Genomic DNA, 56,511 nt, shown 5'->3' with positions numbered 1-56,511 from the left:
GGATAGGCCCCGCCGCGCCACTGCGCGATCCGCTGCGCGGCGACTTCATTCGTGTCGAACCCTGCGGCAGCGAGCTGACCCGCGAGATGATCGGCATCGAACGACAACGCGTCGCCCTCGTCCGGGTCGAGCGCGTCATAGCTGCGCGCAGTCGCCACGACATGCGGGCGCAGCAGATCGAGCAGCGCCGCACCGTCCGCCAGCCCGTGCAGGCACGCGACCGCATCGAGCGCAGCGCCGCTCGGCAGCGCGTGGGTCTGGCGATCCTCGATCATCTGCACGCGGTGCTCGATCGTGCGGTACAGAGTGTAGGCCGCGCTGAGCGCCGCCGCCTCTTGCGCGTCGACCCAGCCCGCCGCCGCCAATGCCGCCAGTGCGGTGCGCGTATCGGGCACACGCAGTGCCGGATCGCGGCCGCCGTGAATTAATTGGTGAATCTGCGTGAAGAATTCGACTTCGCGAATGCCGCCGCGCCCGCGTTTCAGATCGAACCCCGGGCCAAATGCCTGCCCCTGCGCATAATGATCGCGAATGCGGCGCGAAATACCGCGAATTTCGCCGATCGCGCCGAAATCGAGCGCACAGCGCCAGACAAACGGCGCAACGGTCGCGAGGAAACTCTCCCCAAGCGCGATGTCGCCCGCCGCTGCTCGCGCGCGAATGAAGGCAGCGCGCTCCCACGGCAAAGCGAGCGACTCGTAATAAGAAATCGCGGCATCGACCGACAAGGCGATCGGCGTAACCTCGGGCGACGGGCGAAGCCGCAGATCGACGCGCAGCACATAGCCATCGCCATCGCGCGTCTGCAGGATCTCGACGACACGCCGGGCGATCCGTACCGCCGCGTCCTCCGGCGCCTCGCGCGGTCGGCATGGCAGGGTGGCGGGGTTGAACAGCAGGATCGGATCGATGTCGGAGGAATAATTGAGCTCGCGACTGCCCTGCTTGCCAAGCGCGATCGCGGTGAAGCCGCACGGCTCCGCGCCCGGCGTCCGTTCCTCGATCGCGGCACGGATCGCGGTATCGAGCGCGTGGTCGGCGAAATCCGACAGTGCATGCGTCACCGCGGTCAGGTCGTCGCACCCTGCCAGATCGCCGATCGCGACGCGCAGCGCAAGGCGCCGTCGTGCGAGCCGCAAGCGCTGTGCCGGAGGTGCATCGGGCATTTCCAAATACAGATCTAAAAGGTCAGGCAGCACGCCCGCGGCGAACATCGCGGCCATCGCCGGTTCGCGATCGAGCAGCATCGCGAGGAACGGCGCAAAGCGTCTCGCACGCGCTGCGGCGGCGACAACATGTTGATCTGAAACCGTGTTCTTCACCGGACAAAACGGCCTTCGGCCAGAGCGGGACAATAGACAGGCAACAAACCGCCTCTTCGACCGTTATCGCTTCATGTCAATGTACAGCGCCTCTTATGTCCCGACCGCCAGTTCCTGCGACTATGTCTTGGCGGCCCCGCGGGCGTCCGATGTCTTGTCGGCAACGCTTCGCGCCGCATACGCAACCGAATTGACGGCTTACGAACAATTCTCGGACTTGATTCAGCAACTCGACCTGATCGAAATCTTGCCGGCCCGCTCGTAATCAACGATTTCGACTGAGTTCGTCGACTTCGTCCATGATCGTGTCGAGCGCGGACATGCCGGGCTCGTTGGAGTGGGTGCGACGCGATGCGAGCGTATTATCGTTCATTACCGCTTCCAGCGCCACACGACCGCGCGCCACACGGCTCTTGATCGTGCCGACCGCGACACCGCAGATTTCTGCCGCCTCTTCATAGGCGAACCCGCCTGCACCGACCAGGATCAGCGCTTCGCGCTGTGGTTGCGGCAAATGCAGCAATGCGCGCTGCATATCGCCAAGCTCGACATGCTTGTCCTGGCTGGCGGGTGCGGCAAGGATCCGGTCCGCGACCAGATCGTCCCACTCGCCCTTGAAACGCGCGCGGCGCATCTGGCTCAGATACAGGTTGCGCAGGATGATGAACGTCCACGCGCGCATGTTGGTGCCCGCCTGGAAGCGCAAACGCGCCGCCCATGCCTTCATCAGCGTTTCCTGCACCAAATCGTCAGCAAGATCGCGATTGCCTGAAAGCGACCGACCGAACGCGCGAAGATGCGGGATCACCTGCGCCAATTGCGCCTTGAACTCGGGGTCCGACAGCGAAACGTGCTCGACGATCTCGGGCGCGCCATCGTCCTCGTCTTGATCGAATGCGTCGCTCATGAATTCCGGTCTCGCAAGGGGTGCAATTGGGTATAGTCAGGGACATGGGTATGCCGGACGCCGAAGTCCAACATTCCGGCACTGTCGGCGTTCAACGCTGGAAGAATATCAGCAACGCGGCAAAGATCACCACGACCAGCATGAGCGAGATGCCGAGCACATAGCGAGTCACATGCGGCGTTACGCCGCCGCGCGCTTCCTGTGCGGTAACTTCAATGCGGTCTTCGTCTGCCATAAGCGCCCCCGGGCTATTGTCGTTGTGATTCCGTATCGTATGGAACCCTAACCCCGGAGGCGCGAATGGGTTCCCTCAAACGGCGGGAACGGTCGCCTGGTCGAAGAACAATGCCTGCGCGATCGCGGCCTTGACCGTCGAACGCTGGAACGGCTTGGTGATCAGGAAAGTTGGCTCGGGACGCTCGCCGGTCAACAGGCGCTCCGGGAATGCCGTGATGAAGATCACCGGCACTTCGAACTCGGCCAGGATGTCCTTGACCGCGTCGATGCCCGAGCTGTCGTCGGCCAACTGAATGTCGGCGAGCACGAGACCGGGACGATCCTCCATCGCCAGCGCGACCGCTTCGTCGCGCGTTACCGCGACGCCGGTCACTTCATGCCCGAGGTCGCGGACGATCGTCTCGATATCCATCGCAATGATCGGCTCGTCCTCGATGATCAGCACGCGCGCACGCGTTTGCTGTTCGATTTCGGCCAGCGCCTCGGCAACGAGCGAATCGACCTCGGCGACCTCGACATCAATCAGATAACCGGCGTCCTCGGGCGTGAAGCCCTCCATCGCGGTCAGCAACAGCGCCTGACGCGACAGCGGCGTCATCCGCGCAAGCCGCGCCCGGGCAATCGATTCCTGCCCATCGTCCAGGCTCGCGCTCATCGATTCTGGCGTCTCGTCATAATTGGTCGAGTTCCAGATCGCATGAAACGTGCGATACAATCCCAGGCGGGGATCAACGTCGCGCGGAAATTCCTCGGGAGCCGCAACGATCGCCTCGAGCGTGGCGCGTACGTAACGGTCGCCATGCGTCTGGCTGCCAGTCAGTGCGCGACCATAGCGGCGCAGGAACGGAAGATGGGGGGCAAGCTGCTGTCCTAGCGACATGACTGTCGGGGTCTCCCTTGGGTATGATTTGAGGGACCTTGTGGAAGCGGCCCCCCGCTTATGCAACGCGTTTATAGCCCCGAAACGATCGGAACTTTATTTCGCATCGAACGTGGAACCAACGAAGCGCAATTTGGTTTCATGTTCAATCGCGACCATTCAGACCGAAGCACACGCTTCGCGTCTTTGGCAACATGACGGTTGTTACGGTCGCACATTAACACTATCCGGCATTCCGGATATCCAGGGGGACGGCATTGCGTTCGGGCGACGATTCTTCGAAAAAGCCGGGTACGGCGCGGCCCGTCGGCACCGGCGCGAAGGCTCAGGGCAAGGACCGCGACATGGGCGCGGCCTTGCGAACCGTGTATCAACGCACGGTCGAAGAAGCGATTCCGCCCGAAATGCTGGATCTCCTCGGCAAGCTGGACTGATCGTCCGGTGAATCAGTTGGTCGGCGATACCCCCGCCGCTCGCGCCTTGTCCGATCGTTTCGGCAGCATTCCTACGGGTGCCAAAGTCTTTCTGATCTTGAGCGCGGCGTTGTTGCCGCTTGCGATCATTGCTTTTTTCGCGACGCTCCGCACGGCCGCGATGGCGGACGACGCGACCCGCGGACAAATGCGCATCACTGCCACCGAGAGCGCGCGCAATCTCGCGATCGAACTCGTCGGCGATATGACCGCGCTCCGCGTAGCGCTCAACGCGCTTGAGGCGGATCCTGCCGACGCGCCGAGCTGCGCCCGCGCGCAAGGGGTGTTCGCACCGCAGGCCCCCGCCGGCACGCGCTTCTCCATCACCGATGCTCGTGGCCAGGTGATTTGTGGTCAACGTCTGCCGGTCGCGCTCAGCCCCGCGATCTCACGAACCGATTCGCCGATCGCCGCGCGCTTGCACCCTGGGCGCGGCCTGACGTTGGCGACGACCAGCACGACCGGCCGGACGCGCGCAGCGGCATTCTTTCCTGCTACCGTGCTTGCCGCAACCGCGAAGCCAAGCGGCGATGCCCAACCCTATGAAGCGCGCCTCACGCTTGATGATGATGTACTGTCGCTCACAGAACTTGCGCGGAGCGGCCCGCTGGAACGCCGCGCCGCGCTCAGCATGCCGATCGGCATCGGCGACATCACGCTGACGACGCGCGTGCGCAGCTTGCCGATCACCTCGCCCGTGCTGGTCGCGCTGATCCTGCCGATCATAATGTGGGCCGCGGCCGCCGGTATCGGCTGGTTCGTCGTAGATCGCCTGTTGATCCGCCCGCTGCGGCAGTTGCGGACCAGCGTAGCGCATTTTGTGCCGGGCGAGGAGGTCGATCCAGGAACCATGCGCAGCCTGCCTGCGATAGAAATCCGCGATCTTGGCGAAACCTTTCGCGCGATTAGCCGCACGGTCGCGGCGCATGAGGCCGGGCTTGCCGAAGGGCTGATCCGCCAGACCAAATTGACGCGTGAAGTCCATCACCGCGTAAAGAACAACCTGCAGGTCATTTCCAGCCTCATCAATTTCCACGCGCGCGCCGCCCGCAGTGTCGAGGCGACCCATGCTTATGCCTCGATCCAGCGGCGCGTCGATGCGCTCGCGGTCGTCCATCGCAACCATTTTGCAGAGCTCGAGGAAAATCGCGGTCTGTCGTTACGCTCGGTCCTGGGCGAACTGGCCTCGAACATTCGCGCGACTGCGCCCGATGATTCACCGATCGGCATCGCGATCGATGTGCAACCGTATCTGGTCAATCAGGACGTGGCGATCGCCATCGCTTTTATCATTACCGAAATCGTTGAGTTGGCAATGACGGTAAATCCGGCTGCGCAAATCCGCATATCGGTCGGGCCGGACGAGAGCGACGCGCGCGCCGTCCTGCGTGTCAATTCACCTGCCCTGATCGATGACGACGCGATGCGCACGCTGATCGCGGAACGCTATGGCCGCGTGATTGAGGGCTTGTCGCGGCAATTGCGCTCCAAGCTACACTACGATCCATTGGTCGGCGCGTACGAGATTTCCGTTGCGGTCACCGGACGTGATTGACTTGAAACGTAAAAAAAAGATTCTTCAAAAAATCGTTTTTTTCCCGGAACCCGGCGGCGCGCAGACCGTTTTCATCTTCGGATAGCGAATTTATGCCCCCCCGCTCTCGCTATCCAAGACATGGACCCGGTCGCGCCGCCCCCTCCCCCCCTCGGTGGCGCGTCCGGGTCCAATTTTTTTCCCGCTCCGTCAGCTGCATCTCGTTTGGTTCCGGTGCGGAACGAAGCGCGGCGTCGCGCATTGGATAGCCGACGCGGCCTGCTTTCGGTCAGCGCGCCTTCCTGGAGATATACAATGCGCAAGATCACCACGCTTGTCCTCGCCACCGCAACGCTGCTGATCGCGGCGTGCAACACGGTCGAAGGTGTCGGCAAGGATGTGAAGTCGGCTGGCGACACCGTTGCAAAGACGGCCGACGGCGCGAAATAAGACGAGGTTCATCTCGCTACCGAGAGCCGCTCCCGCAACCGGGAGCGGCTCTTATCGCGTCAGCCTTCGACCAGATCGGTCGGGTCATCCATGACGCGCCGGCGCTCGGTGAACCAGATCGCGATGAGTGCGAGTTCGTACAGCGCCACCAGCGGGATCGCGAGCATGATCATCGAGCCTGCGTCAGGTGGCGCAAGCACCAGCGCGACCGCGAAACATCCGACGATCGCATAGCGCCGCCCCGCAACAAGTTGCTTGCGCGACACCAGGCCGGCACGCTCCACCAGCATAAGCAAGATCGGCAGCAGGAATGCGATGCCGAATGCGAACAGGAATTGCATGACGAAATCGAGATAGCTCGCGACCGAGGTCAGCGCCTCCTGCTCGACTCCGCCAAGGCTTCCCTGAAAGCTGAGGAAAAATTTCAAAGCCGACGGAATCGCGACGAAATACGCGAGCATCGCGCCGACCGTGAACAAAACCGGCGTGGCGAACAAAAACGGCAGCAACGCACGCTTTTCTTTGCGATACAGGCCGGGCGACACGAAGCCCCATAGCTGGTTCGCGATGATCGGGAACGAAATCATCAGCGCGGCAAACAAGGCAACCTTCAACTGCACGAAGAAGCCATCGAACACGCCGATCGTCACGATCCGCTTCTGCCCCGCCTCGAGCAGCGGGTGGACCAGCACCGTGAAGATCTCACGCGAATAATAATAGGTCCCGATCAGCGTGACGAACACCGACACGATGCAGAAAAACAGGCGTTTGCGAAGTTCGATCAGATGATCGAGCAACGGCGCGCGACTCGCCTCGAGATCGTCAACCGGCGCGTTCACGCTTGGTGCGCCCCGGTCGCCGATTTCGTCACCTCGACCTCGGCCTCCACAGGCGCGGCAGCGACCACCGGCTGCTCGGTCATCACCGGCGCGGGATCGCCGACATCGTCCGGTGCATGCGCATCCGCGGGCGGACCTGCCATCGGGAGCATCTGCACCGGCTCGGGCGGATGCTCACGCATGATCCGCGCGTTCTCCGCCGCCCACTTCTTTTCCATTTCCTGCAGCTCGGATTCGCGCAGCATCGTATCGAAGCCCGATCGGAAATGCGTGGCGACGCCGCGCACCTTGCCAACCCAATGCCCGGCAACCCGCATCGCCTTCGGCAAATCCTTGGGCGGGATGACAAGCAAGGCCACGACCCCCAGCAGGATCACCTCGGAGGATGCGACGTCGAACATGGCGGCCTCTTGTCCGCGATCAGATTTCGGTGTCGCGGATACGGTTGCCGTCGCGGTCGAACACCGGTTCCGCCGCCGCCTTGGCGTCGATCCGACTCGGTTCACGTTTCGGCTCGTCGTCTTCGGCCATGCCCTTCTTGAAGGATTTGATGCCCTTGGCGACGTCGCCCATCATATTCGAAAAGCGGCCGCCACCCAGGACGAGGATCGCGATCCCGCCGAAGATCAGCCAGTGTACGAGACTAAAACCACCCATGATCGATCTCCTAATATGCGCTTCATCTAGTGCGTCTCGTCGAAGGTTTCCACCTCTGCGTCGTCTTCCTCAACGCGTTCAACGTCCCAATCGGTCCGCTCGAACGCCAGATCGACCGGATCGAGCAGTCCCGCCGCCCGCAAATCGTCGATCCCGGGCAGATCCCGCCTGCTCGTAAGTCCGAAATGCGCGAGAAACGCGGGCGTCGTCGCATATAGCAACGGTCGCCCCGGCACCTCGCGCCGTCCGGCCGGACGAATCCACCCGGCTTCCATCAATACGTCCAGCGTGCCCTTTGAGATGCCGACGCCGCGAATCGCTTCGATTTCGGCACGAGTCGCGGGTTCGTGATACGCGATGATCGCCAGCGTCTCGATCCCCGCACGGCTCAGTTTGCGCGCTTCCTCATGCTCGCGCCGCAGCAAATGCGCCATGTCCGCGGCAGTCTGGAAATGCCAGCGCTCGCCGCGCTTGACCAGTTCGATCCCGCGTCCGGCATAATGCGCCTGTAACGCCGCGAGTGCCATGCGCACCTCGGCGCCGCCCAGATGCGCCCGGATCGCATCGGTTGTCATCGGTTCGGTCGCGGCGAACAGCACCGCCTCGACCGCGCGCGTAATGGCGTCGGGTGCGGTCATGTCAGCGCGCGCAGATACAGCGGCGCGAAGGGCGATTTTTGGCGTAGTTCAAGCTTGCCCTGCCGCGCCAGTTCGAGCGCCGCGACAAAGCTCGACGCCAGCGCCGATTTGCGGAAGGCTCCCGTCGCCGATTCTGGCAGGAAATGTTCGATCACGTCCCAGTCGACCGCCGTCCCGATCAGCCGCGACACCCGCTCCAATGCTGCCTCCAGCGTCATAACCGCGCGGTGCGCGACGACATGCATCACCGGCCGCGTGCGCGCGGTGATGACGCCGTACGCCGCGATCAGATCATAGATCTCGGCGTGCCACACCGCCTTGCGCTGCGTCCGCAACCCTTCCGGGGCGCCCCGCTGGAACACGTCGCGCCCGACCCGGTCGCGCGCGATCAACCGCGCACCCGCCTCGCGCATCGCATTCAGCCGTTCGAGCCGCAGTTGCAGCCGCAGCGCCAATTCCTCGGGGCTGGGCTCGATTTCGGGATCGCGCGGCAGCAGCAGCCCCGATTTGAGGTACGCCAGCCAGGCCGCCATCACCAGATAATCTGCCGCCAGCTCCAGCTTGATCGCGCGCGCCTGTTCGACGAAGTGGAGATATTGATCGACCAACGCCAGGATCGAAATCGCCTTGAGATCGACCTTCTGGCTCCGCGCCAGCGCCAGCAGCAGATCGAGCGGCCCTTCCCAGCCATCGAGATCGATCGTGAGGGTTTCGGGGTCCATAGTGCAACGCTAGCAAATCCTCCCCCGCACGGGGAGGGGGACCATTCGCGTTCTTTACGCGAATGGTGGAGGGGGCTCGCCACGAGCGCTCCGCCTGCGGCACGCCCCCTCCACCGTTCGCTAAATGCTTACGGTCCCCCTCCCCGTGCCGGGGAGGATTACGCGAGCGCCAGCAACGCGTCCCGCTTGGCGATCAGCGCCGCGATGTCGCCTCCGGCATGTGCCCCTGCGACTGTCGCCATCGCCCGTTCCAGCCGCGCACGCGACACCGCCGACATCTCGTCCAGCCGCCCGGCAATGTCGACCATCTCGTCCATCCGCCCCCAGCAATCGAGCACCAGATCACATCCAGCTTCGATCGCGCCCGCGGCCTTGTCACCCGCGCTGCCCGACAGCGCCTTCATGTCGATATCGTCGGTCATCAACAGCCCGTCAAAGCCGATCCGCTGGCGGATGATCTGCTCGATCACTTGCCGAGACAGCGTCGCGGGCCGGTCCCTGTCCCACGCCTCGAACACGATGTGCGAGGTCATCCCCATCGGCGCGTCCTTCAGGCTGGCGAAGGGCCGCAGGTCGATTTCGAGCTCTTCGTCGGAGGCCGTCACCGTCGGCAGATGATAATGCGTGTCCACTTTCGCCCGCCCATGCCCCGGCATGTGCTTGACCACGCCGACCACGCCGCCACGGCGCAGCCCATCGACGATCGCGCGACCCATCGCCGCGACGCGGAGCGGTTCGGAGCCGAGCGTGCGGATCGACACCGCCTCGGTCGTGTCGGGCTGCGCCACGTCGAGCAAAGGCATGCAATCGACGTTGATCCCGACCTCGCTCAGCATCAGCGCAATCGCTTCGGCATTGGCGCGCGCCGCCTCGATCGCCGACATCGGCGCGAGGTCGTAAAGCGCGTCAAACGCCGGGCCAGCCGGAAAAGCGGGCCATTCCGGCGGCCCCATCCGCGCGACGCGACCGCCCTCCTGATCGATCAGGATCGGCACATCGTCGCGCCCCGACAGCGCGCGCAGGCTGTCGGTCAGCGCGCGCACTTGCGCACGCGTGTCGATATTGCGTTTGAACAGGATATAGCCCGCCGGCTCGACCGCGGCGAAGAACGCGGTCTCATCGGGGGTGAGGGTCAGGCCGGACAGGCCGAAGATGACGGGCTTCATGCGCGCGGCTTACAATGCGACGCGGATCGCTGTCATCCCCACCTGGTTCAGCTCCGCGGCACGAAGCACGCCTGCCCGGCCGCCGCGAGCTTCGCGCACAGGCTCGTCGCCGCACCCGCGCCACCGGCGTTCACGCGCAGCCGATACACCGTCTGGCCGTTGACCTGCGCCGCCTGTACCGATTTGCCCATCGGCGCGAGATAGGCGAACTTCTTCGAAATCGTCGCCCAGGTCGCATTGGCTTCGCTCTCGCTGCCGAACGACCCCAATTGCACCAGCGCACCGCCCGATGCCGCCGCAGCCGCCGACGGGATCGCCGCGATCACCTTGCTGGCGCCAACATCGACCTTCGCCGGGGCAACCTTCTTGCCCGCGACCGGCGCTTCCGGCGCGGCCTTCATGTCGATCGCCGCATTGCTCATCCCGGCACCGTCGCTCGTCGCGATTGCGGTATCGCCCTCGCCTTCGACCTTCATGCCGCCGGGGTCATCGGGCTTGACCTTGTAATCGCCGTCCTGCGCGGTGATCAGCGCGCCATTGCCGTCAACGCCCTGGTGCTTCTTGAAATATTGATAGCCGAAGATCGCCGCCGCCACGATCGCCAATGCGAGCAGGACGAGCAATACGACCCGCACAACTGACGGGCCGTCGTCATAATCGTCCTCGACCGTTTCCAGCCAGGGGAGGCGATCTTCATCGCGCATTTCATACTCGCCGGTCGACATCACTTCATCTCCTGGGCAGCTTCCACGCCCATGATGCTCAATCCATTACGGATAATCTGCGCGAGCGCATCCGCCAAGAACAGCCGTGCACAGGTCATCGCAGGGTTGTCTGGCAGCAGGAATCGCCGGTCGGGGCGATCGTTGCCGACGTTCCACAAGGCGTGGAGCGATGCCGCCAAGTCATAGAGATAAAAGGCAATTCGGTGCGGCTCGCGCGCCGCAGCAGCAGTATCGACGATGCGCGGGAACTGTGCCGCCAGCTTCACCAGCGCCAAATCCTCCGTATCAAGCTGGGACAGATCGACCGCGTCACAGACGATTCCCGCCTCCGCCGCGCGCCGATGCAACGACGCGACCCGCGCGTGCGCATAATTGACGTAGAACACCGGATTGTCTTTCGACGCCTCCACCACCTTGGCGAAATCGAAATCCATCTGCGCATCGGATTTGCGCGTCAGCATCGTGAAGCGCACGACATCCTTGCCCACTTCGCGCACAACATCGGCCAGCGTCACGAAATTGCCCGCGCGCTTGGACATCTTGATCGGCTCGCCATTGCGCATCAGCCGCACCATCTGCACGAGCTTCACGTCGAAGCGCGTCTTCCCCCCGGTCAGCGCCGCCACCGCCGCGACGATCCGCTTGACCGTCCCGGCATGATCGGCACCCCAGATGTCGATCAGCGCATCGGCGGTCTGCGCCTTCTGATAATGGTACGCCAGATCGGCCCCGAAATAAGTCCATTGTCCGTTCGATTTCTTGATCGGCCGGTCCTGGTCATCGCCAAACTGGGTCGAGCGGAACAGCGGCAGGACGACCGGCTCCCAATCTTCCAGCTCCTGCCCCTTGGGTGCCTCGAGCAAGCCGTCGTAGATCAGCCCCCGCGCGCGCAGATCATGCTCGGCCGCCTCGGGCTTGCCCGCCGCCTGCAATTCCGCCTCGGATGAGAACAGATCGTGGTGGATGCCGAGCAGCGCCAGATCTTCCTTGATCAGCACCAGCATCGCCGCGACCGCGCGGGTGCGGAACAGCACCAGCCATTCGCTTTCGGGTGCGTCGGCATAGCGGTCACCGAATTCGGCGGCGAGCGCTTGACCGACCGGGACGAGGTAATCGCCCGGATACAGCCCCTCGGGGATTTCCACCGTCTCGCCCAGCGCCTCGCGATACCGCAGATGCACCGATCGTGCGAGCGTATCGACCTGCCCGCCGGCATCGTTGACATAATATTCGCGGATCACCTTGTGCCCGGCAAATTCCAGCAACGCCGCCAGCGCATCGCCGACCACCGCACCACGGCAGTGACCCATATGCATCGGCCCCGTCGGATTGGCTGAGACATATTCGATATTGACGGTGGTGCCCTTGCCCTGCGTCGAGCGGCCATAATCGTCGCCAGCATCGCGGATCGCGGAGAGCTCGGCGCGCCAGGTGTCGTCGGTCAGAAACAAATTGATGAACCCCGGCCCCGCCACCGAAACGCTCGCCACCTCGTCGAGTCCCTCCAGCGCCGCCGCGATCTTCTCCGCCAGCACGCGCGGATTGGTGCCCGCAGGCTTGGCCAGCACCATCGCGGCATTGGTCGCCAGATCACCATGCGTGACGTCACGCGGCGGCTCGACCGTGATATTCGCGCGGTTGAGGTCGGCCGGCAAATCGCCCGCGGCAACAAGCGCATCGAGCGCCGCATCGAGATGCGCGGCGAAACGGGTGTAAAGGGTCATGATTGGTCCGGTCGTGTTAAGCGAGCGCGGGCCTTAGCGGACGATGTCCAAACACTCAAATCGCAGGTGTTGTCACCGATCTAAAATTATGAGACGCTTTGATTCTGTACTGCGCAGATCTTATTGGAGAAATCGCATGACGGGACTTGCCTTCTCGACCGCGATCGTCAGCCTGCTGGCTGCCCCCGCGCTCGCGCAGCCCGAGGTGCTTACCCCAACCGGGCAGTGGCGCGTCACCACGACCGACTCGCGCTGCGTTATGGCGCGGCAGTTCGGATCGCGCGATGCCCGCACGACGGTGGCGATTGCTCCCGATGTGGTTAGCGGTGAAGCCGCCGTTGCGCTTTCGCAAGTCACGGTTGGCAAGAGCGATGGGCGCGTGACGCGTGTCCTGATCCCGGCGTCGAAACTCGCCACTATGACATCTGATGCGCCGATCACGCTGGAGACCAAAAACGGGCAGCTTGTCGCGTTCACTTCGGACGGGTTTGCCGATGCGTTGAAAGCCTCCGACACCTGCCGCACCAATCTACGGCAAGCCTGGGGGATCGATGACGCATCGGTGGCGCAAGTCGCGGTCCTGGCGACCGGGAAGTTGGGGTTGGACTATTGGGAACGTCCGGCAGACCCAAGTTATGACGGCACCCTAAACGTCGTGAGCCTGTTGCTGGCGGTCGACGCTGAGGGTCGTGTCGCCGATTGTCGGGTGGTCGGCAGCTCCGGGTCGGGCAAGATCGATCGTGCGACCTGTACTGAAGTTACCAATCGGGCTGTGTTTCATCCAGCCAAGAATAGCGCCGGGGATGCCATAAAATCCTGGTCGCTACAGCGTGTCCGCCTCGAAAACCTCAGAATAAACTTTCCAGATCCGCGTGATCCGCCGCCTTCAGTCGGCCCGATTAGCGTAGGTTGGGTCAACACGTCATCGGCACTGAGCGCCCCGTCGGCTCCATCGCCGCGATAGACGCGCGACGTAGCATGGCTTGACGGCTCGGCTGTGAAGCTCGCGTTGTTGCACTCGGCGGGCAAATAGCTCGCAGCGACCGACGCGGTGCAACATGGCGAGCCGTAGGGGTAGGGATGATCGGACGTATTCTGGGGGCCGTCGCCACCGCCTGCCTTGCCCTTGCTGGCGCTACCGCGGGAGCCCAAGTCCCGCCCCCTCCGGCTCGCCCTGTTGCCGCGCTCGTTGGGACTTATGACGGCGGGTCGACACCTCTCGACGTGCGGGAGCGTGACGGCACGCTTTATCTCAACGGCGGCGGGTTTCAGCTGGAACCCGTGCGCCGCTCGGGAAAATCCTTCGTCATTTCGCGGGATAGCCGTGATCGAAGCTTAACCTTCGTACGCCGCCACGGCGCGGTCACGGCGGTGATCGTGGATGGAACCAGCTTCCAGCGTCGCGACTATGGCGGAGAAGTAGAGGCGCAGATCCGCACCGGGGGCCGCAGCGATATTACCGCGATCCGCGCCCGCGCGCGCGCTATAACCCCGCCTGCCGAAGCACCGCCCGAGCGTGCCGAGGAACTGCGCAATCTCGAAAAGATCGTCCCCAATGTTCGCCTCGACATCCAGTACGCGAAAACAAACAATTTCGTCGGCGTGCCGCTTTACGAAAAATCCGGAGCCTTCCTGCAACGGCCTGCCGCAGAGGCGCTCGCCCGCGTCGCCTCCGCACTGCGTCCGTTCGGCTACGGGCTGCTGATCCACGACGGCTATCGCCCATGGTACGTGACCCGCATCTTTTGGGACGTAACGCCCGACAGCAGCCACGTCTTTGTCGCCGATCCGGCGAAGGGTTCACGCCACAATCGCGGCGCCGCGGTCGATTTGACGCTCTATCGACTCGCCGATGGCAAGCCCGTCGAAATGCCCAGCCGCTATGACGAGATGAGCGTGCGTGCCTATGCCGACTATCCGGGCGGGACCACCCGCCAGCGGTGGCACCGCGACCTAGTGCGGCGCGAGATGGAGCGGCAGGGCTTCACCGTCTATCCGGAGGAATGGTGGCATTTCGATTATAGGGATTGGCAGAAGTACGCGATCCAGAACCTCTCCCTGCCGGAACTCCTGACGCGACGTCGGTAGGCGCAAAGGCCCTCGGCAAAGGGCCATTCCGCTTGACAGAGTGTCCGACGCATTCTCTCCTCGTCTCAGACGATCCGGGGAAACCAAATATGCGCCGCGCCGCCTTCCTTCTGCCCATTGCCGCGTTGTGCGCGGCCCCAGCCCTCGCCGCGCCTGCCGACCCGGTGCTGAAAGCCGCAACCGCAGCCCGCGCCGATCAACTCAAGCTGCTCGAAACATTGGTCAACATCGATTCGGGCACCGGCGACAAGGTCGGCGGGCAGAAGGCGTCCGAACTGGTCGCCGCCGAACTGCGCGCGCTTGGCATGAGCGTCGAACTGCTCCCAGCGGAACTCGCGACGCTCCCGGACAATGTCGTCGCGACATTGAAGGGCACCGGAAAGGGCCGCATCCTGATGATCGCGCATACCGACACGGTGTTCGGCCCCGGCACCGTCGCCAAGCGGCCGTTCCGGATCGAGGGCAACCGCGCCTACGGCCCCGGCGTGATCGACGAGAAAGGCGGCGTGGTCGAGGGGATCACGGCGCTGCGCCTGCTGAAGACGCTCAAGCAGACCGATTTCGCGTCGATCACTTTCCTGATCGAAACATCGGAGGAACGCGGCTCCCCCGGCACGCGCGCGCTGATCGACCGGCTGCTCGCCGACGCCGATGTCGAGCTGAACTTGGAGCCCGGCGACGTGCCCGATGTGCTGACGGTCTGGCGCAAGGGCAGCAACGTCTTTCGCATCGACGTGAAGGGCCGCCCGTCACACGCCGGGGTCGCGCCGCAAATGGGCCGCAACGCCGCGGTCGAGTTGATCCACCAGATCGACCTCGCCAGCACCCTCCCCAACAAGGGCGACGGCTTGACCTCCAACCTGACGCTGCTGAGCGCCGGATCGCGCAACAACATCATCCCCGAGGATGCCTCGGCGACCTTCAGTGTCCGCGTCCGCGAGACTCGCCAAGCCGACGAGACCGAGGCGCTGTTCCGCCGCAACGCGACCAACACGATCATCCCCGATACCAAGGTAACCGTGACCCGCGAAGTCGCCTTCCCGCCGCTGCCGATCAACCCCGCGACCGAAGCGCTGGCAGCGACCGCGAAGAAAATTTACGCGCGGATCGGCGGCGTCACGCTCGGCGGCGGAAATGGTGGCGCATCCGAATCGGCGCTGGCCTATGCCAAGGGCGTGCCAGCGCTCGACGGCCTCGGCCCGGTCGGTGCCGGTTCGCATACCGAAGACGAATTTCTCGATTTGCAGACGCTGACGCCGCGGCTCTATCTGCTGACAAGCTTGTTGATCGAACTCGGCAAGCGCCCGCCGACGCGGATCGCCAATCCGTAATTGCGGCGCGGGCGGGCTGTCCTACTCCGGCAAAACCCGTCAGCGTGCCCTCGCTGTTTCGATCGTCCGGCATTTCCCTCTTCCCGCCCGCGCTGCCGGGCGGACCGCGCGACACTGCGTTTACGCCTAACCTTAGCCTAAACTTCCGCGATTGCGCCCGGCCCTCACACCAGTCCCGAAACCGCCTTCGTCCCGCGACTAGCCGGGAACAGCGCTGCCATCGCGCGCGCTGGCTCGACGCGGAAATGCCCCGCCACCGCGCCGCCGATGAACGCGTCGAGCTGCATCGTCGGGCGCAGGTCACGACCCTCGAACAGCGCCGCCTGCGACAGCCCCGGCCAGTCGGCCAGCACCCGCCCGCCGCGCACCGCGCCGCCCAACAGCATCGCCGAACTGCCCGTGCCGTGGTCGGTCCCGCCGGTGCCGTTGACCGCGACGGTCCGCCCGAATTCGGTCGCGACCAGCACCATCGTGTCGCTCCACAACGGGCCGAGGCCGGTCTGCAAAGCGCCGATCATCGCGTCGAGGCCCTTCAGCTGCGCACCGAGCCGCTGGCGCTGCCCGGTGTGCGTGTCCCACCCGCCCGTTTCGATCATCGCGATCCGCGCGCCGTTGGCGGGCACCATCAGCTTCGCCGCAAGAGCACCGGTCGCCGCCGCATTGGCACCCCCGCCCGCCGCCAGATCACCGGTCAGCGCGCGCGTGTTCATCGCCTCGCTCCATAGCGCGTGGAGCTGGCTGTCGCCCTGATACAGCATCGCCACGCGCTGGAGCAGATCGTCCGAGGCTCGCGGCAAGTTCGACGGCGCGTAGGACGACACATCATGCTTGCCGCGCAGGGCGAGCGGGACGGTCGCCGATACCGCGATCGCCTTGGCTTGGGTCGGCGGCAGCACGCCGAGCAAGCGATTGAGCCAGCCGTCTTTCTCCTGATACGCGCTGGTGCCACCGCTCTCGAGCACGTTCTGCCCGTCGAAATGCGAGCGGTCGCGATACGGCGAGGCGACGGCGTGCGCGAACAATGCCTGCTTCTGGCCGTACAATGCGCGCAGCGTCGGCATCGCCGGATGCAACGCGAACATCCCGTCGAGCCGCGCGGCCCCGACAAAATCCTCCGCCAGCATGCCGCGCGCAGCCGCAAATGCCGGATCGCCGACCGGTGCGACGATCCCCATCCCGTCGGCGGCACCGCGCTGGATGACGAAGATGAAGCGCCTGTCGGTGTCCGCCTTGGCAAACGCCATGCGGGGGGCGAGCGCGAGGGTCAGCGCGCCAGCGGCACCGGCCCCGATAAAGGATCGACGGTCAAAGACTGGGGGGTACATGATCTTATCTCCGCAGGAATTCAGGCGCGACCAGTAGCAGGGCAAGGCCCTGCGCCGGGCTTTCGCAATTGGCGATCGCGGTCGCGGTGGCGGGGCTAACCGCGCCGGGAAACAGCTTCGGCGCGAGCGCGCGCGCATCGACATTGGTCGCGCGCGCGGCAAAGCGTTCCGCCGCCTCGACCCGCCGCAATACCGCATCCGGCCCGGCCCAGCTTTCCGCGATATCGTCATATCCCACGGGCTGACCGGGGCGCCATACCGGCTGACCCAATTGCGTCATCAAACCGGTCATCACCAGCGGATCGGCGGTCTTGACGTTCAACCCCCGCAATGCCGAGATCGTCCACTCCCACGGCGTCTTGAACTTCAACGGTTGTTCGACCCACGCCTCGGGCGAGGCAATCAGCGCACGGTAGACCGTCGGCAAATCTCCGCCAGAGGTCAGGAACGCCGCCTGCAACCGCGCCACCATCGCCGGGGGCGGCGTATCGCCCGCAAAATGCCGCGCGAGCTTGGTTGCGATATGCGTGGCCGTCGCGGGGGCCGCGGCCACGTCGTCCAGCACCGCCTGCGCCTGCTTGACCCCGCCCGCGGGGTAGCTTCGGCCCATCACCATCCTGTCGCCAGGCTCGTGCAAGGGGGCCGCAAACACGAAATCGCCGGGCACACCGTCGGTGCCCGCGGCGCGCGCGCCCGGCCCCTGCCCGATCCCGGCGACCGTCCAGCCCGTCATCGCCCGCGCGAATTCGGTGACGTCGCCCTGGCTATAACCGGTGCGCACGCCGAGCGTGTGGAGCTCGAGGATTTCGCGCGCGAGGTTCTCGTTCAGCCCGACCTTGCGATTGCCACGCAGCGCGATCCGCGATCCGAGCGGCGAATTCGGTCCGACCGAAACCGCCTGATCGAGATACAGCAGCATCGCCGGGTGCCGCTCCACCGCACTCAGCATGTCGCGGAAGCGGCCCAGCACGTGCGGCCGGATCGCCTCGAACTCCATTGTGCCCGACAGGCCGATCACCTGCAATTTGTCCGCCGAGACCGCGAAATGGTTCGCCCAGAAATGCACCAGCCGCTCGACGAAGGGCGTGTCCGTGATCAGCGCATTGGTCGCCCGCGCACCAACGGCGCCGGCATAATCGTTCCGCCCGCTGCGTTGCGCGAACTGACGCGCCTGCTTTATCGCGTCGCTCTGGACGGGCGCGGTGGGTCCCGCCATCGCGGGCGCAGTCTGCATTCCGGGGGCGGCCATCTGCATCGGCGCGTCCGTCATCGCTCGGGCAGGCCGCCCCGGACGCCCACCCGCCTCTGCCCGCAGGGCGCGCTGCTGCCGGAAATAATCGGCAAGCTCGGCAGATACGCCTGCGCTGGTCGGCGCGTTGGCGATCGCGTCCGGTTTGGGGTCATATTTGGCGAATTGGCCAGTCAGCCAGCCGACCGGATCGGATGGCACCGGCTGATCGGCGCGCGCGCCGAGACCGAAGCGGTTGAGGGCGATGCTGGCTTTGCTCATCGAAACCATCCTGACGAAGCGCCCGATACGATAGGCTGGTCAGCGTTATGCGCCGCAAGTGTCGCAAGATTGTGCCCGGCTCGGCATTCCGTCGTTCGTTTCCTGCAACTGGTCGTGCGCTCTTTGCGCTTGGTCATATGCTGCAGTGCAATATGATCGCCTCAACAGCAGCGCTCGGGAGGGGGTGCGAGATCGGCTTTTCGAATTCACACGAAAGGGACGATCATGTTCAAGACCTTCATTGCCGCCACTGCCTTGCTCGCCGCAACCGTCGCCCCGGCGATGGCGAAGGACGCGACCCGCATCTTCACGCGCGACGGCGAGACCTATGAATACAGCACCGTCAACAAAGGCGATCATGTCCTGATCAGCGGCCGCAGCCTCACCCGCGGCGGCGCGTTCAAGCTGCGCGTGCGTGGCAACCGCGTTGTCGGCGTGTCCGGCGGCGTCCCGGTCGATTTTACAATGGCCAATGCCCAGGCGAAACTGACCACCACCCAAGTCGCGTCGCGCTAAGCTGCGATCTCGTCCATTCGCCCTGAGCCTGTCGAAGGGCTGCTCTCCCGTTGCGCCGACCGGGCCGCGGCGAGCGGTGCTTCGACAAACTCAGCGCGAACGGAACGGGGACCAGACCGCGCGTTAAAACCCCTCGGGCAGATCGATCGGGCCGACCGCTTCGCGATAGCGCGCGACGGCGTACCGATCGGTCATCCCGGCAATGAAGTCGGCGATGTGGCGGCTCCGCCACGGCGCTTCCGCGGGCAATCGCTCGGGCCAGTCGCCCGGCATCAGCGCGGGGTCCGCTGAATATGCGGCGAACAGCCCCGCCACGATCCCTTCTGCCGCCCGCGCCGCCTCTAACTGGCGCGGGTGGTGGTAGAGATTGGCATACATGAAGCGCTTCAGCACGCGCTCATCCTCGCGCATTTCGGGCGAGAAGCCGACCAGGCATCGCCCGGCGGCACGAACGTCGGCGATATCGCCGATGTCGCTCAGCCGCACGCGCGTCTCGCTGAGCAGATCACGGACCATCGCCCCAATTTGCGAGCGGACCAATTCGCTCACCAACCGCGCCGCCGGAACATCAGGGAAGCGTTTGCGCACCGCATCCCACCCGCGCGCAACGACCGGCACCTCCAGCAACTGCTCCAACGTTAGCAACCCGGCGCGCAGGCCATCGTCAATGTCGTGATTGTCATAGGCAATGTCGTCGGCGATCGCCGCGACCTGCGCCTCCAAGCTCGACCATTGCGTCAGGTCGAGAGCAAAGGCGGCATCGCACTCCGCCAGCGCCCAGCCCGGCGCGACGATCGGGCCATTATGCTTGGCCAGCCCCTCCAGCGTCTCCCACGTCAGATTGAGCCCGTTCCAGCGCGGATACGGGCTGTCGATCGTCATCAGCGCGCGCAGCGTGTTGCCATTGTGATCGAACCCACCCTGCCCCGCCAACGCGGCCTGCAGCGCATCCTCCCCGGCATGGCCGAACGGCGGGTGACCAATATCGTGCGCGAGCGAGAGCGCCTCGGTAAGATCCTCGTTCAGCCCGAGCACGCGCGCGACGGTCCGCGCAATCTGCGCGACCTCAAGGCTGTGCGTCAGTCGGACGCGGAAATGGTCGCCATCGGGCGCCATGAACACCTGCGTCTTGTGGCGCAAGCGGCGGAAGCTGATCGAATGGATGATCCGGTCGCGGTCGCGCTGAAAAGCGTCGCGCGGGCCGCGGGCGGCATCGAATTCGCCCCCCTTTTGTTCTTCGTGAAGGCGGCCGCGGGAGCGCTCCGGGTGCGATGCCCAGGGCGCGAGGTTCGTCACTATGATGTTGGTCCCGTCACTTGCCCGCCAATTTCGTGATCTTCTGCCCGGCATCGCTGACGAACACGAAGCCGGACGCGCCGTCCTTGGCGATGGTGTTGACGAAGCTTTGCGCCTCGCTCTCGGTCTTGAACGGTCCGGTCAGGATGCGATTGGTCGCGCGCAGCGGCGTGGTCCAGCCGCCCTTGCTGCCGAACGCCTTGGATTTGGTGCGCACCTTCGCCCATTGCTTGGGCAGGTCGTTCTCGTTTGCGCCGCCCGACACCTGCACCCAGAAGCGCGACGGTTCGAGGACCTTCGGATCCTTCTTCTTTTTCTCTTCAGCCGCCTTTTTAGCATCGGCGAGCTTCTTGGCCTCGGCAGCTTTCTTGTCGGCCAGCGCCTTCTTGTCCGCCCCCTTTTTGTCGGCCGCCTTCTTATCGGCGGCCTTTTTGTCGAGCGCCACCTGATCGACCGGTGGCTTTTCGGGAAGGACGGGCTTGGCTGCGACAATGCGCTTCACGGGCGTCGGCGCAGGCTCCGGGACCGGCTCGGGCTCGGCGGCAAGCTCGCCGCCGGGTACTTTGATATCGGCGATGATCGCCGCGAGGATCGATTCCTCGCTGCGTACCGGGGTGGGGGACGGCGGCGGGGTCGCCACCACCGGCGTTTGCGCGGGCACCTGCGTCGGCACCGTCTGAGGCTGAAGCGGCACGCTCGTCGGCGTGGGGTTCACCGGCGCAGCATCGACGGTCGTCGTTGCAAACGGTGCTGCCGCGACCGGTTCCGGCGCGACCGGCGTCGGGACCGCGGCGGGCGTCACCACAATTGGCGCTGGGACCGGAGCGGACGTCACCATGACGGACGGCGCAGGGGGTGGCGTCGTCGCCATCGGCGCGATAATCGGCGGCGCTGCAATCACCGGAGATGTCCGCGCGACTGTCGGCGCGTTTGCAACGACGACCGCCCGCGCAGCGGCATCGCGCCCGGCGACCGGAGCACCACGCTGGACAAAGGTCGCGACCGGCGCAGCCGGCGGCGGCGCTGGCGTCACCGCCGGCACACGCACCGCGTTCGACGCCAGTACCACGGGTGCTGGCCCGACCGGTCGATACGCATCAGCAGGCGGCGCCGACGCCACCGATCGCCCGGTGTACGGCGGCGGAGCGGGCAAAGGCAGCGGCGGCGGCGGCGTAAGCGCGGCCATTTGCTCGCCCCCGCGTGCCCGGCTCGCTTTGCGTGCCGCTTTTGCCCGCCGCCGTTCCTCGCGGGCATCGACGACGACCAGCGGGCGCGTGGCGGTGGCGGCCACGACCGGCGCGGTCGGATCGGGACCGAGCGCTGCCAATGGCGGAACGAGCCGCGCATCCGCCATCCGCTCGGGATTGGCGCGCACCTCGCCGAAATGCACCGCAAAGGCGCGGTCGGCCGGCCGAAGCGTCGGCAAAATCTCGAAGAACGGCTGCAGCCCCCCCGCCATGCCGGTCGGCATCATGCTTGTGGCGATCTTCTCCGCACCCGCTTTATCGCCCGCCATCGCGAGAATGAACGCGCGCGTGCGCCATGCGCCGCGGTCACTGCGTCGAAGCAAAGGGTCGATTTGCGCCAGTGCGAGTTCGCGTTTGCCCGAAATGCCGAGCGACAAGGCGTAGCGCCGCTGGGTTTCGTCATTCGGCCCGGCCTTCAACGCCAGCCGATAATCGCGCTGTGCCCGCTCCTGCTCCCCGACCAGATCGTAGGCGAGGCCACGGTCCGCCGCGAAACTGCGCGGATCGGCTCCCAGCGCCTGCGCCTCGGCGAAATGCCGTAAGGCGTCGCCCGGCCGCTCCGCCGCAACGAGCAGGCTGCCCTCCCCCGCCTTCACCCGCGCATTCCGCGGATCGATCCGCCCGGCACGCGCAAAAAATGCTGCTGCGCCCGTATCGTCGTCGAGCTTCAACGCGAGCTCGCCCGCCCGTATCAATGCCTGGAGATTTTGCGGATCGACCGCCAGCAGGCGCAGTTCGCTGGCCAGCAAATCGGCGTCGGACAGTGGCTGGACAGTAACCGGCGCACCATAAGGCGAAGGTGCCGTCGGATAGGGCGACGGATACGTCGTCTGCGCGTGCGCGGCCGCGCCACAAACCGACAACGCAAGGATCGAACCAGCAAGACGGGGAGTGCGCATCCTGTTTCCTAGACGCGTTGACGGTGCGAGCAGCAATGCGGCATGCGGCTGCGCTGCGGCAAAACGAAACACAGGGGCGACAGGCGACACGTCGGGACCACCGACGTGCCGCCCGAGCGTTCTTTTATTGGTTGTTCTGGCGATGCAGGAAGCGCGGGATATCGAGCGGATCCTTGTCGGGTGCCGGATCCTCGTCGCGCGCAGCGCCGCGCGAAACGCTCGACATCCGTTCGAACAAGGTTCCGCCCAGCTTGACGCGGGGTGCCGGGGCGACCGGTTCCGCCGGAACCTCGGCCGCGGGTTCTGCGACGGGTGCCGCACCGGGCGAAAGCCAGCGGCGACGCGTCGGTGCTTCGCTCGGCGTGTCATCGGCGGCGGGTGCTGCTGCCTCCATCGGCTGCTCCGGAGCGGCAACGACGATTGGCTCGGCTACGACCGTCTCGCTACCAAGCACCAGTTCGTCGGTATCGCTCGCGGTCGGCTCGGACGCGACATCCTCGGCAGCGTGGAGCGGTTCGGGCGTGGCTTCTGGCGCGGCCGGAGCTGCGTCTTCGTTCTTCTTCGGGGCCGAGAAGCTGAACGCCCGCGACGCCGGCGCAGCAGCGGCAACGGGGCGCGCTTCCGCCTCGATACCGGTCGCGACGACCGAGACGCGGATCTTGCCTTCGAGATCGGGGTTGAACGCCGACCCCCAGATGATGTTGGCGTCTTCGTCGACCAGCTCGCGGATATGGTTCGCGGCTTCGTCCACTTCGAGCAGGCGCATGTCGTCACCGCCGGTGATCGACACGATAACGCCCTTGGCGCCCTTCATGCTGACGCCGTCGAGCAGCGGGTTGGCGATCGCCTTCGACGCCGCCTCGATCGCGCGATTGTCGCCCGATGCTTCGCCGGTGCCCATCATCGCCTTGCCCATTTCCTGCATCACCGAACGGACGTCGGCAAAGTCGAGGTTGATCAGGCCGGGCATGACCATCAGATCGGTGATCCCGCGCACGCCCTGCTGCAGGACTTCGTCGGCCATCTGGAACGCTTCCTTGAAGGTCGTGTTCGCATTGGCGACCAGGAAGAGGTTCTGGTTGGGGATGACGATCAGCGTATCGACATACTTCTGCAGTTCCTCGATCCCGGCATCGGCGCTCTTGGCGCGGCGGTTGCCTTCGAACGCGAACGGCTTGGTCACGACGCCGACGGTCAGGATGCCCATGTCACGCGCCGCCTTGGCGATGACCGGAGCGGCACCTGTGCCGGTGCCGCCGCCCATGCCGGCCGCGATGAAGCACATGTGCGCGCCCTCGAGCATCTTGGTGACTTGCTCGATCGTCTCCTCGGCCGCCGCACGCCCGATTTCGGGGCGGCTGCCAGCGCCCAAGCCTTGCGTGATCTTCGCGCCGAGCTGGATCTTATGGCTCGCGGTCGATTGCTTCAGCGCCTGCGAATCCGTGTTGGCGACGAGGAAATCGACGCCCTGCACGTCGGCGCGCATCATGTTGGCGATGGCATTGCCGCCAGCCCCGCCCACGCCGATCACGGCGATGCGCGGCGTCAGCTCATCGACTTCGGGCGGCAGAAATTCGATGCTCATATCCGGTCTCCAATTGCGCCCCTAGACCCCGGCGCTTCACATGTACGTAACGCTGTTCTGCACCATCGTTAACGGTCGTTCCAGCGGCAACAACTAAATCCTGTCGTAATTCTTTAATAATTCGCTCTTGCCGCCGCAATCAGCCGGCGAAACAGCGCAAAACCCTTTGGTCGGTGCACCAATTGCTGCTTGCTCGACAAAGCGCGAAGGTCGACCGGGTCGGCCGCAGCGTAGAAGGCCAGGCCGGCGAGCGTCGTGAAAGCGGGCGTGGCATGCGCCTCCGGCAGGCCGGTCAGCCCGCGCGGGCGTCCAATCCGTACCGATCGCCCGAGCGCGGCTTGCGCATAATCGGCGATGCCCTTCAATTCCGCGCCGCCGCCGGTCAGCACGACTTGCCGCCCGACCGGACCTTCGAACTTTAACTCGGCCAGCGCCTTGCCGACTTCGCCGATCAGATGGTCTAGCCGCTGGCGGATCACGGTGATCAACTGCGCCTTGGTGATGCGTGTGCCGTCATGCGCGTCGTCCTCGGTCGAAATCGGCGCGACGTCGATCATTTCGTGATTGTCGCGCGGGGATGCGTTGGCCGATCCGTGCACGCACTTCATCCGCTCGGCCTGCGCGCGGCGCGTGCCGAAAGCAGACGCGATGTCGTCAGTGATGTCCTGCGCCCCGATCGGAATCGACAGCAGCCCGACCAGCATCCCGCCGGCAAACAGCGAGACGTTGGTGATGCCAGCGCCCAGCTCGACCAAGGCGACGCCCAGTTCGCGCTCTTCGTCGCTAAGGCAGGCCATGCCCGTCGCGACCGGCGATGCAATGATCGCCTTCACCTCGAGATGCGCATTCGCCACGCACAGCCCGAGATTGCGCACTGGCGATCCGTCCGCCGCCACAACATGGATATGCACGCCCAAGCGATCGGCATGGAGCCCGAGCGGACGCTTCACGCCGGTCAAGCCATCGAGCGTGTAGAGCGCAGGCTGCGCATGCAGCACCATCCGCCCGGCCGGGTCGATCGAATCCCGTCCGGCCTGCAACAGCGCATCGATGTCGGACTGCTCGACCCGGTGGCCGCCCAACTCGAACTCGATCGAGGCGACGTCAGACACCAGCCCCCCGGCCGAGAAGCTCACCCAGACATTCTCGATATTGGTGCCCGCGATCCGCTCGGCCTGCTCAACCGCTTCGCGCACGGCAACTTCAGTCGCGGCGGCGTCGGCGATGTAGCCGCGCTTGACGCCGCGGCTCTCGCGCTGGCCGGTGCCGAGCACGATCAGCTCGCCGCCATCGCCCTTCTGCGCGATCATCGCGGAGACCTTCGACGACCCGATGTCGAGTGCGGTGATCAATCCTTCCGGTGCCCTGTTCGCCATACGCAGTTTCCCTGTTGTTACCCTTGCGCCTGCGCGCCGGATTGCTTTGCTTCGATCACTGCCGGCGTCGCTTCTGCGGTCGGATCGGTAATCGCCTTGTTGGTCGTCACACCCGGCTTGCGCGCCACCAGCCGGGTCGGATCGCGCATGTCGAAGCCGAGCCAGCCCTTGCCCAGCAACGGCCGCACGCCATCCATCTCTGCGAACTTCATCAAGGCCTTGCTCGCCTCGACATCGCCCTGCGGCAATTGCAGCGTTTCGCCGCTTTCGAAGGTCAGCGTCCAGCGCCGGTTGCCGACCCAGGTCGCTGCCTTCACCTGACCGCGCAAGGCAGGCGCGACGTTCAACAAGTGCCGATACGCCGGTTCCTGTTCATTGGCATGCGCGCCGATGACGAGCGGCAGATCGGGCATCGCTTCGGGGTCGACCGGCTCCAGCCACGTGCCGTTCGCTGCGATCAGCGCCAATTTGCCATCCTTCTGCCAGATCGCCGATGGTTTGCGCTCGACGACATGCACGATCAGCGTATCGGGCAAGCGCCGCGAAACATGCGCGTCCTCGATCCAGCCGCTATGCGCGACCAAATCCTGCCGGATTTTCTCCAGGCTTACCAGCGGCATCGCCATCGACGGCTGGTTCGCCGCGATCTTGTAGATGACATTGTGATCCATCCGGTTGAGCCCGGTGATCTGGATATTGGAGACGCGGAACCCCGCCTGGCCGATCCCCTCGCCGATCGCCGATCCCATCATCCCCGGCACGCCAAGGAACGTCGCCGTCGCCAGCGTCGCCGCGCCGACCAACCCCATGATCGACCAGGTCGCGATCCGCCCCAGCGTCGCTTCGCTGACCGGCAGCGCCGTGATCATCCGGTCGATGATCGATACCTTGGGCGCTTTGCGCCGCTTGGGCTGGACCGGACGGCGCACGGTGCCGCGTTTGATCGTGGCGCTCATTGCAGGGCCTCCTCGATGATGGCCTGGACCAGTTCGGGATACGAGATCCCGCAATGCCGCGCCTGTTCGGGCACCAGGCTGAGCGGCGTCATGCCCGGCTGGGTGTTGACCTCGAGCAGAAACAAGCCGTCGACCCCGGCCTCGTCATCCCAGCGAAAATCCGACCGCGACGTACCCTTGCAGCCGAGCAAGCGATGCGCGTCGAGCGCGATCTGCTTGCACGCCGCCGTGATCTCGTCAGGGATGGCGGCGGGGAAGATATGCTCGGTCTTGCCGTCGGTATATTTCGATTCGTAATCGTACCAGCCGGTCTTGGGCCGAAGCTCGGTCACGCCCAGCGCGGTTTCGCCCAACACCGCCGTCGTCAATTCGCGCCCGCGGATATACGGTTCGGCAAGCAATTCCTCGAATTCAGCCCACGGCCCCGGCGATCCCGCTGCGATCGGGTTGCCGTAATTGCCCTCGGCCGTGACGATCGCGACGCCGACCGACGATCCTTCGTTGACCGGTTTCAGCACATAAGGACGCGGCAACGGGTCGCCCTCGTAGAGGCTCGCCGACTTGACGATCCGGCCGCCCGGCATCGGGATTCCGGCGGGGACCAGCAGCAGCTTGGTCAATTGCTTGTCGATCGCGATGACCGAGGTGGCGAGGCCCGAATGGGTGTATTTCAGCCCCATCAGATCGAGCATCCCCTGCACCGACCCATCCTCCCCCGGCGTACCGTGAAGCGCGTTGAAGACGATGTCGGGGTTTGCTTCGGCCAACTTGGCGGCAACATCCCGCCCCATGTCGATCCGCGTGACGCGGTGGCCCAGGCTCTCGCACGCATCGGCCACGCCCGCGCCCGAGGACAGCGAAACCTCCCGCTCGGCCGACCAGCCGCCCATCAGGACCGCGACGTGCAAGCTCACTTCACCACCCCCACCCGCTGAATTTCCCACTCCAGCGTCACGCCCGAATCCGCCAGCACCCGCGCGCGGACTTCCTCGCCCAGCGCTTCGATCTCCGCACTCGTCGCATTGCCGAGGTTAAGGAGAAAATTGCAATGCTTCTCACTGACTTGCGCGTCACCGATGCGCAAGCCGCGGCATCCGGCGGCGTCGATCAGCGCCCACGCCTTGTGGCCTTCCGGGTTCTTGAAGGTCGATCCCCCGGTCTTCGAGCGCAGTGGCTGCGATTCCTCGCGCGCGGCGGCGATGCGGTCCATTTCGGCCTGGATCGCGGTCGGATCGCCCGGCGAACCCCGGAAGGTCGCACCGACGACAACGCAGCCCTCCGGCAAGGTCGAATGGCGATAGGTGTAGCCGAGCGCCTTGACCGCCAACGTCTGCCGCTCGCCCGAGCGCAGCACCACGTCGCAGTCGACCAGAATGTCCTTGGTCTCGCGACCGTAAGCACCGCCGTTCATCCGCACGAAGCCACCGACGGTGCCGGGGATCGAACGCAGGAATTCGACGCCAGCGATCCCGGCATCGCGCGCGGTCGAGGAGACGAGGATCCCGCTCGCCCCGCCGCCGCAGCGCAAAGTGGTCGCATCGATCGCCGCGACCTTGGCGAAGGGCTTGCCGAGCCGGATTACCACGCCCGGGACGCCACCGTCGCGCACGATCATGTTCGAGCCGAGGCCGAGCGGCAGGACCGGCGTCGCGGGGTCGAGATCGGCGAGGAAGGCGCTGAGGTCGGCCTCGTCCTTGGGTTCGAACAGCCACTGCGCACTGCCGCCGGATTTGAACCAGACGAGCGGGGCGAGTGGGGCGGATTCGGTCAGGCGGCCGGCAACGCGCAAATCCTCCCCGGCACGGGGAGGAGGACCATTTGCCTCTTCCGGCAAATGGTGGAGGGGGCGTGCAGCAGTAGAGGCGGTCGCTTGTGGCGCGCCCCCTCCACCAGCTTCGCTGGTCCCCAGTTTGGGGTCGGGTTGTCCCCCGGACAATCCTTGGCCATGCGGGGCATGGCCAACCCCAAACTCCGCTCCGGGGAGGATTGAGGTGGCACCACGGCTCATCGCGCCGCCTCGATACCCGCTGCCAACCCGGCCGCCCATTTGGTAATATCCCCTGCCCCCAGGCAGACGACCATATCACCCGGCTGCACCACCCCAGCCAGCGCCGTCGCCAACCCGCCCGCATCCGAAACCGTCGCCGCCGAACGATGCCCGCGACGCTTCAATCCCTCGACCAGTGCGTCGGCATCAACGCCCTCGACCGGGGCCTCGCCCGCTGCATAAACGGGGGCCACGAACACCATATCGGCATCGTTGAACGCGCCCTGAAACTCTTCCATCAAATCGCCCAGCCGCGAATAGCGATGCGGTTGCACCACCGCGATGACGCGATTCTCGACGCCCTCGCGCGCCGCCGACAGCACCGCACGGATTTCCACCGGGTGATGCCCGTAATCGTCGATGATCGTGACGCCACCCGTCTCGCCCACCTTGGTGAAACGCCGCTTCACGCCGCCGAATTTCGCAAAGCCCTGCTGGATCGTCGCATCATCGATGCCGAGTTCCAGCGCCACGCCGATCGCCGCCAGCGCATTCTGCACGTTGTGCCGCCCGGGCATCGGCATTTCGATCCCCTCGATCGACCGGCTCGTCCCGTCGCGGTGGCGGACGATCACCTCGAAGCGATTGCCGCCGGGGATCGGCGTCACGTTGACGCCGCGCACGTCGGACTGCGCCGAGAAACCGTAGGTCACCACGCGCCGGTCGCGCACGCGCGGGATGATGTTTTGCACTTCGGGATGATCGAGGCACAGCAACGCCGCGCCGTAGAAGGGCACGTTCTCGACGAACTCGACGAACGCATCCTTCACCGCGTCGAACGAGCCATAATGGTCGAGATGCTCCGGATCGATGTTGGTGACGACCGCGATCGTGCCGTCGAGCCGCAGGAAGCTGCCGTCGCTCTCGTCGGCCTCGACCACCATCCAGTCGCTTGCGCCGAGCCGTGCGTTCGACCCGTAGCTGTTGATGATGCCGCCGTTGATGACGGTCGGATCGACACCGCCCGCATCAAGCAGCGCGGCGACCATCGAGGTCGTCGTCGTCTTGCCATGCGTCCCTGCGACCGCGACGGTCGATTTCAAGCGCATCAACTCGGCGAGCATTTCCGCGCGCCGCACCACCGGGATGCGCCGTTCGAGTGCGGCCTCGACTTCGGGGTTGCCACGCTTGATCGCGGTCGAGGTGACGATCACCGCCGCGTCGCCGAGATTGTCGGCGCTGTGCCCAATCAGGACCTTGATCCCCTTGGCACGCAGCCCCTCGACGACATAACCCTCGGCCACGTCCGACCCCTGCACCGCATAGCCGAGGTTCTTCATCACCTCGGCAATGCCGGACATGCCGATCCCGCCGATGCCGACGAAATGGATTGTGCCGATGTCGGTTGCGACACCCCTCATGCGAAAGCTTCCTTGATCGGTTGCGGCTTGCCGATCGGCATGTCCCCCATCGGATTACCGAGACTCTCGACCAAATCGGCCAGATCGCGCACCGCATCGGGCCGACCGCACGCCCGCGCGCGCCCGGCCGCATTCTGCAGCGCTTCGGGATCGAGCCCAAGCCGCTGCATCTGCTTGGCGAGTTCTACTGGCGTAAAGCTGCGCTGATCGATCGTCCGCGCGCCGCCGGCCGAAGTCATTTCCTTGGCGTTCGCGGTCTGATGATCGTCGGTCGCGCTCGGCAGCGGCACCAGGATCGCGGGCCGCCCCGCGCAGGTCAGTTCCGCCAGCGTCGATGCCCCCGCCCGTGCGATCACCAGATGCGCCCAGGCCAGTTGCTCGGGCATGTCGGGCAAATAGGTGGCGAGGTCGGCCGCGATATCGAGTTCCTTATATTTCGCGCGGCACGCATCGATATCCTCGATCCGCGCCTGATGCGTAACCTGCAAGCGCCGCCGGAACGCCACCGGCAGCAGCGACAGACCGTCGGGCACGACCTGGCTCAGCACGCTCGCACCCTGGCTTCCGCCCGTCACCAGCACCCGGAAAATGCCGTCTTCCTCCAGCAGCGGGTACGGCTTGCTGCGCAGCGCTAGCACCGCATCGCGCACCGGATTGCCGACGAGATGCGTCTTGTCGCGATGCTTGGACGACAGGCGCTGAACGTTGGCATAGGAGGTTGCGATCGCATCGACCTTGCCCGCGACCAGCCGGTTGACGCGGCCGAGCACGGCATTCTGTTCATGCACCGCCGTCGGGATGTCCTGATGGAACGCGCCGAGCAGCGCCGGAAGTGCTGGATATCCGCCGAAGCCGATCACCGCATCGGGGCGGAAGCTCTTGTAGAGCTCGATCGCCATCGCGCGGCCCTTGAGCATCGCCAAGGCCGCCTTGGCGTACCCGATCGGCCCGCCGCCCAACCGGCCTGCCGGCAGGATGTGCGTCTGCACACCTTCGAACAGACCGGGGAAGCGCACGCCGCGCTCGTCGCTGATCAGCGCGACATAATGCCCGCGCTTGGTCAGTTCGGCCGCAAGCGCCGCCGCCGGCACCATGTGCCCGCCGGTCCCGCCCGCCGCCAATACGAAATGTTTCGCCGTCATATGCCGCTCCGCGCGCTCGCATGCGCAATGTATTTGGAGCGCGTAACGAACGGATTGCGCCGCGTGAAGGCCAGCAGCAACCCCATGCCGATCGACAGCGCGATCAGCGACGATCCGCCATAGCTGATAAAGGGCAGCGTCATGCCCTTTGATGGGGCAAGCCCGGTGTTCACCGCCATCGAAATCAGCGCCTGCACGCCGAATTGCGTGGCGAGCCCGGCGGCGGCGAACAGGCGAAATTCGTCCTGCTCATCCAACAATTTGACGAACACCCGCACCACGATCGCCAGGAACAGCATCGCGATAATGACGCACGCGATCAGCCCGAACTCTTCACCGATTACCGAGAAGATGTAGTCGGTATGCCCCTCGGGCAGCCGGAACTTCATCGATCCACCGCCAGGCCCGGTCCCACGCCAGCCGCCCGCGGTGATCGTGTCGTGCGCGGCATTGGTCTGGAAATGGTCGGCCGCGCCGATCCCCTCGGCCTCCGGAAAGAGGAACGCGTTGATCCGCGCGCGCGCCGTGCCGTAGAATGTATAAGCGGCGAGCAGCGCGACCGGCACCGCCGCGATCAGCGCGCCCATCACCTTGGGCGAGGTGCCCGAAATCATCAGCAGCGCCATCCACACCGCGCAGAACACCACCGTCTGCCCGAAATCGGGCTGGAGCATCAGCAACAGTGCGACCAGCGCCGTCATCCCGCCAGTGATGATGACCACCGGCAGCGCTTCGTCCTGCGCCCGCATCGACAGCAGCCACGCCACCGTCACGATGAAAAAGGGCTTGAGGAATTCGGAGGGCTGCAACAGCGAAATGCCGAGGTTGATCCAGCGCGTCGCGCCGTTTTTCTCGACCCCGATCACCGGCACCAGCATCAGCAGGATCAGACAGACCACAGTCCCGAGCAGCGCCAGCCGCCGCGCAAGTGGCACCGGCAGCATCGACACGACCAGCAGGATCGGCAGCGACACCCCGATCCACGCCAGCTGCCACCACAGATAAAACAGCGGCGGCACGATATGCTTGCCGTCTGAATAGCGCGTCGCGGCGGCCGGCGACGCAGCCCCTACCGCGATCAAGCCGACCGCGATCAGCAGCAGCGTCAGCAGCAGCAAAACCCGGTCGATATCCCAGAACCACATGCCGAGCGCCGAACGATCACCACGACCGCCGCGCCCCTTCATGCTCTTCCACAATTTCGGTGCGGGGGCGTTCATTTCAGCGCCTCGACGAGCGCGCGGAACTGGTCGCCGCGATCTTCGAAATCGCGAAACTGATCGAACGACGCGCAGGCTGGCGAGAGCAGAACCGTGTCCCCGGCCTGCGCGTTCGCGGCGGCAGCGGCGACCGCCGTTGCGAGATCCCCGCTTTCCTCGACCGGAACCTTCCCTTCGAGAATCTCGGCGAACTTCGCGCCCGATGCGCCGATCGTATAGGCGCGCACGACCCGGCCAAAGCTCGGCGCGCACGCATCGAGATCGTCGGTCTTGGCCTTTCCGCCCAAGATCCAGTGAATCCGGTCGAACGCCGCGAGCGCGGGCGCGGTCGATTCGGGGTTGGTCGCCTTGCTGTCGTTGACGAACGCGACGCCGTGCTTGGTGGCGATCCGCTCCATCCGGTGCGGCAAGCCGGTGAAGCTCAACAGCCCGGCATCGATCGCCGCGTGCGGCACGCCGAGCGCCTCGCAGACGTTGATCGCCGCGAGCGCATTCTGCAGATTGTGCGGCCCGGCCAGGCTCGGCGACAGCGGCTGCATCATGCACACGCCCGGCGCGATCTTGGTGAGGTCCTCGCCGCGTGCCGACAGGCTGCGCGCGATCTGCGCCGAGGCAGCATCGCCGATCCCGATGATCGCCGCATGGCCCTTCGACTGCATCGCGAACAGCCGCGCCTTGGACGCGGCATAGGCCTCGAACCCGTCATAGCGATCGAGATGATCGGGCGTGATGTTAAGCAACACCGCGACATCGCAATCGAGGCTCTGCGTCAGATCGATCTGGTAGCTCGACAATTCGAGCACATAGACGCCGCCTTCCGGCAACGGTTCCTGCTCAAGGATCGGCAGCCCGATGTTGCCGCCGAGCCGCGACGGCAGGCCGGCGGTCTGCAAGATATGGTGGATCAGCGACACGGTGGTGGATTTGCCGTTGGTGCCCGTCACGCCGACGACCTTGTGCGGCGGCAGCGTGGCGCGGGTCTGGGCGAAGAGTTCGATGTCGCCGATAATCGGCGTGCGTTCGGCGCGGGCGAGCGACGCGACGTGGTCGGTATTGAGCGGCACGCCCGGCGAAACGACAAGCGCACCGTATTCAGCGAGGTCATCCATTTCGAGGTTCGCTACTTCCAACGTTCCCCGGCGAAGGCCGGGGTCCAGTTGCGACCCATCAGCTGCCTTGGAGCCGCCCCCCTCGAAAATCCGCACCTGTCCGCCTGGACCCCGGCCTTCGCCGGGGAACATGGAAGCCAAACGGTCACGAGCCTCTTTCTTCGCATCCCACGTCACCACGTCCGCCCCGCCCGCCAGCAACGCACGCACGGTCGCCGCACCAGACCGCGCAAGCCCCAGCACAGCGTAGCGTTTGCCGCGCCAGAGGGGCGAGACGATCACCGCAGTTTCAACGTCGCAAGCCCCGCCAGCGCCAGGACGAATGCAATGATCCAGAACCGGATCACGACGGTCGGTTCGCTCCAGCCGAGCTGTTCAAAATGGTGATGAATCGGCGCCATCTTGAACACGCGCTTACCGGTGCGCTTGTACCAGAACACTTGGATGATGACGCTCATCGCCTCGACCACGAACAAACCGCCGATGATGCCGAGCACGATCTCGTGATGCGCCACCACCGAAATCGCCCCCAGCGCGCCGCCGAGCGCAAGGCTGCCGGTATCGCCCATGAACACGGCGGCCGGCGGCGCGTTGAACCACAGGAACGCCAGCCCCGCCCCCACGATCCCGCCGCAGAAGATCGCAAGATCGCCGGCATGCGGCACATGCGGAATGCCGAGATAGTTCGCATAATCGGCGCGCCCGACGAGATAGACGATCAGCATGAACGCGACGCTCGCGATGATCACCGGCATCGTCGCCAACCCGTCAAGGCCATCGGTCAAATTCACCGCATTGCCGAACGCTACGATCGTGAAGGCCGCGAACGCAATGTAGAACCAGCCCAGGTCGATCACCGAGCCGGTGTAGAACGGCAAATACAAATGCGTGCCGTTGTTGCGCACGATGATCGTCGCGGCGATCCCGGCGATCGCGAATTCTCCCACCAGCCGCAACCGGCTCGATACGCCTGCCGTGCTCGCTTTACGAACCTTGTCGTAATCGTCGAGAAAGCCGATCGCGCCGAAGCCCAGCGTCACGAACAGGCACGCCCAGACATACGGGCTCGACAAATCCATCCACAATAGGATCGACACGACCAACGCGGTCAGGATCATCAGGCCGCCCATCGTCGGCGTGCCGCGCTTGGCGAGGTGGGTTTGCGGGCCGTCGGCGCGGATCGGCTGGCCCTTGCCTTGCCGCACGCGCAGCCACCCAATGAAGCGCGGACCGATCAAAAGCCCGAGGAACAGCGAGGTCGCCACCGCCGCGCCGGTACGGAAGCTCTGATACCGGATCAGGTTCAACAGACCGGGGAAACCGAGATACTCGGCGAGAAGAAATAGCATTACAGTGTTCCGCTTCGCAAAGCCGCGACGACCGCCGCCAGCCCTACGCCATTCGATCCCTTGATCAGCACCGCGTCGCCCGGCGCCAGCATGGCGGACAGGGCAGCGCGCGCCGCAGCGGCGTCGGCGACATGAACGAAATCGCCCTGCCCCTCAAGCGCGTTGGCAAGCGGCGCAATCCGTTCACCGACCAAAATACCCGCTTTGACGCCCGCCATCGCGATCAGCTCGGCAAGCGCCGCGTGATAGGCATCGCTGTCCGCGCCGAGCTCGCGCATTTCGCCGAGTACGACGATCTTCCGAGCAGCCTGCTCGGCCCCCAGCACTGCGAGCGTCGCGCGCATCGACGACGGATTGGCGTTGTAGCTTTCGTCGATCACCAGCGCCTCACCCGCGCCGACCGACACCGAGAAGCGCGCGCCGCGCCCGGCCAGTCCGCCAAGCTCGGCCAGTGCCAGGCCCGCCAGCGCCAAGTCCCCGCCCACCGCATCAACGGCGGCGAGCAAGGCGAGGCAGTTCGAAACCCAATGCAGCCCCGGCTGGCTGATCGTAAAGCTCAGTTCGCGCGCGCCGATCTGCGCCGTCACGAACGTCCCACCGCTTGCCGTGCGCATCGTCTCGATCGCGCGCACATCCGCGCCTTTTTCCAAGCCAAAGGTTACCGTACGCGCGGCATATGGCGCGGCGGCGGCGATCAGCCGGTCGCGATGCGCATTGTCGTACGGCACGATCGCGACGCCGCCGGGCTCCAGCCCTCGAAAAATCTCGCCCTTGGCATCGGCGATCGCTTCCTCACTGTCGAAGAATTCGCGGTGGGCCGAGGCAACCGTCGTGACGATCGCAACGTGCGGTCGCACCAGCGTCGTGAGATGCGCGAGCTCACCGGAATGGTTCATCCCCATTTCGAACACGCCGAAGCGCGTCGCGGCGGGCATCCGCGCGAGGCTCAGCGGAACGCCGGTGTGGTTGTTGTAGCTTTTGACCGAACGATGCGTTTCGCCGGGTGCGCCGCGGTCGAGTGCCGCGAACAGCGCCTCTTTCGTGCCGGTCTTCCCGACCGATCCGGTGACGCCGATGATCTTGGCGTCGGTCCGCGCCCGCGCCGCGCGGGCGATGTCCTCCAGCGCGGCCATCGTGTCGGGGACGAGCACCGACGGATGCGCACTAGGCTGCGACACCAATGCGCCCGCCGCGCCGCGATCGAACGCCTGATCCAGAAAGCGATGCCCGTCGGTAGCCTCCCCGGTCAGCGCGATGAACAGGTCGCCGGTGGTCACTTCGCGCGAGTCGAAGGTCACGCCAGTGGCACTGAACGGAGCGGACGCGGTCCCGCCGGTCGCCGCCGCGATCTCCTCGGATGTCCAGAGGCTCATGCTTCTCCGCTCCCGCTTGCGGGAGGGGATGCAGGAACAGGCGCAGCGTTTGCCGCACGCCCCTCCCCTAACCCCTCCCGCAAGCGGGAGGGGGACGAGGCCGCCATCTCCCGCGCCACGCTCACATCGTCGAACGGCAGGACCAGGCCGCCAACGATCTGCCCCTGCTCATGCCCCTTGCCCGCAATCAGCACGATATCCTGCGGCCCGGCTTGCGCGATCGCCGCGCCGATCGCGTCACGCCGCGACCCGATCTCGGTCGCGGACGGCGCACCCTCAAGCACCATCGCGCGGATCGCCGCCGGGTCTTCGGACCGGGGATTGTCGTCGGTCACGATCACGACATCCGCCATCGCCGCCGCGACCGCACCCATCTCGCGCCTTTTGCCCATGTCGCGGTCGCCGCCCGCCCCGATTACCACGATCAGCCGACCCCCGGCATGGGGCTTCAGCGCCGAGATCGCGGCTTCCAGCGCGTCGGGCGTGTGCGCGTAATCGACATAGACCGGCGCGCCGCTGCGGGCGATCACCGCGCGTTCGAGCCGCCCGCGCACCGGCTGCAACCGCGCCAGATTGGCGAGCGTCGCCGCGACATCGCCGCCGCCCGCAATCACCAGCCCCGCCGCGGTCAGCGCATTCGCCGCCTGATATGCACCGATCAGCGGGAGGTTGACCGTATAGGTCTTGCCCTCAGCCTCGATCACCAGCCCCTGCCCAAGCAAGGTCGGATCGCGCGACACGAGCTTGAGCGTCTCGCCTGTCGTGCCGACCGAGATCACGCGCTGGCCGCGCCCGCGCGCCACCTCGGCCACGCGGGCCGACACCGCATCGTCCGCCCACACCACCGCCACGCCGTCATCGGCCAGCACTTCGCTGAACAACCGCAGCTTCGCCTCGAGGTAGGCCTCCATCGTGCCGTGATAATCGAGATGGTCACGGCTGAGATTGGTGAACGCCGCCGCCGACACCCGCAGGCCCTCAGTGCGATATTGCGACAGACCGTGGCTCGATGCCTCGAATGCGACATGGCTGACGCCCTCGCGCGCCAGGCCGGCGACGTTCGACAGGAAGGTCACCACATCGGGCGTGGTCAACCCGGTCGAGACGCGGTCGTCACCGGTCGTCACGCCCAACGTGCCGATCGACGCGGCGCTGAACCCGCTCATCCGCCACAACTGCCGCACCATCTCGACGGTGGAGGTCTTGCCGTTGGTGCCGGTTACCGCCACCGCGACGCTGGGAAAGGGCGCGAAATAGCGCGCGGCGAGTTCGGCGAACTTCCGCCGCGGTACGGCATCGGCGATCTGCACGGCACCCGCCACGCGCGCATCGGGCCGCGCCACCACCGCAATCGCACCGCCGGCGACAGCGGCGTCGATGAAATCCTCGCCATTGACGACCGCACCCTGAAACGCGCCGAACACCACCCCCGGCGCGACCTTGCGGTGGTCGATCGCGAAGCCGGTGACGGTGTCGGTCTCGGTTCCGCCGGTCAGCGCGCCCAGTTTCATGGTCGTTTCATTCCGCGTTCTTGCGGTCGCCCGCGCCGTGCCACACCAGCGGCATCAGTTCGGACACGTCGATATCGCGCTTCATGTCTGGCGTCACGCCGAGCAGCGATCCCGTCCGCGCGATCACGCGGCTGACGACGGGTGCTGCGGTCCATGCCGCCGTGGTGAGGCCGAACGATTCGGCATTGCCGATCGGCGAGTTGAGCATTGCCACCACGACATAGCGCGGCGAATCCATCGGGAAGGCGGCCGCGAAGGTCGAAACGTTGGCCTTTTTCGAATATCCGCCTGCGCCCGCAACCTCGGCAGTCCCGGTCTTGCCACCGACGCGGTATCCCGGCGCTTCACCTTTCTTGCCAGTGCCCAGCAGCACGATCATCCGCAGCAATTGCCGCATCCGCGCGCTCGTCGCCTCGGACAACACGCGCCGCCCAGCCGGAGCCGCGCCGGGTGCCACCTTCAGCATCGTCGTCGGGCGCCAGATGCCGCCATTGACCAGCGTCGCATAGGCATTGGCCAAGTGCAGCGGCGTCACGGCGATGCCGTGCCCGAACGCGGTCGTCATCAGCGTCGTATTGCCCCAATATTTCGGCCAGATCGGCCCGGCGCGCTCGCGCAGCTCGATCGACGGGCGCTCGCCAAAGCCCATTGCCGTGAACATCGCGGTCAGCTTGTCCTTGCCCATTTCCTCGGCGATCCGCGCGGTTGCGATGTTGGACGAATAGATCAGCGTCTCGGGGATGTTCAACCAGCGCTTCTGTTCGTCGCCGCGATCGTCGTGGATCGTGAAACGCCCGACCTTCAGTGGCACCGTCGCGTCGAAACGCCGCGCCATCGACGTTACCGTGCCGCTCTCGATCGCCGCGGCCATCGTGATCGGCTTGAAGGTCGAACCGAGCTCATACACCGACTGCGTGACGTTGTTGCGCAGCGCATCGATGCTCGTGCCGCTCAACTTGTTGGGGTTGTAGACGGGCAGCGACACCATCGCGATCACTTCGCCGGTGCGCACGTCGAGCACGATGCCGGTTGCATCCTTCGCCTTGAATGACACCATCGCGCGGCCGAGCTCGCTCTCCATCGCCGCCTGCACGCGCGAATCGATCGACAACGCGATCGGCTTGCCGCGCTGCGCCGGATCGGTCAGTCGGGCGTCGAAAGCGCGCTCGATCCCGGCACGCCCCATAATGTGCAGGTCGGTCGCCGTCGGGCCGATATAGCCGAGTGCATGCGCCGCCAGCGTCGATTGCGGATACAGCCGCTCAGGCTCGCGCGCGAAGACGATGCCCGGCTCGCCCAGCGCGTGAATCTGGTTCACCAAAGCAGGCGAAGCGTGCTTCTCCAGATAGGTGAACTTGCCCTTCATGGTCAGCCGGTCGAGATACCAGGCCGAATCATGCGCCGGCATCAACGTCGCCAACTGCCCCGCCAGCGCTTGCCGGTCCCCCAGCAATTCGGGCGGACGCACGCCGATCGTCCAAGCCTCGATCGTGCGGGCCAGTGGCTGACCGTTGCGATCGAGAATGTCGCCGCGCACCACCGGATTGGCGGTCAGCGTCGCGGCACCAGCCGGCGTACCGAGCAGGCCAAGCAACGCGATCCGCCCGATCACCAGCAGGAAACCCGCCATGATCAGCAACATCAGCATCATCAACCGCACATGCGCGACCGCGACCAGCGCGTGGCGCTGATCGTTCGAGCGGCGCCCGGAAATCGGTCGGGCGATCGGGCGGGCGACGAGCGTGCTCACCGACCGCGTCCCGTTTCAGCGCGCGCGCTGCTGCGCAAATCGCCGATCACGCTATCGTCGAGCAAGGCGCGATCGAGCAACGCTACCGCCGCACGCGGACGTGCTTCGACGCGGGGCCGAGCAGCGGGCTGCGTTTGCGGCTCGCTCACCGCCGCCATCGCAGCGCGGGGTGCCGGAGCGGTGTCGCGCGCGGCCGGCGCAGCGGGCTCGGCAACCGGGGCCTGGCTCGTTCCTGCATAAACCGGTGCCGCGGGCACAAACGACGCCATTTGTGGCCCCGACCCAGCCGCCGTCGGCTCGATCGAGGCAAGCGCCGCTTCATCCGCGACGAATTGGTCGGCGGCAGGTGCCACCATCCCGAGCGACTCGGCATTCCATTTGTCGAGCTGCGCCAGGCTCGCACGCGTGTCGAACTCGGTTTCGAGCGCGCGAATGTCGCGCTTCGCGCGCAAGATCTCGCTCGCCGTGCGGTCGAGCTTCTTGCGCTCCGCTGCCACCTGCAACGGCACCAGCAGGAAACCGAGTGCCACTGCGACACCCGCCAGAAACCATCCGAGACTCTTCCACGCCAGACCCAGCATCACATCGCTCCTTCTGTCACAGAGTGTTCCGGCCAAGCGGCGGCACTGGTACGCGTTGCCGTACGAAGCGTGGCTGAACGGGCGCGCGGATTGCGCGCGATTTCGTCTTCGCCGGCACGGATGCCGCGCCCGACCAGTTCGAAGCTCGGCGCGTGTTTCGCCGCCACTTCGGGCAAATGCCGCGATCCCGCCGGCAGCGATCCGCTGCGTTCGCGCAGGAACCGCTTGACCATCCGGTCCTCGAGACTGTGGAACGTCACCACCGCCAGCCGACCGCCGGGGGCAAGAACACGCTCCGCCGCAGCAAGGCCGTCGGCCAGTTCGCCCAGCTCGCGGTTGATATGGATGCGGATCGCCTGGAAGGTCCGCGTTGCCGGGTCCTTCTTGTCATGCGGCTTGTAGCCGAGCGCCTTGCGCACGATCCGTGCGAGCTCGCCGGTGCGCGTGATCGGGCGATTGTACACGATTGCCTGTGCGACGCGGCGCGCGCGCGGCTCCTCGCCATATTCCTTGATGACATAGGCGATCTGCGCTTCATCGGCTTCGTTGACGAATTCGGCGGCGCTCAGGCCCTCCTGGCTCATCCGCATGTCGAGCGGGCCGTCGGACTGGAACGAAAAGCCGCGCTCGGCCTGGTCGAGCTGCATCGAGGACACGCCGATGTCCATCGTCACGCCTTGCACTGGCACGGCGCCTCGCGCAGCAAGCTCGGCATCCATCGCCGAGAAGGTCGCGGGCACCAGAGTCAGCGCACCATCCGAGGCGGCGACGATCGCACTACCCGCAGCAATCGCATCCGGGTCGCGATCGAACGCGAACACACGCGCACCTTTCGCCAGCATCGCCTGCGTGTAGCCGCCTGCGCCAAAGGTCGCATCGACATGGGCCTCACCGGGCGCGATGGCGAGCGCGTCGATCACTTCGGCAAGCAAGACCGGCACATGCGGCGCGTCGTTCACAGGAGTTGCAAGGATCACAGCGCGATCCCCTTCTGCTTGCAATGGAAACGGCAGGCCGCCTGCATCACCGGGTCGACATCGGTCGCCGCGATAAGCGTCGCCGGATCCCAGATCTCGATCCAGTCGAACGTGCCCCAGAAAAAAGCGTACTCGCCGATTCCCGCATAATCGCGCGGGAATGGGGGCATGATGAAGCGGCCCGATCCGTCGAACGGGGCTTGCTCGCCGCTCGCGCCGCGGCGCTTGAAATTGTAATTGGGCTCGCCGTCCTCGCCGGTGTGCAGCGCCTCGCGCGCTTCGACCTTGGCCTTCAGGATCTTGACGAAAGCGGGGTCATAGGCACGCAGGCAGGCCTGCTTGGGATGGACGCCGACGATGATCGTGCCGCCGTCCTTGCCATCGGGGCGTGGCGAATTCGTCGCCAGCGCCTGTCGCAGCGAGGCAGGAATCGCGACCCGGCCCTTGTCATCGACAAGACCGAGGCCATCTCCCTGATATTCGCTGCGTTCGTCCACGCCCACCCCGCATCGGCGGACAAGCCTCTCCCGTCCCGAGAATCGCATCCGTTGCGATTCTCAGCGCACTGTCGCGCAGGCGAGATGAGTCTGCCCCTGTTGGAAGCAGAGTTAACACGCAGTTTACTGGGGATACAAGGGGAAAGCCGGGGAATGTCGGGGAGGTACGGCTAATTCCTTAGATTTGCCGTCCATTTTTGTCGCGACATATCAGCTTGTTCCCGCTGTGTTCGAACAATCGCTCGCGGCTTCGCGCGCCGTTGCGAACGCGGCTTCAAGATCAGGCATGATTTCCCGCAATTGCCCGGTGCGCCGCGACGCCACGCGATCACCGCTGCGGTTGCGCGATGCGCGATTGCGGCTGGGCAGTGTTGCTCGCGATTTCCGCGCTTGGCGCGACGCCAAGCTCGGCCAGCGGCTCCTTGGTGGCGGTGGCCGCAGCCGCCGGATCGGCGCTATTACCCGATACGATCGCGGAGACGACTTCGGGCCGCGCACTGCCGATCGCGGCAACATCGCGGTCGTGCCGCATCGTCGCAAAAATCGCCGCCGCAAGCCCGATCAGCAATACGACCGCAGCAAGGCCGATCATGCCGACCTTAACGCGCTGGGTAGTCTGGCCTGCTTCCCTTTGCGGGTGCTGTGCGATCATTTTCATAGGCTGTGGCATAAATGTAACGCATTACGACAGTCTTGTCGATGCCGCCCTTTAGGCGGAGGCCAGCCACGGCGGCACCGCTAGCCCTTTCGCCTCGAGCCACGCCCGGTTGTACAGCGTCGAGAGGTAGCGAAACCCGGTATCGCACAGGATCGTCGCGACCCGGCTGCCCGGCCCCAGGTGCCGCGCCAGCGCCACCGCGCCCGCGACGTTGATCCCCGACGACAGCCCCAGGCACAGCCCTTCCTCCGCCAGCAACCGCGTCACCCATGCCATGCCTTCGGCATCGGAAATGCGGAATTGCGTATCGATCGGCGCGCCTTCCAGATTGGCGGTGATGCGCCCCTGCCCGATCCCCTCGGCGACCGATGATCCTTCGGACTTCAGTTCGCCATGCGCATAATAATTGTACAGCGCCGCGCCGTGCGGATCGCTGAGCGCGATGCACACCTTTTCGTCCTTCGCTTTCAACCCCATGCCGACTCCGGCAATCGTCCCGCCGGTCCCCGCGGCGCAGGTGAACCCATCGATCCGCCCGTCCATCTGCGCCCAGATTTCCTCGGCCGTGCCGGTGATGTGCGCCTTGCGATTGGCGATATTGTCGAACTGGTTGGCCCACACGGCGTTGGGCGTCTCCTCGGCGATCCGGCGCGAGGTGTGGACGAAATGGCCGGGGTTCGAATAGGGCGCGGCCGGCACCAGCACGAGCTCAGCCCCGAGCGCGCGCAACGTATCCATCTTCTCGCGGCTTTGCGTCTCGGGCATCACGATGATCGTCTTGTAGCCCTTGGCATTGGCGACCAGCGCGAGCCCGATCCCGGTATTGCCCGCCGTCCCCTCGACAAAGGTACCGCCCGGCGCAATCGACCCGCGCGCCTCGGCATCCTCGACAATCCCGAGCGCGGCACGGTCCTTGATCGAAGCGCCGGGATTGGTGAATTCGCATTTGCCGTAAATTTCGGCACCGGCGGCCTCGCTCGGGCCTTTTAGGAAGACGAGCGGGGTATTGCCGATCAGGGCGAGCGTCGTGGGGAGACTGTGCATGCCCCCTAGATAGCGTTCACGCTCGCGCTCGCAATCAATACACGCTTTGGGCACCGCAAGATTTGCCTGTCCGCGCTGCCCGACACATCGCGTGTTGCCGCGGAATCCTTCCCAGGGCGGTCAGTCTACCCCCGCCGCGCGCAGATGCGGCCCCAGCCGCCCGCTGATCCACAGGAAGAACATCCGATAATCGCTCGCCAGCGACCATAACGGATAGGTGAAGGTCGCCGGGCGGTTCTTCTCCACCCCGAAATGCGCGGCCCAGGCAAAGCCGTATCCGGCGATCGGCAGCGCCGCCCACCAATATCCCCCCGCGACGATCGCCACCGCCAGAAACACGAAAGTCAGCGCGGTGCCCGCATAATGGATCGCGCGCGTCTCGGGTTTGGCGTGTTCCCCCAGATAATAGGGCCAGAATACCGCATAGCTGCTGATCTTCGCTGCCATCGTTCCATTCTCCGGGTCGTGCGCGCACCGCGACATCACGAGCCTTTCACGCAGACTGAAAGATGGCAAGCCGCACGGCCCGCCTTCTATGCCGGCGGGGCGATTGGCCAGCTTGGTCAGATCTGATCGTCGCGCGCGCCAAATCTTGTCGATTTCCGCCGGCGGACATGACGAAAACGTTACAATCTTGCTGCAACGCAAAATTCAATACGCTTAGGGTAAGCTACTCCCTTGACGCACGATGCCGCGTGCGCGAAGAAAAATCGCATGAACATCCGTAACCTCCTCCCCGCCGCCGCCGTTGCGCTCCTCGCGCTCTCGGCCTGTGAAAACAAGCCGCAGGAAGTGACCAACGTCGCGCCCGATCCGATGGCCTCGGTCCTCGCCAACAAGGCGCCGATCGAACTCCCACCATCGATCAAGGCCGATGCGAGCCTGCGCTGCAAGGATAACAGCCTGGCCTTCGTCACCTTCTTCGAAGGCGACAAGCAGGCGCTGGTCAAGACCAGCAAGGACGGCACCCCGGTCAAGCTGACTGCGGAAAAGGCCGGCGATCCGCTCACCGCCGAAGGCTATGTCCTCACCGGCACGCCCAAGTCGGTCACGCTGACTCAGCCGGGCAAGTCGGCGCAGGTCTGCAAGGTCGGCTAATTCGCCCGATTGCGCCGCGCATCGGCATCCGCCACATTGGCCGTCCATGAAAGAGGGCCTCGATTGTGTCGACGATCGCGATCTACAGTCTGAAAGGCGGCGTCGGTAAAACGACGCTGGCCGTCAATCTCGCCTGGGTCGCCGCGACCGCATCGTCGCGGCGCACCCTGCTATGGGATCTCGATCCGCAAGCCGCGTCGAGCTTTCTGCTTGGCACCACGCCCGAGACAAAGGCGAAGGGTCAGGCCCGGTCGGTCTTCGCCAAGGATGTCGAGCCGGACAAACTGATCGAAAAGACCGCTACCCCGCGGCTCGATCTGCTGCCCGCCGATGCGTCGCTGCGCGGGCTCGATCTGCTGTTCCACGAACTCGACAAGAAAAAGCGGCTGCAAAAGTTGCTGACCGGCCTGCGCAAGGATTACGACCGCATCCTGCTCGATTGCCCGCCGGGCCTGACCGAGACGAGCGATCAGGTGATGCGCGCCGCCGATCTGATCGTCGTGCCCGTCATCCCCTCGCCTTTGTCGGAACGCGCGCTCGACGAGGTGCTCAGGCATCTCGGAAACAAGGCGCAGGTCATGCCGGTCCATTCGATGGTCGACCGGCGGCGCACGCTCCATGCCGATGCGCTGGCGCGCCACCCGGATTGGCCAGTGATACCGATGGCGAGCTTGATCGAACAGGTCACCGCGCGCCGCGCGCCGGTCGGCACCTTTGCCGCCAAATCGGCCGGCGCGAAGGCGTTCGCGCACTTGTGGCAGGCGATCGAGCGGCGCATTGCCCAATAATCTCGGGCTGATCGCAGCGTGACCCATGCGGAGGAGTCCGCTCCCGATCCCGTCCCGCCGCTCGATCCGAACCTGATGCTCGGGGCGTATTCGGTCGGGGTGTTTCCGATGGCGGACGGGCGTGATGCCGAGGATGTCTATTGGGTCGAACCAAGTGAGCGCGCGATCTTGCCGCTGGACGGTTTTCATCTGTCGCATTCGCTCCGCAAGACGCTTGTCGGTGATCGGTTTACGGTAACCACCGACCGCGCCTTTCCGCAGATCCTGGCGCTGTGTGCGCAATCGGTCGCCAACCGTCCCGATACGTGGATCAACCCCGCGATCGAGCGTGTCACCAACCAATTGCACACATTGGGCTTCGCGCATTCGATCGAGGTTTGGGAGCGCGACCGGCTTGCGGGCGGCCTGTACGGCATCGCACTGGGCCGCGCGTTTTTTGGCGAAAGCATGGTCAGCCGCGCGCGCGATGCGTCGAAGGTTGCGATGGCCTGGCTCGTCGCGCGGCTGCGCGTCGGCGGCTTCACCTTGCTCGATTGCCAGTTCCTGACCGATCACCTCGCCTCTTTGGGCGCGGTCGAGATCAGCCGCGCCGATTATCTCTCGGCATTGTCTTCCGCGATATCGGGCGCAGTCGGCTCGGGCGCTTCTTCGTCCGGCGTGGGCGATTTTTTCGCGCTCGATCGCGGCCTTTCGGGCGCATCCGGGGCACCGCCGCCCGCGATCGAATCGGGGCCACCGACCGGGAAGGTCATCGCGCAGCTTTTGACCCACACGTCATAGATCGGGTGCTGCACGACATTCAGCGCGGGGCGTTCCTTGAACAGCCAGCCCGAAAAAGCCCGCCGCCAGCCCATCGTACCCTGGCCGTCGCGCCCCTGCACATCGACCTGGACGAAGGCGCCGGTATATTGCTCCTGCTCCCACGGCGCGGTCCGTTCGCACGCACGCAGCCGCACGATGACATCGCCGATCCGCATCGCCTTGCCGGGTTTCAGCACGACATCGCGCGCCGCACCGTTCCGCTTGTTGAGCAACCCGAGCGTCGCGACTCGCTCCGCCATCGGCGTCGCACCCGCGCTGGGATCGACGCCGCCGCCGACGTCGACCGTCACGATATTGCTCGCGCTGGTATCGGCATCGAGCGCGGTGACCGGGGTCGGCTTCGCCTCAGGGGCAGCGGGTTTGGTCGGCCCGCATCCGGCGGCGAGCAAAGTCACCGCCAGCACACCGCTCCACCCGCCGACGCGGATCACGCGTCGGGCACCCACGCTTCATAATCGCCCGTTGCCGCCGCACGGACACCGCCCTTTTCGAGCGCACCCTTGGGACGATAGGCCGCAACCGTGCCCGTCAGGTTCGGCTCGGCCGGCAATTGCCACGCGCGGGCGGCAGGCAATGCGCGTTCGGGCACGTCGTCGACCTGATGGTGCAGCCAGCTGAACCATTCGGGGGCGACCCGGCTCGAATCATTGGGTCCGTTGTAAATCACCCAGCGGCGCGGGTTGCCCGCGGTGTCGCTGCCGCCCTGATAATAGACGTTGCCCAGCGCGTCTTCGCCGACCCGCGTCTTGCCGCGCAGGCCGAACGCCGTGCCGATGCTTGCGCCATTCCACCAAGTGAAGGGATTGAGGTTGATGCCCATGGCAACGCGCTTAGCGCGGTGCCGTGCCGCCATCAACCGCGATTCCCGATGTGGCCGCTAGTTCGGGCGCCCCGCCCAGACGACGCGGTCCCCCTCGGCAATGCCGAGTTCGAGTACCCGCCCGCCGCGCAGTTCGAGCACGGCGCTCACCGGCTCTCCGGAAGGCACCGGCGTTTCGGACTGCGGCACCGTATTTTCCGCGATCCGCGCGATCGTCCCGTCGGGACGGATGAACAGGATGTCGAGCGGGCTCGGCGTGTTCTTCATCCAGAAATTCGCCACCCGCGGTGGGCCGCCGTCCGGCGGATAGGGCGCGAACAGCATCCCGCCATTTTCAGGAATGTCGGTGCGGAACATCAGCCCACGCTCCTGCTCCTCCGCCGTTTTCGCCACTTCGACAGTGAAGCGATGCGCGCCGTTCGAACTGGTAATGGTCAACGCGATCGTCGCGCTCGCGGCTTCGGTCGCGGTCGCAGCGTCGGTCCCGCCACGGCACCCTCCGGTGGCCGCCAGCAAGGCGAGCGCCAGAACACCCGCAAACCGCCCGGCATTTCCAACTGTCATGATCGGCCTTCAGACTTCTTCTTCGACGATCACCGCCAGCGGACCCTTGTCGCGCTCGACGATGCGCGCCTGAAACGCCTGGCCGGGTTCGATTTCCTCGATCCCCGCGCGGCGCAGCGTTTCGATGTGCACGAACACATCGCTAGCATCACTCTCGCGCAGCAGAAAGCCATAGCCTTTCAAGCGATTGAACCATTTGACCGTGACCGGCTCGAACGGCCCCGCCTGCTCGATCAGCGCGGCCGAATCGCCGAGCGCGGCGTCACTCCGCGGGCGGATCGGCGGCTCGACCGCGTCGCTCAGGTCGATCAAGAGAATTTCGTTCGCCTGCAGCCCACGGTCGCGCACCGATGCCAGGCATTCGATCCGCGCGCCCTCGGGCAAGCTGCGGCGTCCGTGCGGGCGCAGGACGGAAAAATGCACGAGGATGTCACCGACGGTCGCATCGTCCGCAACCACGAACCCGAAGCCGCGCGTCATGTCGAACCATTTGACCACGCCGGTATAGATCCGCGCCGACGGGTCCGCCGCGCCGGAGACGCAAGCCTCTGCGCCCTCCTGATCTATGCCATCAAGCGCCGAAAACACTTCGTTACGCATCGAGAACTATCCCCCGCGATGAACGCTAGCATGGACGAACTTAGGACGCAAAAAGCGATATGAAACGGCCCGATAGACACGCAAATCGGACGAATTCGGCCCCGCTCATTCGCCCATTTCCAGCGCTTCCCCCGGCCCGAGCGCGGCGATCCGGCGTGCCAGCGTGAAATCATGCCCGCCGCGAATCATCGCGGCGATCTGCTTCTCGCGCTCGGGGCGTTCGGCGCGGACGGAAGCGAACGGCCCGATCCGCCGCCGCCGTGCGAACGCCATCGCGGTTTCCAGCGCGCGATCCTCGACTGCGGGCACGATCGCCTCGCGATCCTCCTCGACCAGCCCGGCCTGCTGCAGCGCGCCCGTCACGCGGCGCTTGCCCAACCCCCGCCGGCCCATTGCCGCCGCGCGCGCCTCACCAAAGGCGCGGTCGTCGATATAGCCGAGCTCCGCGAGCTTCTCGGCCAGCGCGATCGGGTCCGCCGGTGGTCCGTCCCAGCCGCGTTCGCGAATCTTGCGCATCAAATACTCGGACAATCGCCGTCGCGTCGTCGCGAACCGCTCGACATAGCGCAGCGCGAGCCGATCGAGCGCCGCTGCATCCAGCGGCGGAACGGCACGTATCTCTCTTGATTTCGAGCGGTTCTTTGATGACTGGAACATGACGCCATCATTGTGCCACAGTCGAACTCGATTTTGAACGCCCAGTTCCGGCTGGGGGCATAGGCAGGGGTGCATGTCGAAAACATAGGCGTGGCCGTCGTCGAACGGCCACGATCAAGGGCACGAACACTGATGACCATTGATGTATTGGACACGCGGAAGACCTCGGTGGCGACACCGGGGCTGGCTGCGCCGAATGTGATCGGGACGCCGACCGCGGATACGCTGGCACGACGCTTCGCCGATTTCGAGACGCTGGGGGCAGCGCTCGATTATGCGGCAAGCGGATCGCGCGGGCTCAATTTCCACGACGCGCGCGGCACGCTGTCACGCGCCTATCCGTTCGCCGAATTGCGCGAGGATGCGCTGGCCATGGCGCGCCGCCTGATCGCCGCCGGGATCAAGCCAGAGGATCGTATCGCGATCGTCGCCGAGACCAGCCCGGATTTCGCCGCTTTGTTCTTCGGCACCGTCTATGCCGGTGCCTGGCCCGTCCCGCTGCCGCTGCCAACCAGCTTCGGCGGGCGCGATTCGTACATCGAACAGCTCCGCGTCCAGCTTTCGAGCTGTGATCCCACGCTGCTGATCTACCCCCCCGAACTCGCACAAATGGGTGGCGACGCCGCGCGTGCCGCCGGGGTCGAGGGCGTCGACTGGTCCGAACTGGTCACGCGTCCCGCCCTCGAAGTCGCACTGCCGCAGGCAAGCGGCGACGACATCGCCTATCTGCAATATTCCAGCGGATCGACGCGCTTCCCGCACGGCGTCGTCATCACCCACCACGCGTTGCTCAACAATCTCGCGGCGCATTCGCACGGCATGCAGGTGATCGACAGCGACCGCTGCGTTTCCTGGCTGCCCTGGTACCACGACATGGGGCTGGTCGGCTGCTTCCTCTCGCCGGTCGCCAATCAGGTCTCGACCGATTACCTCAAGACCGAGGATTTCGCGCGCCGCCCGCTGGCGTGGCTTGATATGATCAGCCGCAATCCCGGCACCTCGATCAGTTATTCCCCCACCTTCGGCTACGACATTTGCGCGCGCCGCATGTCGAGCCAGACCAAGGCGTCGGAACGCTTCGACCTGTCGCGCTGGCGGCTTGCCGGCAATGGCGCCGACATGATCCGCCCCGACGTCATGCAATCCTTCGTCGATGCGTTCGAGGAAGCCGGCTTCAAGGCCAGCGCCTTCCTGCCGAGCTATGGCCTGGCCGAGGCGACGCTCGCCGTATCGATCATGCCGCCGACCGAGGGCATCCGCGTCGAACTGGTCGAGGAAACGCAGCTCTCCGGCGTCGCCGCTGGCGAAGACCGCCCGCAACGCTACCGCGCGATCGTCAATTGCGGCAAGCCGGTGAAGGACATGAAGGTCCAGATCCGCGAAGAGGATGGCACCCCCCTCCCCGAACGCGCGATCGGTAAACTGTGGTGCTCTGGCCCATCGGTGATGGTCGGCTATTTCCGCGACGATGCGTCGACCGATGCATGCTTGGTGGATGGCTGGCTCGACACCGGCGACATGGGCTATCTCAGCGACGGCTACATTTATATCGTCGGCCGCGCCAAGGACATGATCATCGTCAACGGCCGCAACCATTGGCCGCAGGACATCGAATGGGCGGTCGAGCAGCTCCCCGGCTTCAAGGCCGGTGACATCGCCGCCTTCGCGATCACGACGCCCGGCGGCGAGGAAACCCCCGCCGTGCTGGTCCAGTGCCGCACCTCCGACGAATCCGAACGCGTCCGCCTCCGCGACGAAATCCGCGAGCGCGTCCGCTCGGTCACCGGCATGAACTGCGTGATCGAACTCATCCCCCCGCGCACCCTGCCGCGCACCAGCTCGGGCAAATTGAGCCGGGCGAAGGCGCGGAATTTGTATCTGAACGGGGATATCAAGCCGTACGATCTGGCGGCGTAGGGGGGGGCGCAGGAGGCCATAGGTGCGCGACCGCGTTGCCGGCCATTACCCGGTGTCTCCCTGACGAAGACCGGTGCCGAGTCACGGCAATAGTTGGTAGGGGCGCGTAACTCAGGTGCCGAGCAACGAAACTGATAATCTTGACTGTCTTTCAGAGAGTTGTGATTGCGGGGGAAGGGCGAAGGGGCGCCGAGGCCGGAACGGTGAACGCTGGCAGCCGCGCCCCAACTAACTCAAGTGCGTCAACCGCTATGACCCGAAGCTCGTCAGGGTCCACGCCCCGCTTTAGCACGACAATTGCATTGTCGCCGTGATGTTTATCGCACGTCGCGTCGTTGCAATTGTCGAGTCGAGCTAGGTCGCGGTGGCAAGGGTGAAATGCGCCCCCATCGGAGATGTCCTTGACGATTCCCCCGAGGTTTCGGTCGTGGGCGAAGTAGGCCGCGTACGACCGTCGATAGTGGGTTTCCAATACTTGCCGTACCTTGAGCACGACCTCATCGGCGTCGCCCTGCCGTTGATCGACATAAGCCGCAACCTCTTCGACTAACTTCGCTTGGCCTGCGCGGCAAAGCTTGTCCAGGTCGACCGCTCTGGCGGACGACCAGTCGTCTCCGCCGTTGAAGTCGATCTGAAACGCCACGCACGGTACGCCGGCGCAGCGGCGCTCCACCTCGCGCAGCAGGAACTCGTCGTGAGACAGTACGATCACTTGCAGGCAGCGACCACACAGGTCCTTGATAGCGTTGACCGTCTCTCGGCGCCGGTGACTATCATGACTGCTTAGGGGGTCGTCGACCACCAACGTCTTGCAGCTGAGCGCGGTGTCGCTGTCGAGTTTGGCGAGGAAGAAGGCAAGAGCGAGCGTAGTCTTGTCGCCCGCCGAAAGTGTGTTCCTAAACGTCGGGATTGCGTCAGATTGTCGACCCCGGCCGCGAGAGACAGTCTCGCCCTTGATGAGCAGGCCGTAATCGGCTTGGCCCGCGTTCCCCTGCATGCTGTTGCTGATCTTCGAGATAGTGAAGCTTGCGCCGAACCGTCCGAGAAAGTGGTTGACGCGCTGGTGGTAGTGCGCGGCCGCATCCTCGTTTGCCTTCTTAAGGTGCTTCTGGATGTGAGATCGCATGTCGCGTGCACGCTGGTCGCGGCGTCTGGTGGCAAGGTAAGTATCGACGCGTTTCTGCACGCCCAGCTCGTGCCTCGCGATGCGTTTCCTAACATTTTCACGGGCGAGGGTGGCGGCTGCTTCCGTCGTTGGCGCCGCCGCCAGCGCCTTCTTCGTCGCCTCGTTGATCGATTTGACCGCTGAGTTGTAAGTGCCGAGCAGTTCCTGGGCGGCTCGTAGCGACGTCCCCACGGCGGCAAGTTCGTCCACTGCCTCGATGACGTTGAGCGGGGACGATCGCTTGCGATCCAGCAGTGCCTTCGTCTCGCGGTGGGCATCTGCGACGTGCGTGCCGAGTTTTGAAACGTCCGGGAGCTCATCACCCAGCGGCAAATACTCGGCCCATTTCGCGGTCGCTTCGGCGTTGGCTGCGACTTTGTTTGCCAGCTCCGTGCGGGCTCCCTCGCCCAAGCCTTCCTCTAGCTCGGTCGATGCGGTGGTGATCGTTCCGAGATGCGCCTTGTAGGTCTCGCCGAAAATCTCCCCATAGAGCGTGACCATGCCTGCGGCATCGACGTCGTCGCGGCCGCACAGTGGACAGGAGTCGTCGTGGATGTGTTCTACGCCATAGGTGATCCACGCCTCGCCCTTCTTGCCGAGGCCGAAGCGCTTGAAGTGATCGAAAAGGCGTCCCCGAGCAGCGACGTCGATGTCAGCGACCGTGCCTGCGAGCACCATTGGCAATTCGCTGGGCAACTCGGGCATCGAGAGAACATCTAGTGTCTTCAGCGCCGCGATTTTGCCTGTCTGTTGTGCCGCCTTCAGTGACCGCTCAGCCGCGTCGAGTCGTGTCGCATAGTTAGGATTGGGGCCGAGCGCGAAGAACTCTTCCCTGCTCATATCGGATGGAACGTCGTCGACGAGCGCTGCCTCAGCTGCCTTGAGAGCTGCGCCGCACGACTTGGCGATAACGTTGAAGCGCTCAAGATGCTTCGCTAGCCGGACTCCGTCCGCACCAACGATGACCGAAAAGAGCCCGCGATCATGAGTCAGGTCGATGAGTTCCCCGGCATACACATTATCGGTGATAAAGGTCGTGTCGAACACCTCAATCGGGGCGCTTCTCGTGTTCCAAACGCCGTCCTCAAAAGTAATGGTGCCCGCCGCTGTTATAAGGGCCACCTTGGGCGGTGCTCCCCCATTTCCCAGTGACTGGCGCCCAAGCACGGTGGCCGCCTCTCCGTCCCGGGCCGCGCGCAGTACTGAGGTCAGCGTTGATTTGCCCCGACCATTTCGACCATAGAACAGCGTCAGCTTACTCAGCTTTGGCGCGCCGGGCGTTTCAAACGCCTTAAGTACACCGATATTCCTGATTACGATCTTGCTCAGCATTCGATGAGGCTGACTCCAAAGCTGAATAGAGTCAAAGGATGACCGCTTCTGAAAGCGTGCAACCAGACTGACCGGCCGGAATTGGGCCACAAAGTGGCTCCCCACCCCAATAACCTTCCGCTAACCCTTCGACGGTATACTGGGGGGCGTGAGCACCGAACCGACCTCCCAATTCGCCAAGCCGCGGATCGACACCAGAGCCTTGCTCGGCCTGTATGATCCCGCGGATACGACCGATTGGGCGCCAATCCGCGCTGCGCAATTGCATGCCGGCAGCCAGCTCGCCTTCTTCCTGCTGGCGGCCAATGTCGTCGGCGCGGCGCTCGTCACGCTCATCCTCGAACATGCCGCACCGCTGTGGGCGATGGCGTGCTGGGGCGCGGTCGTCGCCGCGGTCGCGGTCGCCGTCACCTTCCGCCGCCTGGCCGCGCGCCACCGCTCGGCCAGCAGCGCGACGCTTGGGGACGTGCGCGATACCGTGCTGGAAGGGATCGCGCTCGCGGCCGTCTGGTCGGTGCCACCGCTTGCTTTCGGGGTTGCCGCCGACACGGCCACCGCGCTTGCTTTGTGGATCGTGCTGTCGGTGCTGATGACCGCGTCGGCGGTGGCGATGGCCGCGCTGCCGCTCGCCACGCTGAGCTTCCTCGGCATTCTCGGCGCGGCGATCGCGACGATGCTGTTCTTCGTCACCGGACCGGTGCTGGCCGCTGCAGTTATGCTGTTCACCGCGCTGCTGATGATCGGTTGCTTTACCCGCGCGCGCGCTTTGGTGGTGATCCGCGCCGGGGAGATTGCCCTCGCCGAACGCGACGAGACCGTCAGCCTGCTGCTGCGCGAGGCGCAGGATCACAGCGCCGACTGGTTGTGGGAAACCGACGCCGCGCGGCGCATTGTCCGCGCCTCGCCGCGTTTCGCGCATTCGGTCGGGCTCGATCCGGTTAGCATCAACGGCAAGTCGCTGCTCGAGATTTTGGCCGGCCCCACCTGGGAGGCCGGCAATTTCGCGGCGGGACTGCGCACGCTCGCCGAACATTTGAAGGGGCGGGTCGGGTTTCGCGACGTGCTGTTGCCGGTGCGCGTGGACGATACCGAACGCTGGTTCGAAATCGCCGCAAATCCGCGCATCGACGAACGCGGCGCGTTCATCGGCTTTCGCGGGGTCGGCTCGGATGTCACCGAACAGCGCGCGTCCGCCGACAAGATCAACCGGATGGCGCGCTTCGATACGCTGACGGGCTTGCCCAACCGCCTGCACATCAACGAAGCACTGGCGCGTGCGATGGCCGATGCCACCAAATGGAGCAGCCGCTGCGCCTTCATGATGATCGACCTCGATCGCTTCAAGGCGGTCAACGATTCGCTTGGCCATCCGATCGGCGATCGGCTGCTCGGTCGCGTGTCCGAACGGCTCGCCATGCTGATGAGCGACAACGAGCTGATCGGCCGTCTGGGCGGTGATGAATTTGCCGTGGTCGTCCGCGACGCCGGCGACACCGCCCGCGTCGAACGGCTCGCGCAGACGATCGTCGACACGCTCGCCAAACCCTATGATCTCGATCAGCACACGCTCTACACCGGTGCCAGCGTCGGCGTTGCCTACGGCCCGCGCGACGGCGCGACCGCGGAGATGCTGATCCGCTCGGCCGATCTCGCGCTGTATCGCTCGAAGGATCAGAGCGGCGGCATGTACCATTGCTACGAACCGCAATTGCACGTCGCCGCGGAGGAGCGCCGCGTGCTTGAACAGGCGCTGCGCAAGGCGCTGACCAATAACGAACTCGACGTGCATTATCAGCCGGTGGTCGATGCCGCGACCGGCAGCCTCAAGGGGTTCGAGGCGCTGGTCCGCTGGACGCATCCCGAGCTCGGGTCGATCTCCCCCGCCAAGTTCATCCCGCTGGCCGAGGATGCGCGGTTGATCGCACCGATCGGTGAATGGGTGCTGCGCTCGGCCTGTGCCGAGGCCGCGACCTGGCCCGGCGAAACGCGCATCGCGGTCAACGTCTCGCCCGAGCAGTTGCACAACCCCGGCTTCGTCGCGATCGTCGCCTCCGCGCTCGCCAACAGCGGCCTGCCCGCCAGCCGGCTCGAGCTTGAAGTCACCGAAAGCGTGTTCATGCGTGACGATACCGGCGCGGTGAAGGTGCTGGAGCGCATCCTGGCGCTCGGCGTGCGGCTCAGCCTCGACGATTTCGGGACAGGCTATTCCTCGCTCGGCTATCTCAGCCGCACCAAATTCTCGACGATCAAGATCGACCGCAGCTTCGTCATTGGAGCGTCGAAAAAAGTCCCCGAGGCAATCGCGATCATCCGCGCGGTCGTGGCGCTGGCGCAGAGCCTCGGCATGGCCACCACCGCCGAGGGCGTCGAGACCGAGGACGAACACCGCTTGGTGCAGGATCTCGGCTGTACCAAGGTGCAGGGCTATTATTTCGGCCGCCCGCTCCCCGTCGCGGAAGCCCGCAGCCTCGCGCACCGCGACCGGGGCGACCGCGCTGCTGCGTAAAGCCGCTTGCGGGGCGCGCAGCAGCACGCTAACGGACGGCGCTGATAGGGGTGTAGCTCAGTTGGTTAGAGCGTCGGTCTCCAAAACCGAAGGCCCTCGGTTCGAGTCCGAGCTCCCCTGCCAAGCCGCCGCGCGCACAGGATTAGCACAGCTAATCCCGAGCCGCGCAAGGCCGGCCGGCGGGTCGCGCCAGCGAACCCGTCCGACGTGATGGGATTTACTCCCATCACGGCCCTACCGTATCGGGACTTGCTCCCATCACGGCCCCCTGATAGACCGTCTCCATTCCGACATCGGGAATTCTCGTCATCGGGCCTTGGCAGGTCCGGGCGGCGGGCCCATGTCCGAAAGCAACGTTACAACAAGAGTGCAGGCACCGTGGCAAAGACGACCCCTCTCGAATTCGTGCGGCAAGTCCAGGCTGAGACCAAGAAGGTCGTGTGGCCGACGCGGCGCGAAACGCTGACGACGGGCCTCATGGTGGTGATCATGACGGTGATCCTCGGCCTGTTCTTCTTCGTGATCGACACCAGCTTCGAGGCGGTCATCGCCCTGCTGCTCAGCCTCGCAAAGTAAGAGACACAACACCATGGCACGCTGGTACATCATCCACGCTTATTCCGGTTTCGAGGGCAAGGTCCGCGATTCGATCATGTCGGAGGCGACCCGCATGGGCCTCGACCAGCTCGTCGAGCAGATCGAAGTCCCGACCGAAACGATCACCGAGGCGCGCCGCGGCAAGAAGATTTCGGTCGAGCGCAAGTTCATGCCCGGCTATGTGCTTGCCAAGCTCAACATGAACGACGACGTCTATCACCTCGTCAAGAACACCCCCAAGGTCACCGGCTTCCTGGGGCCGAACGGCAAGCCGCAAGCGATCCCCGAGGCGGAAGCCGCGCGGATGCTCAACACCAAGGACGAAGCCGCCGCCGCTGCACCCAAGCAGAAGATCAAGGTCGATTTCGAAATCGGCGATTCGGTCAAGGTGCTCGACGGCCCGTTCGCGAGCTTCAACGGCATCGTCGAGGAACTCGATTTCGACCGGTCGCGGGTCAAGGTTTCGGTCTCGATCTTCGGGCGTGCGACGCCGGTTGAGCTGGAGTTCGAGCAAGTCGAACGCTCGAAGTAAGGCAAAGCCTTACTTCGGCGCGGTCCGGCGGCATCGTATCGGCGCTAAGGCGTCGGTCGATGCCCACATGCGGATGTGATGCTCTTCACGA

Annotated in this window: 56 protein-coding genes, 1 tRNA gene and 1 pseudogene (2 of these 58 running past the window's edge); 16 read left to right on the top strand and 42 right to left on the bottom strand. The window is 65.2% G+C overall.

Annotated features, from left to right (window positions below):
• Window positions 1-1,247: the 5' end (the start) of a DUF294 nucleotidyltransferase-like domain-containing protein gene (locus HMP06_RS00495; protein WP_176498308.1), read on the bottom strand. 1,357 nt of this gene lie to the left of the window's left edge; the window shows 1,247 of its 2,604 coding nt (coding positions 1-1,247); it begins with the start codon at window positions 1,245-1,247; its stop codon lies beyond the left edge, outside the window.
• 64 nt (window positions 1,248-1,311) lie between these two features.
• Between HMP06_RS00495 and HMP06_RS00490 the strand changes: the two genes are divergently transcribed.
• The gene (locus tag HMP06_RS00490) at window positions 1,312-1,587 is read left to right on the top strand and encodes a hypothetical protein (protein WP_176495309.1); all 276 of its coding nucleotides are present in this window, start codon (window positions 1,312-1,314) and stop codon (window positions 1,585-1,587) included.
• Here the strand turns inward: HMP06_RS00490 and HMP06_RS00485 are convergent, their stop codons facing one another.
• The 3 genes from HMP06_RS00485 to HMP06_RS00475 all read right to left on the bottom strand — a co-directional run bounded on the left by HMP06_RS00485 (window position 1,588) and on the right by HMP06_RS00475 (window position 3,346).
• Complete coding sequence (locus tag HMP06_RS00485; RefSeq protein ID WP_176495308.1) at window positions 1,588-2,229, bottom strand: sigma-70 family RNA polymerase sigma factor; 642 nt, start codon at window positions 2,227-2,229, stop codon at window positions 1,588-1,590.
• A gap of 91 nt (window positions 2,230-2,320) precedes the next feature.
• Window positions 2,321-2,464: a hypothetical protein gene (locus HMP06_RS00480; RefSeq protein WP_176495307.1), complete on the bottom strand. Its 144-nt coding sequence runs from the start codon at window positions 2,462-2,464 to the stop codon at window positions 2,321-2,323.
• A 75-nt stretch (window positions 2,465-2,539) separates the two neighbouring features.
• A complete protein-coding gene (locus HMP06_RS00475; RefSeq protein WP_176495306.1) occupies window positions 2,540-3,346 on the bottom strand; it encodes a response regulator in 807 nt (268 codons plus the stop codon).
• A gap of 257 nt (window positions 3,347-3,603) precedes the next feature.
• On the opposite strand from HMP06_RS00475, the gene HMP06_RS17840 reads away from it, so the two are divergent.
• The 3 genes from HMP06_RS17840 (at window position 3,604) to HMP06_RS00460 (ending at window position 5,803) form a co-directional block, all read left to right on the top strand.
• A complete protein-coding gene (locus HMP06_RS17840; RefSeq protein WP_232089791.1) occupies window positions 3,604-3,780 on the top strand; it encodes a NepR family anti-sigma factor in 177 nt (58 codons plus the stop codon).
• A 7-nt stretch (window positions 3,781-3,787) separates the two neighbouring features.
• Window positions 3,788-5,374 (top strand): sensor histidine kinase, encoded by a 1,587-nt coding sequence (locus HMP06_RS00465; protein WP_232089789.1) that lies wholly within the window; start codon window positions 3,788-3,790, stop codon window positions 5,372-5,374.
• A 294-nt stretch (window positions 5,375-5,668) separates the two neighbouring features.
• A complete protein-coding gene (locus tag HMP06_RS00460; protein WP_176495305.1) occupies window positions 5,669-5,803 on the top strand; it encodes an entericidin A/B family lipoprotein in 135 nt (44 codons plus the stop codon).
• Between the two features lie 59 nt (window positions 5,804-5,862).
• Here the strand turns inward: HMP06_RS00460 and tatC are convergent, their stop codons facing one another.
• From tatC to argS, 8 genes are all read right to left on the bottom strand, one after another.
• Complete coding sequence (gene tatC / locus HMP06_RS00455) at window positions 5,863-6,642, bottom strand: twin-arginine translocase subunit TatC (RefSeq protein WP_176495304.1); 780 nt, start codon at window positions 6,640-6,642, stop codon at window positions 5,863-5,865.
• Window positions 6,639-7,043 carry a Sec-independent protein translocase protein TatB gene (tatB, locus tag HMP06_RS00450; RefSeq protein WP_176495303.1) on the bottom strand — a complete coding sequence of 135 codons (405 nt, stop codon included), beginning with the start codon at window positions 7,041-7,043 and terminating at the stop codon, window positions 6,639-6,641. Before tatB ends, tatC begins: the two co-directional genes overlap by 4 nt.
• Before the next feature lie 19 nt (window positions 7,044-7,062).
• Complete coding sequence (locus HMP06_RS00445) at window positions 7,063-7,299, bottom strand: twin-arginine translocase TatA/TatE family subunit (RefSeq protein ID WP_176495302.1); 237 nt, start codon at window positions 7,297-7,299, stop codon at window positions 7,063-7,065.
• A 26-nt stretch (window positions 7,300-7,325) separates the two neighbouring features.
• Window positions 7,326-7,937, bottom strand: coding sequence for an SMC-Scp complex subunit ScpB (gene scpB / locus HMP06_RS00440; protein ID WP_176495301.1), 612 nt, complete (start codon window positions 7,935-7,937; stop codon window positions 7,326-7,328).
• Entirely contained in the window at window positions 7,934-8,659 is a 726-nt protein-coding gene (locus HMP06_RS00435) for a segregation and condensation protein A (protein WP_176495300.1), read from the bottom strand. Before HMP06_RS00435 ends, scpB begins: the two co-directional genes overlap by 4 nt.
• 158 nt (window positions 8,660-8,817) lie before the next feature.
• Window positions 8,818-9,825 (bottom strand): glycoside hydrolase family 3 protein, encoded by a 1,008-nt coding sequence (locus HMP06_RS00430; RefSeq protein ID WP_176495299.1) that lies wholly within the window; start codon window positions 9,823-9,825, stop codon window positions 8,818-8,820.
• A gap of 47 nt (window positions 9,826-9,872) precedes the next feature.
• Entirely contained in the window at window positions 9,873-10,550 is a 678-nt protein-coding gene (locus tag HMP06_RS00425; RefSeq protein WP_176495298.1) for an SPOR domain-containing protein, read from the bottom strand.
• The gene (argS, locus tag HMP06_RS00420) at window positions 10,550-12,274 is read right to left on the bottom strand and encodes an arginine--tRNA ligase (RefSeq protein WP_176495297.1); all 1,725 of its coding nucleotides are present in this window, start codon (window positions 12,272-12,274) and stop codon (window positions 10,550-10,552) included. Before argS ends, HMP06_RS00425 begins: the two co-directional genes overlap by 1 nt.
• Before the next feature lie 136 nt (window positions 12,275-12,410).
• Here argS and HMP06_RS00415 point away from each other — a divergent pair, with 136 nt between their 5' ends.
• The 3 genes from HMP06_RS00415 to HMP06_RS00405 all read left to right on the top strand — a co-directional run bounded on the left by HMP06_RS00415 (window position 12,411) and on the right by HMP06_RS00405 (window position 15,693).
• A complete protein-coding gene (locus HMP06_RS00415) occupies window positions 12,411-13,238 on the top strand; it encodes an energy transducer TonB (protein WP_176495296.1) in 828 nt (275 codons plus the stop codon).
• Window positions 13,239-13,498: 260 nt separating this feature from the next.
• The gene (locus HMP06_RS00410) at window positions 13,499-14,362 is read left to right on the top strand and encodes a M15 family metallopeptidase (protein WP_197940716.1); all 864 of its coding nucleotides are present in this window, start codon (window positions 13,499-13,501) and stop codon (window positions 14,360-14,362) included.
• A gap of 89 nt (window positions 14,363-14,451) precedes the next feature.
• Window positions 14,452-15,693 (top strand): glutamate carboxypeptidase, encoded by a 1,242-nt coding sequence (locus HMP06_RS00405; RefSeq protein WP_176495294.1) that lies wholly within the window; start codon window positions 14,452-14,454, stop codon window positions 15,691-15,693.
• A 164-nt stretch (window positions 15,694-15,857) separates the two neighbouring features.
• Here HMP06_RS00405 and HMP06_RS00400 read toward each other — a convergent pair whose 3' ends face one another.
• Both HMP06_RS00400 and HMP06_RS00395 read right to left on the bottom strand, forming a co-directional pair.
• Window positions 15,858-17,018, bottom strand: a complete 1,161-nt coding sequence (locus HMP06_RS00400) for a DUF1501 domain-containing protein (RefSeq protein ID WP_176495293.1) — start codon at window positions 17,016-17,018, stop codon at window positions 15,858-15,860.
• 4 nt (window positions 17,019-17,022) lie between these two features.
• The gene (locus HMP06_RS00395; protein ID WP_176495292.1) at window positions 17,023-18,528 is read right to left on the bottom strand and encodes a DUF1800 domain-containing protein; all 1,506 of its coding nucleotides are present in this window, start codon (window positions 18,526-18,528) and stop codon (window positions 17,023-17,025) included.
• Between the two features lie 225 nt (window positions 18,529-18,753).
• Here HMP06_RS00395 and HMP06_RS00390 point away from each other — a divergent pair, with 225 nt between their 5' ends.
• Window positions 18,754-19,044, top strand: coding sequence for a hypothetical protein (locus HMP06_RS00390; RefSeq protein WP_176495291.1), 291 nt, complete (start codon window positions 18,754-18,756; stop codon window positions 19,042-19,044).
• Window positions 19,045-19,167: 123 nt separating this feature from the next.
• On the opposite strand, the gene HMP06_RS00385 is transcribed toward HMP06_RS00390, so the two are convergent.
• From HMP06_RS00385 to HMP06_RS00285, 21 genes are all read right to left on the bottom strand, one after another.
• A complete protein-coding gene (locus HMP06_RS00385) occupies window positions 19,168-20,340 on the bottom strand; it encodes a deoxyguanosinetriphosphate triphosphohydrolase (protein ID WP_176495290.1) in 1,173 nt (390 codons plus the stop codon).
• A gap of 16 nt (window positions 20,341-20,356) precedes the next feature.
• Complete coding sequence (locus HMP06_RS00380; protein WP_176495289.1) at window positions 20,357-22,486, bottom strand: SPOR domain-containing protein; 2,130 nt, start codon at window positions 22,484-22,486, stop codon at window positions 20,357-20,359.
• A 124-nt stretch (window positions 22,487-22,610) separates the two neighbouring features.
• On the bottom strand, window positions 22,611-24,071 hold the full coding sequence (gene ftsZ / locus HMP06_RS00375) for a cell division protein FtsZ (protein ID WP_176495288.1): 1,461 nt from the start codon (window positions 24,069-24,071) through the stop codon (window positions 22,611-22,613).
• 113 nt (window positions 24,072-24,184) lie between these two features.
• Window positions 24,185-25,447, bottom strand: coding sequence for a cell division protein FtsA (gene ftsA / locus HMP06_RS00370; protein ID WP_176495287.1), 1,263 nt, complete (start codon window positions 25,445-25,447; stop codon window positions 24,185-24,187).
• 17 nt (window positions 25,448-25,464) lie between these two features.
• Window positions 25,465-26,403 carry a cell division protein FtsQ/DivIB gene (locus HMP06_RS00365; RefSeq protein ID WP_176495286.1) on the bottom strand — a complete coding sequence of 313 codons (939 nt, stop codon included), beginning with the start codon at window positions 26,401-26,403 and terminating at the stop codon, window positions 25,465-25,467.
• Window positions 26,400-27,317 (bottom strand): D-alanine--D-alanine ligase, encoded by a 918-nt coding sequence (locus HMP06_RS00360; protein WP_176495285.1) that lies wholly within the window; start codon window positions 27,315-27,317, stop codon window positions 26,400-26,402. Before HMP06_RS00360 ends, HMP06_RS00365 begins: the two co-directional genes overlap by 4 nt.
• Window positions 27,314-28,192 (bottom strand): UDP-N-acetylmuramate dehydrogenase, encoded by an 879-nt coding sequence (gene murB / locus HMP06_RS00355; RefSeq protein WP_176495284.1) that lies wholly within the window; start codon window positions 28,190-28,192, stop codon window positions 27,314-27,316. Before murB ends, HMP06_RS00360 begins: the two co-directional genes overlap by 4 nt.
• Before the next feature lie 215 nt (window positions 28,193-28,407).
• A complete protein-coding gene (gene murC, locus HMP06_RS00350; RefSeq protein WP_176495283.1) occupies window positions 28,408-29,811 on the bottom strand; it encodes a UDP-N-acetylmuramate--L-alanine ligase in 1,404 nt (467 codons plus the stop codon).
• Window positions 29,808-30,953, bottom strand: coding sequence for an undecaprenyldiphospho-muramoylpentapeptide beta-N-acetylglucosaminyltransferase (murG, locus tag HMP06_RS00345; protein ID WP_176495282.1), 1,146 nt, complete (start codon window positions 30,951-30,953; stop codon window positions 29,808-29,810). Before murG ends, murC begins: the two co-directional genes overlap by 4 nt.
• On the bottom strand, window positions 30,950-32,173 hold the full coding sequence (locus HMP06_RS00340) for an FtsW/RodA/SpoVE family cell cycle protein (RefSeq protein ID WP_232089788.1): 1,224 nt from the start codon (window positions 32,171-32,173) through the stop codon (window positions 30,950-30,952). The genes murG and HMP06_RS00340 overlap by 4 nt, the downstream gene beginning before the upstream one ends.
• The gene (murD, locus tag HMP06_RS00335; RefSeq protein WP_232089787.1) at window positions 32,170-33,564 is read right to left on the bottom strand and encodes a UDP-N-acetylmuramoyl-L-alanine--D-glutamate ligase; all 1,395 of its coding nucleotides are present in this window, start codon (window positions 33,562-33,564) and stop codon (window positions 32,170-32,172) included. The genes HMP06_RS00340 and murD overlap by 4 nt, the downstream gene beginning before the upstream one ends.
• Entirely contained in the window at window positions 33,561-34,631 is a 1,071-nt protein-coding gene (gene mraY / locus HMP06_RS00330; RefSeq protein WP_176495281.1) for a phospho-N-acetylmuramoyl-pentapeptide-transferase, read from the bottom strand. Before mraY ends, murD begins: the two co-directional genes overlap by 4 nt.
• Entirely contained in the window at window positions 34,631-36,004 is a 1,374-nt protein-coding gene (locus tag HMP06_RS00325; RefSeq protein WP_176495280.1) for a UDP-N-acetylmuramoyl-tripeptide--D-alanyl-D-alanine ligase, read from the bottom strand. The genes mraY and HMP06_RS00325 overlap by 1 nt, the downstream gene beginning before the upstream one ends.
• On the bottom strand, window positions 36,001-37,515 hold the full coding sequence (locus HMP06_RS00320) for a UDP-N-acetylmuramoyl-L-alanyl-D-glutamate--2,6-diaminopimelate ligase (protein ID WP_176495279.1): 1,515 nt from the start codon (window positions 37,513-37,515) through the stop codon (window positions 36,001-36,003). Before HMP06_RS00320 ends, HMP06_RS00325 begins: the two co-directional genes overlap by 4 nt.
• A 7-nt stretch (window positions 37,516-37,522) precedes the next feature.
• Window positions 37,523-39,265, bottom strand: coding sequence for a peptidoglycan D,D-transpeptidase FtsI family protein (locus tag HMP06_RS00315; protein ID WP_176495278.1), 1,743 nt, complete (start codon window positions 39,263-39,265; stop codon window positions 37,523-37,525).
• A complete protein-coding gene (locus HMP06_RS00310) occupies window positions 39,262-39,846 on the bottom strand; it encodes a hypothetical protein (RefSeq protein ID WP_176495277.1) in 585 nt (194 codons plus the stop codon). Before HMP06_RS00310 ends, HMP06_RS00315 begins: the two co-directional genes overlap by 4 nt.
• Window positions 39,846-40,805 carry a 16S rRNA (cytosine(1402)-N(4))-methyltransferase RsmH gene (gene rsmH, locus HMP06_RS00305; RefSeq protein ID WP_176498303.1) on the bottom strand — a complete coding sequence of 320 codons (960 nt, stop codon included), beginning with the start codon at window positions 40,803-40,805 and terminating at the stop codon, window positions 39,846-39,848. The genes HMP06_RS00310 and rsmH overlap by 1 nt, the downstream gene beginning before the upstream one ends.
• 14 nt (window positions 40,806-40,819) lie before the next feature.
• A complete protein-coding gene (locus HMP06_RS00300; RefSeq protein ID WP_176495276.1) occupies window positions 40,820-41,320 on the bottom strand; it encodes a division/cell wall cluster transcriptional repressor MraZ in 501 nt (166 codons plus the stop codon).
• 328 nt (window positions 41,321-41,648) lie between these two features.
• Window positions 41,649-41,978, bottom strand: coding sequence for a hypothetical protein (locus tag HMP06_RS00295; protein ID WP_176495275.1), 330 nt, complete (start codon window positions 41,976-41,978; stop codon window positions 41,649-41,651).
• A gap of 51 nt (window positions 41,979-42,029) precedes the next feature.
• On the bottom strand, window positions 42,030-43,022 hold the full coding sequence (locus HMP06_RS00290) for a cysteine synthase A (RefSeq protein ID WP_176495274.1): 993 nt from the start codon (window positions 43,020-43,022) through the stop codon (window positions 42,030-42,032).
• Window positions 43,023-43,142: 120 nt separating this feature from the next.
• The gene (locus HMP06_RS00285; protein WP_176495273.1) at window positions 43,143-43,469 is read right to left on the bottom strand and encodes a DUF962 domain-containing protein; all 327 of its coding nucleotides are present in this window, start codon (window positions 43,467-43,469) and stop codon (window positions 43,143-43,145) included.
• 267 nt (window positions 43,470-43,736) lie between these two features.
• Between HMP06_RS00285 and HMP06_RS00280 the strand changes: the two genes are divergently transcribed.
• The 3 genes from HMP06_RS00280 to aat all read left to right on the top strand — a co-directional run bounded on the left by HMP06_RS00280 (window position 43,737) and on the right by aat (window position 45,688).
• Window positions 43,737-44,120: a hypothetical protein gene (locus HMP06_RS00280; RefSeq protein WP_176495272.1), complete on the top strand. Its 384-nt coding sequence runs from the start codon at window positions 43,737-43,739 to the stop codon at window positions 44,118-44,120.
• Between the two features lie 65 nt (window positions 44,121-44,185).
• Window positions 44,186-44,908 carry a ParA family protein gene (locus HMP06_RS00275; protein WP_176495271.1) on the top strand — a complete coding sequence of 241 codons (723 nt, stop codon included), beginning with the start codon at window positions 44,186-44,188 and terminating at the stop codon, window positions 44,906-44,908.
• Between the two features lie 75 nt (window positions 44,909-44,983).
• Complete coding sequence (gene aat / locus HMP06_RS17835) at window positions 44,984-45,688, top strand: leucyl/phenylalanyl-tRNA--protein transferase (protein WP_176498302.1); 705 nt, start codon at window positions 44,984-44,986, stop codon at window positions 45,686-45,688.
• 35 nt (window positions 45,689-45,723) lie between these two features.
• Here the strand turns inward: aat and HMP06_RS18020 are convergent.
• From HMP06_RS18020 to HMP06_RS00245, 5 genes and pseudogenes are all read right to left on the bottom strand, one after another.
• Window positions 45,724-45,969: pseudogene (locus HMP06_RS18020) on the bottom strand (DUF2155 domain-containing protein); the annotation flags it as partial.
• A gap of 188 nt (window positions 45,970-46,157) precedes the next feature.
• Window positions 46,158-46,550, bottom strand: coding sequence for an NADH:ubiquinone oxidoreductase subunit NDUFA12 (locus HMP06_RS00260; protein WP_176495270.1), 393 nt, complete (start codon window positions 46,548-46,550; stop codon window positions 46,158-46,160).
• A gap of 57 nt (window positions 46,551-46,607) precedes the next feature.
• On the bottom strand, window positions 46,608-47,114 hold the full coding sequence (locus HMP06_RS00255; RefSeq protein ID WP_176495269.1) for a DUF192 domain-containing protein: 507 nt from the start codon (window positions 47,112-47,114) through the stop codon (window positions 46,608-46,610).
• A gap of 9 nt (window positions 47,115-47,123) precedes the next feature.
• The gene (locus tag HMP06_RS00250; protein ID WP_176495268.1) at window positions 47,124-47,714 is read right to left on the bottom strand and encodes a cold-shock protein; all 591 of its coding nucleotides are present in this window, start codon (window positions 47,712-47,714) and stop codon (window positions 47,124-47,126) included.
• A 105-nt stretch (window positions 47,715-47,819) separates the two neighbouring features.
• Complete coding sequence (locus HMP06_RS00245) at window positions 47,820-48,371, bottom strand: regulatory protein RecX (protein WP_176495267.1); 552 nt, start codon at window positions 48,369-48,371, stop codon at window positions 47,820-47,822.
• A gap of 132 nt (window positions 48,372-48,503) precedes the next feature.
• Here HMP06_RS00245 and HMP06_RS00240 point away from each other — a divergent pair, with 132 nt between their 5' ends.
• The gene (locus HMP06_RS00240) at window positions 48,504-50,288 is read left to right on the top strand and encodes a fatty acyl-AMP ligase (RefSeq protein WP_232089786.1); all 1,785 of its coding nucleotides are present in this window, start codon (window positions 48,504-48,506) and stop codon (window positions 50,286-50,288) included.
• 151 nt (window positions 50,289-50,439) lie between these two features.
• Here the strand turns inward: HMP06_RS00240 and HMP06_RS00235 are convergent, their stop codons facing one another.
• Window positions 50,440-52,875, bottom strand: coding sequence for an AAA family ATPase (locus tag HMP06_RS00235; protein ID WP_176495266.1), 2,436 nt, complete (start codon window positions 52,873-52,875; stop codon window positions 50,440-50,442).
• A 58-nt stretch (window positions 52,876-52,933) separates the two neighbouring features.
• Here HMP06_RS00235 and HMP06_RS00230 point away from each other — a divergent pair, with 58 nt between their 5' ends.
• The 4 genes from HMP06_RS00230 (at window position 52,934) to nusG (ending at window position 56,420) form a co-directional block, all read left to right on the top strand.
• Window positions 52,934-55,291: a putative bifunctional diguanylate cyclase/phosphodiesterase gene (locus HMP06_RS00230; RefSeq protein ID WP_443026490.1), complete on the top strand. Its 2,358-nt coding sequence runs from the start codon at window positions 52,934-52,936 to the stop codon at window positions 55,289-55,291.
• A 46-nt stretch (window positions 55,292-55,337) separates the two neighbouring features.
• A tRNA-Trp gene (locus tag HMP06_RS00225) sits at window positions 55,338-55,414 on the top strand.
• A 255-nt stretch (window positions 55,415-55,669) separates the two neighbouring features.
• Window positions 55,670-55,867 (top strand): preprotein translocase subunit SecE, encoded by a 198-nt coding sequence (secE, locus tag HMP06_RS00220; protein WP_176495265.1) that lies wholly within the window; start codon window positions 55,670-55,672, stop codon window positions 55,865-55,867.
• A 13-nt stretch (window positions 55,868-55,880) separates the two neighbouring features.
• Complete coding sequence (gene nusG, locus HMP06_RS00215; protein ID WP_176495264.1) at window positions 55,881-56,420, top strand: transcription termination/antitermination protein NusG; 540 nt, start codon at window positions 55,881-55,883, stop codon at window positions 56,418-56,420.
• Window positions 56,421-56,464: 44 nt separating this feature from the next.
• Here the strand turns inward: nusG and HMP06_RS00210 are convergent, their stop codons facing one another.
• Window positions 56,465-56,511, bottom strand: the 3' portion of a protein-coding gene (locus HMP06_RS00210) for a hypothetical protein (protein WP_176495263.1). 838 nt of this gene lie beyond the right edge of the window; only the last 47 of its 885 coding nucleotides appear in the window; the start codon falls outside the window, past its right edge; it ends in the stop codon at window positions 56,465-56,467.

This window comes from Sphingomonas sp. HMP6 (assembly GCF_013374095.1).
In the GTDB taxonomy this organism is placed as follows: domain Bacteria; phylum Pseudomonadota; class Alphaproteobacteria; order Sphingomonadales; family Sphingomonadaceae; genus Sphingomonas.
This window is presented reverse-complemented; position numbering and strand designations above follow the sequence as displayed.

What these genes read in the sequence shown, in the direction of transcription:
- HMP06_RS00435 (WP_176495300.1), bottom strand. Translation starts at nt 8,659, where the DNA reads ATGGACCCCGAAACCCTCACGATCGATCTCGATGGCTGGGAAGGGCCG.
- ftsA (WP_176495287.1), bottom strand. Translation starts at nt 25,447, where the DNA reads ATGGCGAACAGGGCACCGGAAGGATTGATCACCGCACTCGACATCGGG.
- HMP06_RS00240 (WP_232089786.1), top strand. Translation starts at nt 48,504, where the DNA reads ATGACCATTGATGTATTGGACACGCGGAAGACCTCGGTGGCGACACCG.
- HMP06_RS00340 (WP_232089788.1), bottom strand. Translation starts at nt 32,173, where the DNA reads ATGAACGCCCCCGCACCGAAATTGTGGAAGAGCATGAAGGGGCGCGGC.
- HMP06_RS00295 (WP_176495275.1), bottom strand. Translation starts at nt 41,978, where the DNA reads ATGAAAATGATCGCACAGCACCCGCAAAGGGAAGCAGGCCAGACTACC.
- HMP06_RS00485 (WP_176495308.1), bottom strand. Translation starts at nt 2,229, where the DNA reads ATGAGCGACGCATTCGATCAAGACGAGGACGATGGCGCGCCCGAGATC.
- HMP06_RS00310 (WP_176495277.1), bottom strand. Translation starts at nt 39,846, where the DNA reads ATGCTGGGTCTGGCGTGGAAGAGTCTCGGATGGTTTCTGGCGGGTGTC.
- HMP06_RS00255 (WP_176495269.1), bottom strand. Translation starts at nt 47,114, where the DNA reads ATGACAGTTGGAAATGCCGGGCGGTTTGCGGGTGTTCTGGCGCTCGCC.
- HMP06_RS00415 (WP_176495296.1), top strand. Translation starts at nt 12,411, where the DNA reads ATGACGGGACTTGCCTTCTCGACCGCGATCGTCAGCCTGCTGGCTGCC.
- HMP06_RS00395 (WP_176495292.1), bottom strand. Translation starts at nt 18,528, where the DNA reads ATGAGCAAAGCCAGCATCGCCCTCAACCGCTTCGGTCTCGGCGCGCGC.
- HMP06_RS00365 (WP_176495286.1), bottom strand. Translation starts at nt 26,403, where the DNA reads ATGAGCGCCACGATCAAACGCGGCACCGTGCGCCGTCCGGTCCAGCCC.
- HMP06_RS00290 (WP_176495274.1), bottom strand. Translation starts at nt 43,022, where the DNA reads ATGCACAGTCTCCCCACGACGCTCGCCCTGATCGGCAATACCCCGCTC.
- scpB (WP_176495301.1), bottom strand. Translation starts at nt 7,937, where the DNA reads ATGACCGCACCCGACGCCATTACGCGCGCGGTCGAGGCGGTGCTGTTC.
- murC (WP_176495283.1), bottom strand. Translation starts at nt 29,811, where the DNA reads ATGAGGGGTGTCGCAACCGACATCGGCACAATCCATTTCGTCGGCATC.
- argS (WP_176495297.1), bottom strand. Translation starts at nt 12,274, where the DNA reads ATGACCCTTTACACCCGTTTCGCCGCGCATCTCGATGCGGCGCTCGAT.
- HMP06_RS00245 (WP_176495267.1), bottom strand. Translation starts at nt 48,371, where the DNA reads ATGTTCCAGTCATCAAAGAACCGCTCGAAATCAAGAGAGATACGTGCC.
- aat (WP_176498302.1), top strand. Translation starts at nt 44,984, where the DNA reads ATGCTCGGGGCGTATTCGGTCGGGGTGTTTCCGATGGCGGACGGGCGT.
- HMP06_RS00430 (WP_176495299.1), bottom strand. Translation starts at nt 9,825, where the DNA reads ATGAAGCCCGTCATCTTCGGCCTGTCCGGCCTGACCCTCACCCCCGAT.
- ftsZ (WP_176495288.1), bottom strand. Translation starts at nt 24,071, where the DNA reads ATGAGCATCGAATTTCTGCCGCCCGAAGTCGATGAGCTGACGCCGCGC.
- HMP06_RS00380 (WP_176495289.1), bottom strand. Translation starts at nt 22,486, where the DNA reads ATGCGCACTCCCCGTCTTGCTGGTTCGATCCTTGCGTTGTCGGTTTGT.
- HMP06_RS00280 (WP_176495272.1), top strand. Translation starts at nt 43,737, where the DNA reads ATGAACATCCGTAACCTCCTCCCCGCCGCCGCCGTTGCGCTCCTCGCG.
- murG (WP_176495282.1), bottom strand. Translation starts at nt 30,953, where the DNA reads ATGACGGCGAAACATTTCGTATTGGCGGCGGGCGGGACCGGCGGGCAC.
- tatB (WP_176495303.1), bottom strand. Translation starts at nt 7,043, where the DNA reads ATGTTCGACGTCGCATCCTCCGAGGTGATCCTGCTGGGGGTCGTGGCC.
- HMP06_RS00460 (WP_176495305.1), top strand. Translation starts at nt 5,669, where the DNA reads ATGCGCAAGATCACCACGCTTGTCCTCGCCACCGCAACGCTGCTGATC.
- nusG (WP_176495264.1), top strand. Translation starts at nt 55,881, where the DNA reads ATGGCACGCTGGTACATCATCCACGCTTATTCCGGTTTCGAGGGCAAG.
- HMP06_RS00320 (WP_176495279.1), bottom strand. Translation starts at nt 37,515, where the DNA reads ATGAAACTGGGCGCGCTGACCGGCGGAACCGAGACCGACACCGTCACC.
- HMP06_RS00445 (WP_176495302.1), bottom strand. Translation starts at nt 7,299, where the DNA reads ATGGGTGGTTTTAGTCTCGTACACTGGCTGATCTTCGGCGGGATCGCG.
- HMP06_RS00390 (WP_176495291.1), top strand. Translation starts at nt 18,754, where the DNA reads ATGTTCAAGACCTTCATTGCCGCCACTGCCTTGCTCGCCGCAACCGTC.
- HMP06_RS00475 (WP_176495306.1), bottom strand. Translation starts at nt 3,346, where the DNA reads ATGTCGCTAGGACAGCAGCTTGCCCCCCATCTTCCGTTCCTGCGCCGC.
- HMP06_RS00425 (WP_176495298.1), bottom strand. Translation starts at nt 10,550, where the DNA reads ATGTCGACCGGCGAGTATGAAATGCGCGATGAAGATCGCCTCCCCTGG.
- HMP06_RS00285 (WP_176495273.1), bottom strand. Translation starts at nt 43,469, where the DNA reads ATGGCAGCGAAGATCAGCAGCTATGCGGTATTCTGGCCCTATTATCTG.
- HMP06_RS00400 (WP_176495293.1), bottom strand. Translation starts at nt 17,018, where the DNA reads ATGTACCCCCCAGTCTTTGACCGTCGATCCTTTATCGGGGCCGGTGCC.
- HMP06_RS00250 (WP_176495268.1), bottom strand. Translation starts at nt 47,714, where the DNA reads ATGCGTAACGAAGTGTTTTCGGCGCTTGATGGCATAGATCAGGAGGGC.
- HMP06_RS00405 (WP_176495294.1), top strand. Translation starts at nt 14,452, where the DNA reads ATGCGCCGCGCCGCCTTCCTTCTGCCCATTGCCGCGTTGTGCGCGGCC.
- HMP06_RS00480 (WP_176495307.1), bottom strand. Translation starts at nt 2,464, where the DNA reads ATGGCAGACGAAGACCGCATTGAAGTTACCGCACAGGAAGCGCGCGGC.
- HMP06_RS00325 (WP_176495280.1), bottom strand. Translation starts at nt 36,004, where the DNA reads ATGAGCCTCTGGACATCCGAGGAGATCGCGGCGGCGACCGGCGGGACC.
- mraY (WP_176495281.1), bottom strand. Translation starts at nt 34,631, where the DNA reads ATGCTATTTCTTCTCGCCGAGTATCTCGGTTTCCCCGGTCTGTTGAAC.
- HMP06_RS00260 (WP_176495270.1), bottom strand. Translation starts at nt 46,550, where the DNA reads ATGGGCATCAACCTCAATCCCTTCACTTGGTGGAATGGCGCAAGCATC.